The sequence below is a fragment of the Atopobium deltae genome (assembly GCF_001552785.1).
GTDB lineage: Bacteria > Actinomycetota > Coriobacteriia > Coriobacteriales > Atopobiaceae > Atopobium > Atopobium deltae.
The window spans coordinates 1-43161 of sequence record NZ_KQ959485.1 but is presented as its reverse complement, the minus strand read 5'-3'; the positions used below and the strand labels follow the sequence as shown (position 1 = coordinate 43161).

At 53.1% G+C, this 43161-nt stretch carries 39 protein-coding genes and 2 tRNA genes; 25 read left to right on the top strand and 16 right to left on the bottom strand.

Annotated elements, in window-relative coordinates:
• Positions 1-98: 98 nt before the first annotated feature.
• Both HMPREF3192_RS06885 and HMPREF3192_RS06880 read right to left on the bottom strand, forming a co-directional pair.
• Complete coding sequence (locus HMPREF3192_RS06885; protein WP_197414526.1) at positions 99-272, bottom strand: hypothetical protein; 174 nt, start codon at positions 270-272, stop codon at positions 99-101.
• Between the two features lie 151 nt (positions 273-423).
• The gene (locus HMPREF3192_RS06880; RefSeq protein ID WP_066304654.1) at positions 424-603 is read right to left on the bottom strand and encodes a metallophosphoesterase family protein; all 180 of its coding nucleotides are present in this window, start codon (positions 601-603) and stop codon (positions 424-426) included.
• Positions 604-1070: 467 nt separating this feature from the next.
• Here HMPREF3192_RS06880 and dnaK point away from each other — a divergent pair, with 467 nt between their 5' ends.
• From dnaK to HMPREF3192_RS01165, 9 genes are all read left to right on the top strand, one after another.
• The gene (dnaK, locus tag HMPREF3192_RS01205; protein WP_066304653.1) at positions 1071-2966 is read left to right on the top strand and encodes a molecular chaperone DnaK; all 1896 of its coding nucleotides are present in this window, start codon (positions 1071-1073) and stop codon (positions 2964-2966) included.
• 11 nt (positions 2967-2977) lie between these two features.
• Positions 2978-4015, top strand: coding sequence for a nucleotide exchange factor GrpE (gene grpE / locus HMPREF3192_RS01200; protein ID WP_066304651.1), 1038 nt, complete (start codon positions 2978-2980; stop codon positions 4013-4015).
• A 135-nt stretch (positions 4016-4150) separates the two neighbouring features.
• Positions 4151-5101: a DnaJ C-terminal domain-containing protein gene (locus HMPREF3192_RS01195; protein ID WP_066304649.1), complete on the top strand. Its 951-nt coding sequence runs from the start codon at positions 4151-4153 to the stop codon at positions 5099-5101.
• A gap of 1 nt (position 5102) precedes the next feature.
• Positions 5103-5528, top strand: a complete 426-nt coding sequence (locus tag HMPREF3192_RS01190; RefSeq protein ID WP_066304647.1) for a heat shock protein transcriptional repressor HspR — start codon at positions 5103-5105, stop codon at positions 5526-5528.
• 261 nt (positions 5529-5789) lie between these two features.
• Positions 5790-6806 (top strand): SPFH domain-containing protein, encoded by a 1017-nt coding sequence (locus HMPREF3192_RS01185; protein ID WP_066304646.1) that lies wholly within the window; start codon positions 5790-5792, stop codon positions 6804-6806.
• A gap of 29 nt (positions 6807-6835) precedes the next feature.
• Complete coding sequence (locus HMPREF3192_RS01180) at positions 6836-7021, top strand: type II toxin-antitoxin system antitoxin (protein ID WP_066304645.1); 186 nt, start codon at positions 6836-6838, stop codon at positions 7019-7021.
• A gap of 105 nt (positions 7022-7126) precedes the next feature.
• Positions 7127-9715 carry an ATP-dependent chaperone ClpB gene (gene clpB, locus HMPREF3192_RS01175; RefSeq protein WP_066304644.1) on the top strand — a complete coding sequence of 863 codons (2589 nt, stop codon included), beginning with the start codon at positions 7127-7129 and terminating at the stop codon, positions 9713-9715.
• A 187-nt stretch (positions 9716-9902) separates the two neighbouring features.
• Entirely contained in the window at positions 9903-11054 is a 1152-nt protein-coding gene (locus tag HMPREF3192_RS01170) for a PASTA domain-containing protein (protein WP_066304643.1), read from the top strand.
• Between the two features lie 11 nt (positions 11055-11065).
• Positions 11066-11311 carry a hypothetical protein gene (locus HMPREF3192_RS01165; RefSeq protein ID WP_156422813.1) on the top strand — a complete coding sequence of 82 codons (246 nt, stop codon included), beginning with the start codon at positions 11066-11068 and terminating at the stop codon, positions 11309-11311.
• 73 nt (positions 11312-11384) lie between these two features.
• Here HMPREF3192_RS01165 and mscL read toward each other — a convergent pair whose 3' ends face one another.
• The gene (gene mscL / locus HMPREF3192_RS01160; RefSeq protein WP_066304638.1) at positions 11385-11861 is read right to left on the bottom strand and encodes a large conductance mechanosensitive channel protein MscL; all 477 of its coding nucleotides are present in this window, start codon (positions 11859-11861) and stop codon (positions 11385-11387) included.
• Between the two features lie 191 nt (positions 11862-12052).
• On the bottom strand, positions 12053-12430 hold the full coding sequence (locus HMPREF3192_RS01155) for a hypothetical protein (RefSeq protein WP_066304637.1): 378 nt from the start codon (positions 12428-12430) through the stop codon (positions 12053-12055).
• 267 nt (positions 12431-12697) lie between these two features.
• On the opposite strand from HMPREF3192_RS01155, the gene tilS reads away from it, so the two are divergent.
• From tilS to HMPREF3192_RS01135, 4 genes are read left to right on the top strand one after another with little or no spacing between them, the layout of a single operon-like run.
• The gene (gene tilS / locus HMPREF3192_RS01150) at positions 12698-14260 is read left to right on the top strand and encodes a tRNA lysidine(34) synthetase TilS (protein ID WP_197414525.1); all 1563 of its coding nucleotides are present in this window, start codon (positions 12698-12700) and stop codon (positions 14258-14260) included.
• 15 nt (positions 14261-14275) lie between these two features.
• Positions 14276-14833 (top strand): hypoxanthine phosphoribosyltransferase, encoded by a 558-nt coding sequence (hpt, locus tag HMPREF3192_RS01145; protein WP_066304636.1) that lies wholly within the window; start codon positions 14276-14278, stop codon positions 14831-14833.
• Positions 14834-14879: 46 nt separating this feature from the next.
• Positions 14880-16922, top strand: coding sequence for an ATP-dependent zinc metalloprotease FtsH (gene ftsH, locus HMPREF3192_RS01140; protein ID WP_082715527.1), 2043 nt, complete (start codon positions 14880-14882; stop codon positions 16920-16922).
• Between the two features lie 33 nt (positions 16923-16955).
• Positions 16956-18149 carry a pyridoxal phosphate-dependent aminotransferase gene (locus HMPREF3192_RS01135; protein WP_066304634.1) on the top strand — a complete coding sequence of 398 codons (1194 nt, stop codon included), beginning with the start codon at positions 16956-16958 and terminating at the stop codon, positions 18147-18149.
• Between the two features lie 61 nt (positions 18150-18210).
• Here the strand turns inward: HMPREF3192_RS01135 and HMPREF3192_RS01130 are convergent, their stop codons facing one another.
• Positions 18211-19032 carry an exodeoxyribonuclease III gene (locus HMPREF3192_RS01130; protein WP_082715533.1) on the bottom strand — a complete coding sequence of 274 codons (822 nt, stop codon included), beginning with the start codon at positions 19030-19032 and terminating at the stop codon, positions 18211-18213.
• Positions 19033-19175: 143 nt separating this feature from the next.
• Here HMPREF3192_RS01130 and folP point away from each other — a divergent pair, with 143 nt between their 5' ends.
• Together folP and HMPREF3192_RS01120 are read left to right on the top strand one after the other, a co-directional pair.
• Positions 19176-20852: a dihydropteroate synthase gene (folP, locus tag HMPREF3192_RS01125; RefSeq protein WP_066304632.1), complete on the top strand. Its 1677-nt coding sequence runs from the start codon at positions 19176-19178 to the stop codon at positions 20850-20852.
• Positions 20843-21730, top strand: coding sequence for a biotin--[acetyl-CoA-carboxylase] ligase (locus HMPREF3192_RS01120; protein ID WP_066304631.1), 888 nt, complete (start codon positions 20843-20845; stop codon positions 21728-21730). The genes folP and HMPREF3192_RS01120 overlap by 10 nt, the downstream gene beginning before the upstream one ends.
• 57 nt (positions 21731-21787) lie before the next feature.
• Here the strand turns inward: HMPREF3192_RS01120 and HMPREF3192_RS01115 are convergent, their stop codons facing one another.
• The gene (locus tag HMPREF3192_RS01115) at positions 21788-22576 is read right to left on the bottom strand and encodes a type III pantothenate kinase (protein ID WP_066304628.1); all 789 of its coding nucleotides are present in this window, start codon (positions 22574-22576) and stop codon (positions 21788-21790) included.
• Between the two features lie 338 nt (positions 22577-22914).
• Here HMPREF3192_RS01115 and rpmE point away from each other — a divergent pair, with 338 nt between their 5' ends.
• Positions 22915-23349: a 50S ribosomal protein L31 gene (rpmE, locus tag HMPREF3192_RS01110; RefSeq protein WP_066304626.1), complete on the top strand. Its 435-nt coding sequence runs from the start codon at positions 22915-22917 to the stop codon at positions 23347-23349.
• 200 nt (positions 23350-23549) lie between these two features.
• Here rpmE and HMPREF3192_RS01105 read toward each other — a convergent pair whose 3' ends face one another.
• Positions 23550-25100, bottom strand: a complete 1551-nt coding sequence (locus tag HMPREF3192_RS01105) for a Mur ligase family protein (RefSeq protein ID WP_231723324.1) — start codon at positions 25098-25100, stop codon at positions 23550-23552.
• 245 nt (positions 25101-25345) lie between these two features.
• Between HMPREF3192_RS01105 and HMPREF3192_RS01100 the strand changes: the two genes are divergently transcribed.
• From HMPREF3192_RS01100 to nagB, 5 genes are all read left to right on the top strand, one after another.
• Positions 25346-25421: transfer RNA gene (locus HMPREF3192_RS01100), tRNA-Val, on the top strand.
• Between the two features lie 47 nt (positions 25422-25468).
• Positions 25469-26458: a glutamate racemase gene (murI, locus tag HMPREF3192_RS01095; protein WP_066304681.1), complete on the top strand. Its 990-nt coding sequence runs from the start codon at positions 25469-25471 to the stop codon at positions 26456-26458.
• 94 nt (positions 26459-26552) lie between these two features.
• Entirely contained in the window at positions 26553-27353 is an 801-nt protein-coding gene (rph, locus tag HMPREF3192_RS01090; protein ID WP_082715526.1) for a ribonuclease PH, read from the top strand.
• Positions 27354-27369: 16 nt separating this feature from the next.
• Positions 27370-28047: an RdgB/HAM1 family non-canonical purine NTP pyrophosphatase gene (gene rdgB, locus HMPREF3192_RS01085; protein ID WP_082715525.1), complete on the top strand. Its 678-nt coding sequence runs from the start codon at positions 27370-27372 to the stop codon at positions 28045-28047.
• 259 nt (positions 28048-28306) lie between these two features.
• The gene (gene nagB / locus HMPREF3192_RS01075; protein WP_066304621.1) at positions 28307-29038 is read left to right on the top strand and encodes a glucosamine-6-phosphate deaminase; all 732 of its coding nucleotides are present in this window, start codon (positions 28307-28309) and stop codon (positions 29036-29038) included.
• 4 nt (positions 29039-29042) lie between these two features.
• Here the strand turns inward: nagB and HMPREF3192_RS01070 are convergent, their stop codons facing one another.
• The 8 genes from HMPREF3192_RS01070 to HMPREF3192_RS01035 form a co-directional block, all read right to left on the bottom strand.
• The gene (locus tag HMPREF3192_RS01070) at positions 29043-30134 is read right to left on the bottom strand and encodes a M24 family metallopeptidase (protein WP_066304678.1); all 1092 of its coding nucleotides are present in this window, start codon (positions 30132-30134) and stop codon (positions 29043-29045) included.
• Positions 30135-30409: 275 nt separating this feature from the next.
• Positions 30410-31294 (bottom strand): phosphate ABC transporter ATP-binding protein PstB, encoded by an 885-nt coding sequence (gene pstB / locus HMPREF3192_RS01065; protein ID WP_197414530.1) that lies wholly within the window; start codon positions 31292-31294, stop codon positions 30410-30412.
• Between the two features lie 176 nt (positions 31295-31470).
• On the bottom strand, positions 31471-32322 hold the full coding sequence (gene pstA, locus HMPREF3192_RS01060) for a phosphate ABC transporter permease PstA (RefSeq protein WP_066304619.1): 852 nt from the start codon (positions 32320-32322) through the stop codon (positions 31471-31473).
• A gap of 5 nt (positions 32323-32327) precedes the next feature.
• Positions 32328-33209: a phosphate ABC transporter permease subunit PstC gene (gene pstC / locus HMPREF3192_RS01055; protein ID WP_066304618.1), complete on the bottom strand. Its 882-nt coding sequence runs from the start codon at positions 33207-33209 to the stop codon at positions 32328-32330.
• Between the two features lie 206 nt (positions 33210-33415).
• Positions 33416-34285 carry a phosphate ABC transporter substrate-binding protein gene (locus tag HMPREF3192_RS01050; protein WP_066304617.1) on the bottom strand — a complete coding sequence of 290 codons (870 nt, stop codon included), beginning with the start codon at positions 34283-34285 and terminating at the stop codon, positions 33416-33418.
• A 285-nt stretch (positions 34286-34570) separates the two neighbouring features.
• Entirely contained in the window at positions 34571-35998 is a 1428-nt protein-coding gene (locus HMPREF3192_RS01045) for a sensor histidine kinase (RefSeq protein ID WP_066304613.1), read from the bottom strand.
• 25 nt (positions 35999-36023) lie between these two features.
• Positions 36024-36710, bottom strand: a complete 687-nt coding sequence (locus tag HMPREF3192_RS01040; RefSeq protein ID WP_231723323.1) for a winged helix-turn-helix domain-containing protein — start codon at positions 36708-36710, stop codon at positions 36024-36026.
• A 360-nt stretch (positions 36711-37070) separates the two neighbouring features.
• Positions 37071-37733 (bottom strand): LPXTG cell wall anchor domain-containing protein, encoded by a 663-nt coding sequence (locus HMPREF3192_RS01035; RefSeq protein ID WP_197414524.1) that lies wholly within the window; start codon positions 37731-37733, stop codon positions 37071-37073.
• Between the two features lie 503 nt (positions 37734-38236).
• Between HMPREF3192_RS01035 and HMPREF3192_RS01030 the strand changes: the two genes are divergently transcribed.
• The 3 genes from HMPREF3192_RS01030 to HMPREF3192_RS01020 all read left to right on the top strand — a co-directional run bounded on the left by HMPREF3192_RS01030 (position 38237) and on the right by HMPREF3192_RS01020 (position 39669).
• Positions 38237-38527, top strand: coding sequence for a Veg family protein (locus HMPREF3192_RS01030; RefSeq protein ID WP_066304610.1), 291 nt, complete (start codon positions 38237-38239; stop codon positions 38525-38527).
• A gap of 105 nt (positions 38528-38632) precedes the next feature.
• Positions 38633-39583 carry a 4-(cytidine 5'-diphospho)-2-C-methyl-D-erythritol kinase gene (locus HMPREF3192_RS01025; RefSeq protein ID WP_082715524.1) on the top strand — a complete coding sequence of 317 codons (951 nt, stop codon included), beginning with the start codon at positions 38633-38635 and terminating at the stop codon, positions 39581-39583.
• A gap of 9 nt (positions 39584-39592) precedes the next feature.
• A tRNA-Pro gene (locus HMPREF3192_RS01020) sits at positions 39593-39669 on the top strand.
• A 449-nt stretch (positions 39670-40118) separates the two neighbouring features.
• On the opposite strand, the gene HMPREF3192_RS06710 is transcribed toward HMPREF3192_RS01020, so the two are convergent.
• Entirely contained in the window at positions 40119-40361 is a 243-nt protein-coding gene (locus HMPREF3192_RS06710) for a hypothetical protein (RefSeq protein WP_156422811.1), read from the bottom strand.
• 270 nt (positions 40362-40631) lie between these two features.
• Between HMPREF3192_RS06710 and HMPREF3192_RS01015 the strand changes: the two genes are divergently transcribed.
• A partial coding sequence (locus HMPREF3192_RS01015) for an SHIRT domain-containing protein (RefSeq protein WP_231723322.1) occupies positions 40632-43161 on the top strand: 2530 nt, incomplete at its 3' end.

Sequence of the window (43161 nt, the reverse complement as noted above, 5' to 3'; positions counted from 1 at the left end):
ATCAAGGAAAGTAAACTCAGCCTTTCCATCGTGACGCACGGTTAGATAGTCAACCATGCTCAGTCAGACGTTTTCATCGAACGCTGTTAACTACAGTATTAAACCTGTTCACGAGACTCGTATATTTTTTTCTCATACTCATCCTGGTCCTGCAATTTTCGTGTGTTTTCATTGATGCAGTTGTTGACCTTGTCAGCTACGATGTTGAGTTCTTCTTCGAGTTTCAGTTGTTCATTTTCAAGACTTGAAGTATCAAAAACAGTTTTTACCATCTCTTTATGCGTTGCGATGATTTCTCGTTTATCTGAAAATACATTTTTTAGCCAATTAACCTCAAGGTTTCATCGTATTAGATAAATCAATGACTTCTCGCAGAACCTGGATTAAACACCGTAATGCAAGGATGCTCGGGAAGTATTTGGTTCACTTTTTATGCGTGTGACCGTATAAAAAAACATCGCCAGGGTTTAGTGGCGCCCAGCGATCAACACTATTATGCAGGCCTGGCCCCCACAGATGACCATGCGTCATGAATAGCGTTTTGTTGAACTCGGGATCAATGAGCGTGGCTGTCTCGGCCACGCACGAAAAGTCCAGCACCATTTGATCAACCTCAGCATCGCAGTTTCCGCGGCACGCCCACTCATCGCGCTTACTATGACTGAATGAGACATGATTCCTCCCTTATATTTTCGCTCTACACACCCTCTCCTGATGTGCTATAAGCGACTCCTCACTTCTAAAGGAAGCATCCAAGAGGCTAAAACAAGCAAAAATGAAGACTTTTTGGTGATACGGAAAAAATATTTTTAGAAGTTTCCGCAGGTAGGTTTAGTATTTTGCGCAGCTCATAAAAAGTAAGGCGTGAACAATCAAAAAATATACTATTAAGTCACTTAGATTTTGTATAGTGATACATAGTATGGGTATGAATAGATTGTAAAGCTTTTGCTAGGATGGTTTTGCAGTGCTTGCGACGCTGCGCGCATCGTCGCACAAATCGCGCATAGGCGCTGTACGACTCGGCGCAAGCCGCAAGACATAACCTGGCATGTGGGAGGGATATATCTATGGGTAATAAAATTCTTGGAATTGACCTTGGTACTACAAATTCGGCCATGGCAGTGTTGGAGGGCGGCGAGCCTACTATTATTGTGAACGCAGAGGGCGACCGCACCACTCCATCGGTGGTAAGTTTTCGTTCGGATGACCGCGTAGTTGGTAAGGCAGCAAAGAACAGTGCTGTTGCAAACCCCAGGAACACGGTCTTCTCGATAAAGCGTTTTATGGGTCGTCGTTTTGATGAGGTTTCCTCTGAGCTCAAGACGGTGCCCTATTCCGTTAAGTCTGGCCAGGGCAGTCGTTCGGTTGTCGAGATTAACGGTGAGGACTTTACGCCCGAGCAGATCTCGGCCATGATTCTATCCAAGATGAAGGCCGATGCCGAGAAGTACCTTGGCGAGAAGGTCACCGATGCTGTTATTACCGTGCCAGCATACTTCAATGACGCTCAGCGTCAGGCAACCAAAGACGCAGGTAAAATTGCTGGTCTTAACGTGCAGCGTATCGTCAACGAGCCGACGGCAGCTGCGTTGGCCTATGGCCTCGACAAAAAAGAAAAAGAACAAAAGGTTCTAGTATTCGACCTTGGTGGTGGTACCTTTGACGTCTCGCTGCTCGATTTGGCAGACGGCGTTGTGGAAGTTTTGGCAACCAATGGTGACAACCACCTGGGTGGCGATGACTGGGATCAACGCATAATCGACTGGATGGCCGATAAGTTCAAGAGCGAGCACAACATCGATCTTCGTAACGATCCTATGACGCTGCAGCGACTCAAGGAAGCAGCAGAAAACGCAAAGAAGGAGCTTTCGGCTTCGTCTCAAACGACCATTAACCTGCCCTTCATCGCTATGGACGCCAACGGTCCTAAAAACCTGATGTACGACCTGTCTCGTGCGGAATTTGAGCGCATTACCCGCGATCTTCTCGACCGTTGCAAGGAGCCTGTCACAAAGGCCCTACATGATGCAAATATTTCGCTTTCGGACGTTGACGAGGTCATTCTTGTTGGTGGTTCGAGCCGCATGCCTGCTGTTCAGACACTCGTGAAGCAAATGACGGGCAAGCAGCCCAACATGTCGGTGAACCCCGACGAGGTTGTTGCCGACGGCGCTGCTGTTCAGGGTGGTGTTTTAACGGGCGATGTCGAGGGCATTTTGCTTCTGGACGTCACGCCTTTGTCGCTTGGTGTCGAAACCCTCGGCGGCATGATGACCACCATGATTGACCGTAACACCACGATTCCTACCTCCAAGACGGAAGTTTATTCGACCGCTACCGACAACCAAACGTCGGTCGAGATTAACGTGTTGCAGGGCGAGCGTCAGATGGCACGCGACAACAAGAGCTTGGGCCGCTTCCAGCTTACGGGCATTCCTGCCGCTCGTCGTGGTCAGCCTCAGATTGAGGTCACCTTTGACATCGACGCAAACGGCATTGTGAAGGTTACCGCAAAGGATAAGGCAACGGGCAAATCGCAGCAGATCACGATTTCGGGCTCTACGGCGCTTTCGGATGAAGAGGTCGACCGCATGGTGAAGGACGCTGAGTCCCACGCTGAGGAAGACAAGCGTCAGAAGGAAGAGATCGAGGTTCGCAACCTGACGGACTCGCTCGCGTACAGCACCGAGCAAACGCTCAATGAGCTGGGCGATAAGGTCAACGAAGACTTGAAGACCGAGGTACAGGCTGCTGTTGACGAGGCGAAGAAGGCGCTTGAAGGCACCGACATTGATGCTATTAAGGCTGCCTCTGACAAACTGCAGGGTGTTGCCCACAAACTGGCAGAAGTTGTGTACTCTAACGCAAACGAGCAAAGTTCTGCCGACGCTTCTCAAAAACCTGCCGATGACGTTGTTGACGCAGATTACGAAGTTGTTGATGACGACAAGAAGAAGGAGTAAGGAGCTTACCTATGTCAAAAGACAAAAAGAAGCCCCTTGGCAACTCGGCAGGTAATGTGGCTCGCGGATCGGTGCATGGCGTGCCTGGTGCGCCTGGCACACCTGGCCCCACAAAAGCTGGCGCTGCAGCAGCTGGCGCAACACACGGCTTTGAGCCGAGTGCTGTGTCGGACGAGTTTTTTAATAGCATGATCGACAACCTTGATGACATAATCAATACGTCTGATGCAAAGGGTGCGTCAAGCAGACCTGATGGAGCACAAAAGGTAGCCACGAGTCAAAAGGCGAATGCAAGCCAAAAGGTAGCCACGAGTCAAAAGGCGACCACCACGCCCGATGCTTCGCCTGAGATGGATGAACAGGCAATGGTCGATGAGGCCATCAGACGGGGCGAACAGGCCGCAGAACAAGACATGAAAAAGCACGCCGATGAGCTGCAAGCCGCCTACGATGAGCTTGCCGCAAAGCTCGAAACGCTCACAAACGAGCGCAACGATGCGCAGCAGCGTGTCGCACGTCTGCAGGCGGATTGGGACAATTATCGTAAGAGAATTGCGGGCGAGCGCCTTGCAGAGCGTGTTCTTGCGACCGAGAAGCTCGTGTGTAATCTGCTTCCCGTCATCGATGATTTGGAGCGCGCTTTGGCGCACGCGCAAACGCATGCACAGGGCAACGAAGACTTGCAGCAGTTCGCCGACGGAGTCTCGGCTGTACGCACCAAGTTTTTAGACGTGCTCTCCAAAGAAGATGTCGAGCTTATCGATCCTGCGGGCGAGGAGTTTGACCCCTTAAGCCACCAGGCGGTTGGTCGCGTGGATGATGTAAGCGTATACGCCGACACGGTTCGCGACGTGTACCAGCTGGGTTATCGCATGGGAACAAAGGTCATCAGGCCTGCCATGGTTACCGTGACCTACAATGGACCTTCTCGTCCAGCCACCCCAAAAGATGGTACTGCCGAGAAACCCGACGAGTCAGACGCAGACGCGCAAAAGACGGCGTCCAATGAGTGTGACGCCACGTCAGACGGCACGAAATCCGCTGAGTAAACAAAAAGTAAGGCGCCCGGGCACTGCTCGGGCGCAGCTATAAGCACGCAATGGACGCTATAGGCGAGCATATAGATAGACGACAAGATAGACAAAAATTAGAAGCACACAACGAGGGGAGGCGCTGCTTTTCACATGACAAGTAATACAAGCTACTATGACGTGCTTGGCGTGAAGAAAGACGCCACCCAGGACGATATTAAAAAGGCGTTTCGCAAGCTTGCACGTACCTATCACCCAGATGCAGGCGGCGACGAAAAAAAGTTTAAAGAGATTAGTGAGGCGTACGAGGTCTTATCGGATCCCAAAAAACGCAAAGAGTATGACCAATTCTTGCTGTTGGGCTCCATGGGTGGCAATGCTTCTCGCTATGGCGACTATACGTCGGGTGGTTTTAACTGGGCTGATGTCATCAATCAGGCTGGCGGCTTTGGCAACATGGGTAACATGGGCAATGTCGGAGGCATGGGCGATTTTGGCAACGTCGATTTTGCGAGCTTCATGAATGGGGTTTCTCATAAGCGTCCACAAAAGGGAAGCGACCTGACGCTTTCGTTAGTGATTAGTTTTGATGAAGCCTTTACGGGAACCTCTCGACAAGTCAGCTTTAGAATTCCTTCTACCTCCGAAAAACAGAGCCTTAAAGTGGATGTTCCTGCGGGCGCTGTCGACGGAGGCAAGCTCAGGTACCGTGGAAGAGGCGAGTACGGTCTGCGCGGAGGCACTCGAGGCGACCTCATTATTACCACGAAGGTTAAGCCCGACCCCGTGTTTTCTCGCGACGGCGCTGACGTGCTCATGGAGCTTCCCATTAGCATCTACGATGCGGCGCTTGGTTGCGTGGTGGATGTGCCCACACCCGAGCATAAGACTGTTTCGATTAAGATTCCCGCCGGTACGCAGGATGGCAAGAAGTTCCGCCTTAAAAATCTGGGTGCGCCAAACGTGAAGCGTAAGGGTTCTCGCGGGGCGCTGTATGTGACGGTTTGTGTTAAGATCCCCACTCGCTTGCGCGATGATGAGCGTAAGGCGTTGGAGACATTGCGAACGCAAGACACTCGTAACTATCGGAAGGACGTGAAGTAAGATGGCTTTGGGCGATGAAGGTTTCGCGGCTGGAGAAGATAGACCGCTCTACATGATTAGTGTTGCGGCCCAGCTTACGGGCATGCATCCTCAAACCTTGCGTATTTACGAGCAAAAAGGGCTAGTCAATCCAGGACGCTCCCGCGGCAACACAAGGCTGTATTCGGCGCGCGATATCGAGCGCCTCAACCTTATTAATAAGTTGACCGATGAGGGCATTAACCTCGCGGGTGTCATTCGTATTCTGGACATGAAAGAGCGCTTCCAAAAACAAGAGGAAGAGAATGACGACCTGCGCGGGCGCGTGCGCGAGCTCGAAGAAGAGGTGCACGAATTCCGTATGCGTGAGCGTATTACCTCGCTTGCACACTATGAGGGCACCAATCCCGAGACGGTCATGCGCCGCTTGTTGGGCGACGGGCAATAAGCGCTTGCCGTTTGGTTGGGATCGCGCTGGGATCACGCCATGCGCAAGCATGCAGCTCGCCAAGCATAACAAGAATTTTTTAAAAATCGCTCGACAAAAGAAACCAATGTGATATCATTTCGATATAAGTAATACGGGCAGGTGAGAAGTGCGCTCGTCAGACGTGCGCACGCTGTGGATATATACCGCAAGCTACGCAAGCCGTGAGCACATCAGACGCGCCCACCACCGTACGCCCAGGTTCGAGAGAAAGAGAACATCATGTCTGAGCAAAAAACCGCCACGACCGAAAAAGCACTACATGCCAAAAGCGGGTGGCTTATGCTGGGCATTGACCTTGTCATGTTTGCTGCCGCTGCCGCATTGATCGTCTCGATCATCCTCAAAGCCATTGATTCCGAGAATGGCGGTATAAGCTACGCTGGACCCTCGTTTTTTGAAGTCGGCGCCATTGTGGTGCTCGTCGCAGTCGCTGCCATTATCGCCAATGGCTTCTTTAGTTTGCAGCCAGGCCAGGCGCGCGTCTGCGTTTTGTTTGGTAGCTATATGGGAACCGTGCGCGACACGGGCTTCCGCTGGGCCAATCCGTTTTATGCAAAATCACTCGGCGAGGTAGAGCTCTCCGAGAGCATCTCGCTGGAAGACATTGCCGAGAAGGTCAAGTCGAAGAGCCACAGCTCCATCATTTCAACCCGTGCCCGCACCCTCAACGGGGATCGCATCAAGGTTAACGACCGTATGGGTAACCCCATCGAGATTGCAACCGTCGTGGTATGGCATGTTGCCGACACCGCAAAAGCGCTCTTTGATGTCGACAACTACGAGTCCTACGTCAGCATGCAGACCGAAACCGCCCTGCGTCACGTGGCTAGCGTCTATGCGTATGACCACATGGAGGACGATGACACCACCGCAACCTCCATCACCCTGCGCACAAACATTGAGGAAGTATCCGAGACTCTGCAACAGGAGCTCGAGAAGCGCCTCGCACCAGCTGGTGTTTCGGTCAGTGACGCGCGCTTGACACACCTTGCCTATGCTTCCGAAATTGCGCAAGCAATGCTTCGTCGTCAGCAAGCCGAAGCCGTTATCGCCGCGCGTAAAAAGATCGTCGAAGGTGCGGTCTCGATGGTCGACATGGCCCTTAAGCAGCTGTCTCGCGATGGTATTGTCGAGATGGACGAGGAGCGCAAGGCTGTTATGGCGTCCAATTTGATGGTCGTATTGTGTGGCGAATCGGAAGCGCAACCAGTCGTTAATACGGGCTCGCTGTACTAATCGCGGTACACACGCAGTAAACTACGATTATGGCTACCCGTAAACAATATCCTTTGCGTATAGATCCCGAGATTTGGGAGGTTGTGCAGCGCTGGGCAGACGACGAGATGCGCAGCTCAAATGGGCAAGTGGAATGGATTTTACGCGACGCGCTCAAGCGCTATGGACGCCTTCCAAAACACGAATCGTCAAAATCATCAAAGGAAGAGACATAGATAATCTAATGTGTAGGCGCTTAGATTTTGTATAAAGACTCCTCTCAACGGGAATACTAAGTAGTGAACAAACTTGTGTTTTCGTGCATCAGAGAGGAGTTTTTTATGAGATTAGACAAGTGGGCTGTCACGGCGCAAGAAGCGCTGCAGTCTGCCATCGCCATTGCAAGCGATGCGTCTGCGGCCTCTGTTGAGCCCATTCATTTGCTCAAGGCGCTCATAAGCTCGGATGAACATAACCTCAAAGCTATTATCGAACGCATTGGTGCAAATCCACAGGCACTTGCCACGCAGGTCGACCAAAAAATTGCAAGCATGCCAAAGGTTACCTCGGGCAACGCGCAAATGGGGCTCTCAAATGACTTTGGCCGCGTCGCACAAAAGGCCGAGAGCTTTGCTGGTGCGGTGGATGATTCCTACGTCACCTCCGAGCATTTGCTTGGCGCTCTGTGCGCTGTAACCAGCGATGCTTCGCGGATCTTATCGGCAGCTGGCGTGACCGAAAAGCGTGTCAAAGAAGCCTACACGCAACTTCGTGGTGACGAGAAGGTCACCTCGCCCGAGGGCAAGCAGGAGTTTGACGCGTTGGAGCGCTACGGGCGCAATGTGACTAGCCTAGCGCGCCAGGGCAAGCTCGATCCCGTCATCGGGCGTATTGAGGAAATCCGCCACACTATTCAGGTACTCAGTCGCCGTACCAAAAACAATCCTGTCCTTATCGGCCAGCCTGGCGTGGGTAAAACGGCCATCGTTGAGGGTCTCGCGCAGCGCATCGTGCAGGGTGACGTCCCTTCGACCCTGAAGGATCATGACCTGATCGAGCTCGATATGAGTGCGCTGGTTGCGGGCGCAAAGTACCGCGGTGAGTTTGAGGACCGCCTGAAGAGTGTGCTCAAAGAGGTCAAGCAGGCCGCGGGTCGCGTGGTGCTGTTCATCGACGAGCTGCACACTATTGTGGGCGCGGGCGCAACCGAAGGCACGATGGATGCGGGCAACATTTTGAAGCCCGCCCTCGCGCGCGGCGAGTTGCACGCCATTGGCGCCACAACGCTTGACGAATACCGTAAATATATCGAGAAGGACGCCGCCTTGGCACGTCGTTTTCAGACGGTTTTGGTCAGTGAGCCTAGCGTGGAAGACACGATCTCGATTTTGCGTGGCCTGAAGGAGAAGTACGAGCTCCATCATGGTGTTCGCATTACGGATGCCGCGCTTGTTTCGGCGGCCGATCTATCAAACCGCTATATTGCCGACCGCTTTTTGCCCGACAAGGCCATCGATCTTATCGACGAAGCGGCGAGCCGCCTGCGTATGGAGCTGGACTCTATGCCTGCCGAGATTGACGCCGTGAGCCGTCAGCTGACGCAGATGCAAATCGAAGAGCAGGCCCTGCTTAAAGAGGAGGACGAGGCAAGTAAGGAGCGTTTGGAAACGCTTCGCTCCGAGATGGCCGGCGTGCGCGAGAAGCTCGACAGCATGAAGGCCGATTGGCAAAACGAGAAGAGCGCTATTGACCACGTGCAGCAACTCAAACAGCAGCTGGACGATTCGCGCAGCCAGGAACAAAAGGCGACGCGCGAAGGCGATTTGGCGCGTGCGTCCGAGCTACGTTACTCGATCATTCCGAGCTTGCAAAAGCAGTATGACGCCGCCGAGAAGATCTTGCTTCAAAAGCAAGAAGATGGCGCCCTGCTCAAGGAAGAAGTTACCAACGAAGAGATCGCTGCGGTAGTGTCGTCATGGACGGGCGTGCCCGTTGCTAAGATGATGCAAGGCGAGATCGACAAGCTCAAAAATCTTGAGGACGAGCTGCACAAACGTGTGGTTGGTCAAGATAAGGCCGTCGATGCCGTGGCTGCGGCAGTGCGTCGTAGCCGTGCGGGGCTTTCGGACCCGAATCGTCCCATTGGCAGCTTCTTCTTCCTGGGACCCACGGGCGTGGGCAAGACCGAGCTCGCCAAAGCGCTTGCTGAATGCTTGTTTGACGACGAGCGTGCGCTCATTCGTATTGATATGTCCGAGTACATGGAGAAGTTCTCGGTCCAGCGCCTGATTGGCGCACCCCCAGGGTATGTGGGCTATGACGAAGCGGGCCAGCTCACCGAGGCTGTGCGCCGTCGCCCCTACGCAGTCATTTTGCTGGACGAGATGGAAAAAGCGCATCCCGATGTCTTTAACATCCTGTTGCAAGTGCTCGATGATGGTCGCCTCACCGATGGCCAGGGCCGAGTGGTGAACTTCAAGAACACCATCATTATTATGACGAGTAACATTGGCTCGCAGATCATTGCGCAGGCAAGCCCCGATGACGATCAAAAGGACCTGTCCAAGAAGATTGACCAGGCAATGCGCGCGGCTTTCCGTCCCGAGTTCTTGAACCGTATTGACGACATCGTGAGCTTCTCGCCCTTGGGGCTTGAGGATATCGAGAAGATCGTCGACATTCAACTCGCTGGCGTACGCACACTTCTTGCGAAGAAGCGCATTTCGCTGGAGCTTTCTCCCAGCGCGGTACAGTCGCTCGCGCTTGATGGTCTTGATTCCGTCTACGGCGCGCGTCCTTTGAAGCGTCTGATTCAGCGCCAGGTTGTTGACGAGATTGCCAACCTCATTATTGAGGGCAAGCTCGGCGAGGGAGATCGCGCCTACATCGACACCAACGAGCAAGGCAAGCTTGTTGCAAGCCGTGCTTAGTGAGCGCATGCCCGCAAGTGTCCAGCTTGAATATCCCATAGCGTAGGCATAGATTGCGTCGCGTTTCGTATTTCAAGAAATGCGACGCAATTTTTTTGCAAGGGGGCCGCAGCTGCAGCATTTTGCCTTTTTTCGACTTTTGAAGTAAGGTAATACAGCATTAAGACTTCATACTAAGGGAGGTGCTATGATTTGTCCTTGTTGTAATGCGCAGGTTCCAAAAGGTGTTGTTTTTTGTCCTGTGTGCGGCGAGAAGGTCATTAAGCATCTCTCGAGTGAAGCTGCTGCACTGGCTTCCTTAGAAGTGGTTTCGCCTGAACCAGTAGCATCGCCACCTGAGCAGGCGGCACCATCTACGGCTGTCCTGACCGAGCAACAAGAAGCTTTTGCATCTAAGCAATCAGTGCCGCCAGATCCCAACATGGCTGCGTCCGCCACCACCTCAAATGTAGCTGCTGCTCCAAATGGTACTGCCGATCCAAATGTAACCGCCATTTCAAATACCACTGCGGATCCAACTGCAGTTGCTACTCCAAATATCACTGCAGATCCAACCGTCACCGCGACTTCAGACATCACCACTGCGGCACCTGTGACCAGCGAAACTTCTACAGCCGCGCCTTCCGCAACCTCGCCTTCCGCAACCTCGCCTGCCGCAAACGTGTCCGTACCCCGCCCAAAATCCCGAAAAGAGAAAAAAGCACTTCGCGCACGTCTTCGCACCATTGGCATTGCGTACAAGCAGGGAACGCTTCAACGCCTCAATCCTCGTCTGCACGTGCACGATAATAATGAATCTGCAAAAGCAGCTCCCGTGCAGTCTGTCACCGATCTTCTCGACCGCTATATGCTTCGCCAGCAAGTGATACGGGGAGCGCTCACGGCTTTGGTTGTGCTGTGCCTTGCGGGAATCATTTTTTTGCTGCTACCTCGCGGGTTTTTCGGCGGCGTGCCCGTGCCCGATGTGCGTGGTAGTAGCGCTGCGGATGCAACGGCCATTTTGCGCAATAAGGGCTTCGAAGTGGCTGTTCAGAATGCCTTCGTGGATGACTCAGCGGGACTTGTTATGGCTACGGATCCCAATCCAGACAAGCTCCAGGGCTTGGGGAAGACGGTCACACTGACGGTGGGTGAGCTGCGCTATATTCCACCCATTCAGGGTGCGAACTACAGCCAGGCGCTCAAAAAGCTGCGCGAATTTGGGTATCAAAATGTGCATGTCACGGGGGTGGACTCGCCTTCCGAAAATGACGTGGTCGTGGGAATCGAGCCTGCCGCAAACAGCACCGTTCCAAAAAATCAGCCTGTGACGCTCACATTAAAACACATGGCATCTTAGGGATGTTGATTATGACAGCGGATGTAAAACAAAATTCTGACGAGAAGATCAACGATAGCACACGGTCACAAAACGCCTCGCTCAGCAAAAATAAAACGAAAAGCCGCCACACATCTCACAAAGAATTAAAACGCGACACCGCAAAAGAAGATAGTACTTTTGCGCGCGCTCTTCGTGAAGATGATGACGGCTATGATCCGTGGTCAGATAGGCCTTCTCGTCCAGAAGTGCTTTTTCAAGCAGATCCGTGGCAATAGCTGAGACTAGGGGTAGCCTCGAACAATGATCGCACGTGACAACCACGGTTGAGGAAGCCTGGCGTTCTTCGGCTTATGCCGATGCTTGACCGTTCATATCGGCAACATTCTGCTTCGAAGCATTGGGCAACACCGAGGTGCAGTGCGGGCAGCGAAGGGCATCATCGGCAACTTCAGACTTGCAATAATTGCAGGTGCGGGGTGCTTTTTCTTCGGTCTTCTCGGCTTTTTTAAGCGCAGCAGCGGCGGTCTGAGCCGATTTTACAAGGCGCAAAATAATGAAGACGACTAAGGCGGTCAACAAGAAGTTAATGAGCGCGCCGATAAAAGCACCGAAGTCGATGGCTTGGTCGCTGCCAGGAATAGCAATCGAAAGGCCAGAGTAATTGCCAGTGCCGCCTGTTGCAGCAGTAATCAGAGGGTTAATAATGTAGGTGATCAGCGCGGTAACCAATGCGGTAAAGCCGCCACCAATAATGACACCGACTGCCATATCGACGATGTTTCCACGATTGATGAATTCACCAAATTCTTTGAAAAATTTTTTCATAACACACTCTCATCTTGGACAGGCGAGAAATTCGCGCTTATAACCTGCTACAACGGCGATGCTATCATGATGGTCGCGCAACGATGCAACACAACGATGGCGCGACGACTGCAGCATCCGTCCTGTTGAGATAAGTATAGTGGATATCCGAGAATATCCTAAGTAAGTTGAAAAAATAAGCCGGCACGAGATTACGCGTGCGCGGCGGCCATAAAGTGCCAAAAAATAGCAACGACAATCGCAAGAACTGCAAGAATACCAATGATAAGGGCGGCGCTGCCCAAACGATTGTGACGTTCACGCCTCGTAAAAATAGCCTTGCGCTGATCGGACATAGATAAATACTGACCATAGGGAAGATCATTGTGCAGCTGCGTATCATCGCGACGAAGGTTGCGCCACGAACGCTTTTGCGGCTTGGTTTGATCCTGGCGCTCTGCCTGCGCCTTTTCGTACGCATTGCGCTTTACGGTAGCGTAGGCATCATCGTACGCTAAATCATCAACAGCTTCGACGCTTCGTCGAGAAGGACGAGGACGCACATAGTCAGAATTTTTTGCAGTAGACATTGCATTCCCTGCCTATAGGTATTCACTTAACTTTATAATTGTAACATACCTATTTTTATAATGTATTCCACTGTGGGGTGCCGTCTTTCTCTACGCAGTCAGTATGCGTAACAAAAGCATAAAGCAACGGTAAAGCAATGGGCACACGCGATGGGTACACTAAAATATGATGAAGAGGTGGCAAACAAGCTGCGGCCCAGCGTTCCAACGAGCCAGCGCCCAGCAAGCGATCCACCACTCCAGTCCAGCAAGCCACAAGGGAGAGTTATGACAAGCGTTGCCCGAGTATATGCGCACAAAAAATACACTGATTTGCATAAGCGTTCGTCTGATGATGCAAAGCGCGCGCCCGTGGTGCTTATGGTTTCGGGCGGCGCCGACTCAACTGCGCTTCTCGTGCTGGCAGCGACCTCAAAGCTCGACATCTGCGACGGCGCAGGCCCTTCTCGCATAGCAAAAGAGCGTCTGTACGTGCTCCACATTAACCACGGTCTTCGCGGAGAAGACGCACAGAAAGACGAGGAATTTGTACGAGCGCTTGCCGCCCGCTATGGCCTTTTATGCAAAGTGGTTCATGCGCAGGTTAACGAGCTTGTCAAGCGCTATGGCAACAATGTCGAAAACGCTGGCCGAGAAGTTCGCTATGCCGAGGCGCAAAAGCTGGCAAACGAGTTGTCGGCACAGTTCAAGACGCCACGTAGCGAGGCGCGTATTTTAACGGCGCATACCGCCAACGATCGAGCGGAGACATTTTTTGCGCACGCCATAAGCGGCACAGGTACACAGGGCTTATCGTCAATTCCACGCCGACGCAATCGCATTGTGCGCCCCTTGTTGGATATGACACACGAGGAGCTCTGTCATTTTTTGCAGGCGGCGGGCATTTTGTGGCGTGAAGATAAGACCAACGAAGATACGAGATATCAGCGCTCGTATATTCGGCATGAGATTTTGCCGCTCTTGAAGCAACAAAATCCCAAGGTGATCCAAAGCGTGGGTACGAGCTGCGAAATTTTATCGGATGAGGATCGCTATTTGGCGGGGATCGCGTCTCGAGCACTGCGCTTATTGATTTTGCGCTCGGGCGAGGGTGTATTAGCGTTGCACGCGGCTAAACTGGCAGCGCTTGACGTGGCCATAGCGCGGCGCGTGATCCGTATGGCGGTTAAAGACGTTGCGGGTCATGCCTCTGATCAATGCCGCATAGAAGCCCAGCACATCGCAGGCCTTTTGCGCATCGTGGCGGCGGGTACAGGCTCTGTCAATATTGCTTTGGGGATTGATTGCCGCGTAGAGTATGGCGCGCTCTTTTTAAGAATGCCTACGGATGACAAGCGTTTACAACCTTGCTGGCTGCCAGTTCCAGGCTCGACGACGCTTGCGCCAGCGCTGGGCTCGGCGCCCGAAATGGCCGAGCGTACGGCGAGCGCTGCTCCACGCTCCTGCGTCATTGCCCGCCTACTTGCTGTGAATCCAGACACAGATCCCGTGGCCATAGCAAAGGCGCATGCACAGGAGTGGGGAAGAGCCTCGGTGCTGCTCGATGCTCAAGCAGCAGGTGTTGCTGCAGCTGATGCAAAGCTGTGGGTTGACGCTCCGCAAGCGGGCGATATTATCTGCCCGCTGGGCATGCATGGACAGTCCAAAAAGCTTTCCGACCTTCTCAACGAGGCAAAAATCCCAGCAGCGGAGCGCGCGAGTGTGCCCATTGTACGCACGGGTCCAACTGGAAAGATTGTGTGGGTTGCGCAAGTTCGCGCTGATGAGCGCTTTCGCTGCAGCGCTACAACAAAAGTGCTGCTAGAATTAAGGTTTCAGGCTGTCGAATAAGCGGAAGGTAAGGTCATGGAGCAGGGAACACAGCAACACCCAGACATCGAAAAAGTATTATTAACAGAGCAAGAAATGAGGGGCATTGTCGAGAAACTCGGCGAGCAGATCAGCAAGGATTATGCTGGTAAAAACCCTCTTATCGTCGCAGTGTTGCGCGGTGCGTTTGTCTTTACCGCTGATTTGATGCGCACTATCACCACCGAGTGCGAAGTTGATTTTATGGCCATTTCTAGCTATGGCGATAGCGTCAAAAGCTCGGGTGTCGTCCGCATTATTAAGGACCTCGATACCAAAATCGAAGACCGCGATGTTATTATCGCCGAGGATATTTTGGACACGGGTTTGACCTTATCGTATTTAATCAAGAACCTTGAGGCTCGTCACCCTGCTTCTATTTCGATTGCGGCGTGCCTGGTCAAGGACGTGAAGGGTAAGCATTCGGCCATCAAGCCCAAATATGTGGGCGCCTATGTTCCCGACGCGTTTGTGGTGGGCTATGGCCTTGATTATGCCGAGAAGTACCGCAACCTGTCGTACGTGGGTATCCTGAAGCCCGAAGTCTATAGTTAATAACAAAACGTGCTTTTATCAGCACGTATGATGAGGAGTTGTATCCGTGAGCAACAAAGATAACAAGAAAAGCGGGAAGGGACCGTTGGATCCTCGTGGATCACTTACGTCTCGTGGTTCCCGTGGACCTCGCGACCCTCGCGATCCATTTGTGAGCGAGAAGGAATTCCGCATTCCCCTTGCTGCTCTTATCATTGGTCTGGCGTTTGTCGCCTACCTCACCTTTGGTTTCTTCAACGGCTTCCCGTTTGAGAAGCGCCCCGATAAGCTTGCGACGAGCGATTTTATTGCTGCCGTCAAGGACGATCGTACGAGCGACGTAACATTCCGCCCTGTCGACGGGTTTATCAGCGGAAGATATTGGCCTAAATCTGCCGAGAAGGGCAACAAGCAGCAACTCGTCGAGTTCACGAGCGCCTACGTGGGCCCTGATTCACTTGCGGATCTTATGGCCAAGCACAGCAATGTTCGCTACATGGTCAACACCTCAAACCCCAACCTGTTGGGTGACTTTATTGTCCAAATGATTCCGACCGTTTTGTTAGTTATTGGCGTGTTGTACTTCTTGCGTCAGCTCATGGCGCAAAACAGCCAGGCCATGCGCTTTGGTAAAACGAAGGCGCAGCTTGTAGAAGAGGAGCGCCCCCGGACAAAATTTGCAGACGTTGCTGGTATTGACGAGGCCGTCGAAGAGTTGCAAGAGGTGCGTGACTTTTTGGCTGATCCAAAGCGTTTTCAGTCGATGGGCGCGCATATTCCTCGTGGCGTACTGCTCGTAGGCCCTCCAGGAACGGGCAAGACCCTGCTCGCAAAAGCAGTTGCGGGCGAGGCGGGCGTGCCCTTCTTTTCGATTTCGGGTTCCGACTTCGTCGAGATGTACGTCGGCGTGGGAGCCAGCCGTGTGCGCGATTTGTTTGCGCAGGCAAAGCAGGCTACACCCTCCATTATTTTTATTGACGAAATTGACGCCGTCGGCCGCCAGCGTGGCGCTGGTCTTGGCGGCGGTCACGATGAGCGCGAGCAAACACTCAACCAACTGCTGGTCGAGATGGACGGCTTCGAGGAAAACGAAGCGGTTATCTTGCTTGCGGCAACCAACCGCCCCGATATTCTCGACCCCGCCTTACTGCGCCCTGGCCGTTTTGACCGTCGTGTTACGGTGGACCGTCCTGACGTAGGTGGCCGTGAGCAAATCCTTAAGGTGCACGCTGCGTGTAAACCCCTTGCCGCGGGCATTGATTTTAAGAGCTTGGCAAAACTTACCCCTGGCTTCACGGGCGCTGACCTCGCCAATCTTATGAACGAGTCCGCGCTGCTTTCGGCGCGCAATCACAAAAAAGAGATTGGTCAGCCCGAGATCGAAGAGGCCATGGAGCGCATTATTGCTGGCCCCGAGCGCCGCAGTCGCATCATTACCGAAAAAGAGCGTCGCACCATTGCGTATCACGAGAGTGGTCATGCGCTGACAGGTCATTTGCTTGACAACGCCAATCCCGTACACAAAATTTCGATTATCAGCCGAGGTCAGGCGCTTGGTTACACCTTGCAGCTCCCCGAGGAAGATAAGTTTTTGTCCACGCGTTCCGAGATGCTCGACGAGATCGTGGTTCTTATGGGCGGTCGTGCCGCCGAAGAGCTTTTCTGCGACGACATTACTACGGGCGCAAGTAACGACCTCGAGAAGGCCACCAAGATTGCTCACAATATCGTGACGCGTTACGGCATGAGCGAAGCGCTCGGTGCCCGCGTCTTTGGTGAGCCTCAGCACCAGGTGTTTTTGGGCCGCGACTATGCCGACAAACAAAATTATTCAGCCGAGACTTCCAAGCGCATCGACGATGAGGTCGAGCGCATTTTGCGCAAGGCTCACGAGAAGGCCCGCAACATGCTCGATGCTCGCCGTCGCCAAATGGACACGATGGCGCAGGTACTCCTTGCGCGCGAGACGGTCGAAGGCGACGCGGTACAGGCTCTGCTTGACGACAAGTGGGATGAGTATTGCGCAGGCCAGGCCGCTGCCGAGCAATCTCCCGCTGCTGTTGCAACCACTGCGTCCGCAGACCCATCCCAGCAGGAGCAAGCACAGTAGCACAGTAATTGTAGTATCTAAGGTTCGTTTGTTATGCACATTAATGAGTTGTCGTATGGTTTTGGTGCTGCAAAATCGTCTATTCGCGAGATTGCAGCAGCCGCTGCCGCCCGTGCTGCGCAGCTTGGCCCCGATAAAGTCTTTAACTTCTCGATAGGTAACCCCAGCGTACCCGCACCCGCGGCAGTACGCGCATCTATCGAGAAGAACATCAGCTTGCCACCCACCGAGGTGCATGGCTACACCCCTGCGGCAGGTTTGCCACAGGTTAAGCAAAAACTCGCGCAGTCGCTCTGTCGTCGTTTTGGCGAGAATGCAGCGACGCCCGAAAGTCTGTATTTGACCTGTGGTGCCGCAGCATCGATCTCTATTAGTTTGCATGCACTTATCAACCCAGGCGATGAAGTCATCGTTATTGCACCCTACTTTCCCGAGTACCGAGTGTGGATCCAACATGCGGGCGCTTGCTGCGTAGAAGTCATGTCGCGCGAGAGCGATTTTCAAATTGATGCCGACGCGCTGCGAGCCGCCATTACCAAAAACACGAAGGTCGTCATTGTTAATTCACCCAACAATCCCGTGGGCACCATTTACACGCGCCAGAATCTGGAAGAGGCCGCTGCGGTGTTACGCGAGCGTTCGGCGCACTTTGGGACCGATATTGTGCTTCTCGCCGACGAGCCGTATCGCGAGATCACCTATGGTGAGGAAGTTCCCTGGATTCCTGACGTGTACGAGAAGACCATCGTGTGTTACTCGTATTCAAAGTCGCTGTCGCTGCCAGGCGAGCGCATTGGTTGGGTGCTCGTGCCTCCTATGCACCCCGACTATACACAGCTCATCGCTGCCATTGCAGGTTCGGGTCGCGCTCTTGGTTTTGTTTGTGCGCCGGCGCTGTTTCAGCGCGTATTGGCCGACTGCGTTGATGAGCCTGCCGATGTCGCCACCTATGCACGCAACAGAGCAGCCCTGACTGAAGGCTTGTCTGCGCTGGGTTATACCTTTATTGAACCTGCTGGTGCTTTTTACCTGTGGGTAAAAGCCTTAGAAGATGACGCAGAAGCATTTTGCCAGCGCGCAAACGAGCACGAATTATTCCCCGTGCCCTCCAACAGTTTTGGCTGCACGGGCTGGGTTCGCCTGGGTTACTGCGTTTCGTACAAAACCATTGTGAACTCCATGGACAGCTGGGCTGCAGTTGCGCGGTCTTATCGTCAGGCGCAATAAAGCCGCGACCACCGCGACAACAGCGTTAGGCGTGATCAACCGCCCGCCAGCCACACAAAAACTAAAGTGCTAACTCCAGCTCCACAGGGCAGTGGTCACTGCCGTAGATCTGCGGAAGAATCGCAGCCTTGCGAATGGTAGTCTCAAGCGCATCCGACACCAAAAAATAATCGATACGCCAGCCGACGTTGCGCTCGCGGGCACGCATGCGATAGCTCCACCAGCTGTACGCATCCGTGGCGTCGGGGTAGCAGTGGCGGAAGGTGTCGATAAACCCGGCGTTCAAAAGCTCGCCAAAACTTGCACGCTCCTCATCCGAAAAGCCCGGGTTCTCGTGATTGGTTGCAGGGTTCTTCAGGTCGATCTCCTGGTGGGCAACGTTGTAATCACCGCAGGTCACGACTGGTTTTTTCTGTGCAAGCTCGACAAGAAATTCTCGATAATGTTTGTCCCACGCAAGGCGGGTGTCAAGGCGCTTGAGCTCGTTTTGCGCATTGGGCGTATACACGTTGACGAACCAAAACTTGTCAAACTCGCAGGCGCATACGCGACCTTCGTTGTCGGCTTCGGGCGCGCCAATGGTGCGAATTACCTGCAGAGGAGTCTGTTTCGAGAAGATAGCCGTGCCTGAGTAGCCTTTTCGGTCGGCGTAGTTCCAGATTTGTGTATAGCCCGCAAGGGATAGGTCAATCTGGCCTGCCTGCAATTTTGTCTCTTGGATGGCAAACACGTCGGCATCAAGTTCAGAAAAAATTTGTTCAAACGAGGGATCTTTTTTGACGACCGCGCGTAGGCCGTTCACGTTCCACGAGATAAAACGGTAGTGATTTTTGAGGTCGGTCGCGGCGGTGTCGTTTTTGGGGTTTGTTGCGGCGCTCGCCAGGGTCTTCTCGTCAGTGTGTTGGATGTTCAAGATGACTCCTCGGTATTGTGTGATTTCATACTATGAGGTGTTGTACCCAAAAAACTAAGGCAGGTACAATAAAGTGAACACGGATCGAGCGCTGAAGCTCTAAAGGAGTATACATGTTACGGGATAAAACCATGGTATGGCATTGCGGCATCCACGAACTTTCGCTGAGTCGTCCGCGGATTATGGGCGTGCTTAACGTGACGCCCGACTCTTTTTCGGACGGCGGTTCGTACATAGACACGCAGGCAGCCATTGACCGTGGCCTTCAGATGCTCGACGAGGGCGCCGATATTATCGACGTGGGCGGCGAGTCGACGCGTCCTGGCTTTACGCCCGTTTCCCCCGAGGAGGAGGCCAAGCGCATTGTTCCCGTTGTGCGCGCGCTTGTGGCCGCGGGAGCGATCGTTTCGGTTGACACCCGTCACGCCGAGGTGGCCCGCATGTGCGTTCGCTTGGGCGCGGCCATCATCAACGATGTGACGGGCTTTACCGATCCAGCCATGGTGGCTGCCGCTGCCGAAAGCGCCGCTGGCGTCATCGTGATGCACGCAGGCGAAGTGGGTGCGCCCGCGCCGAGACAAACGGTAGTGCTCGATAGTGTTTTAGCAGCTCAAGAGGCTAATCATGCGGCTGGCGCAGATGCCGCAAGTTCTGGTGCGAGTACCGCTGCGTCTGCCGAGAAGCCCGCTGAGCAAAACGCCGAGCAGGACGCCGAGAAGACCGACGAGCATGCAGACGAGAAACCCGTCGACTCGGGCGCCGCTGCCTCCAGAAGCACCGCAAGCCCAACCACCACCAACGATGCCCGCACCGCAAACACCTCGCTTGACGCAATGATGGCTTCGGCGCCCACGCAAGCGACGACCGCAACTGTAAGACTTGCGGGAACGCGGAGGTTCTCGACACCAGAATCGGCTCCGATCATGCGTAACGTGATGGGCTTTTTGGGGGATCAAGCGCGTACTTTGATGCGTGCGGGCGTCCAACGCAATCGCATTTGCATCGACCCGGGCCCTGGCTTTGGTAAATATGCGGACGAGGACGTCGTTATTCAACGGGCGACTTCCAAGATGGTTTCGATGGAGTATCCCGTATTGTGCGCCGTGTCGCGCAAACGTTTTGTCGGAGCTATTTCTGCTGTTGAAGCAGCTGCCGCGCGCGACGCCGCTACCGCGGGCGTGGCCATCGCAGCAGTCGAAGCAGGCGCGCGCATCGTGCGCGTGCACAATGTTGCACAAACGTATCAGGCGCTTACGAGCTATTGGACCATCGCGCACACAGACGAGCGCCGTGCCTTTGTCGCACTCGGCTCCAACGTGGGCGACCGCGTGGGCTATCTCGCAAAGGCCTGTTCGCTACTCAACGCCTTGCCGCTGACCTGCGTCGTTAATGTGAGCCATGCCTACGAAACCGAGCCTGCATACGGCATTGCCACGCATGTGGTGAATGCCGTTGCCGAAATTAAAACGCAATTAGCGCCACTCGTTCTTCTCGACCAGCTTATGGCTATCGAGAAGACCTTGCATCGGCAGCGCTCTGACGGGGAGCACGGCAATGGTCCGCGTACGATTGACTGCGATCTTGTGTGGATGCAGGATGAAGTTCATGCTGGTAGACGCCTTGTGTTACCGCATCCGGGTTTGGGCGAGCGCGACTACGTACTTGTTCCGCTGCACGATCTTATGCACGACCCTGAGCGCTTTTTGACGCACGATGGAGTGGAGATCAAGTCTGCTTCCGCGCGAGTGGGGCAAATTACTGCTGACTTGGGAGCCATCGAATGGAATTAATTTCGAGCCATGGTACCTTGGCTGGCGATTTGCCGATTGAGTTTTTATCGCAGGTAGATTCGCTTCCTGCCGTGGCAAAAGAGGTGGCACGTCAAAATCCCCAAGCTCAGACAATGTTTGTAAGCAACCTGCAGACGCAGGGTTCGGCTCGCATGGGACGACTGTGGCAGTCGGCATCAGGTTGTTTTCATGTGGTTATGATTGTGCGACCACAGGTTCCGATGCCGTATTTTAATGGACTTTCGATACTTTGTTCACTTGCTGTGTTGGATGTGTTTGAGCAGCTTGGACTAACAGACATCGCACCCAAGTGGCCCAACGATTTTACCCACAATGGCAAAAAGCTGGGAAGTGTGTTTGTCGATGCAGGCTATGCTGATGGCATGTTTGCACTGTGTGGTGTGCATCTGAATTTGACTCGTGATCCCGCTAGCCCCAACGAGCTTGCTAAGCGTATTGCCTCTACGTACGACGGAACGCCTCATCCGTTTGAGCCAGCATTTCTTGGGGATTGCCTAGAAGATTGCCGTGTGGCGCGCGATGATGCTCACAGCACCAGCGCAGACATCAACGCCACTCTCGACATTCGCCGCCTTGCCGAACTTCTCTACCAGGCGCTCGCAGCGCGAGTGAGTGCGTGGGAAGATGCCATCCAGCAAAAGAAATCCCTGGCGGGACCCATTGCGCTTTTTCTGCATGAGTATTACGACAGGATGGATCTTCTGGGCGCCAAGGTGCAAGCGCTGGCACCTGACGGGCGCGTGCAGCAAACGGGAATTCTTGCGGGACTGGATGTGTGGGGACGAATCACCCTTCTTGACGAGAAGGGCGCCGAGCACGAATTTGCGCCCGAGCAAACATCAATTCGAGCGCTATAGCAAAGTGCGTTGTGAGTGAAGTACACGCCGGGCGAGGCGTGCGACTAGCCAAGAGTCTTACGCCTGAAGCGCGCGCCAAATGCAATAAATTCCATGTAAGGTCAGGTCGCTGTCGACTGCATCAAACAGCGTCGTACTTTCTGCAATGGTTTGTGCACAGCCACCCGTAGCGATAACGGGGGCGTTGGCTGCCTCGCTGGTCTTCTCGGCAAGTTCAGCTTTAATGCGCGTGACCAAGCCTTCTACCATAGCGGCTGTTCCAATAATAAGGCCAGACTGCACGGCGGTTTCAGTGGAATTTCCCAAGGCGTGGGGCGGGGCAATCAGGCTCACGCTCGAAAGCTTTGCGGCACGCGTAAAAAGCGCTTGAGCAGAAAGCATAAGTCCTGGCATAATGGCGCCGCCCGCAAAACGACCCTGCGCATCGACGACATCGATGTTGGTGGCGGTGCCAAAATCAACCACAATAACGGGGGAGCCGTAGCGATCTTTGGCGCCCATGGCATTGGCAAGGCGATCGGCACCGAGTTCGGCGGGGTTTTGGAGCGCGATGGGAGGCGTACAGGGGAGGCTACTGTTTATCATAAGTGGTTCTTCGCCGAGCAAGTCCCGCATCAAATCGTGCCATTCAATCGACAGCAGGGGAACGACGCTCGAAATAGCGGCAGCCGTGATTTGGTGTAAATCAAGGTCAAGCATCGAAAAATACGTGTGGAGACGCGCGTGCAAAGCATCGCGGGTATCGCTGGTATCGGTCGCCATACGCCATTGGCGCACGACGGAGCCATCGGTGTTGATAAGCCCCACGGTCGTTTGAGTGTTTCCACAATCAACAGCTAAAAGCATGGTCATCTCCATCGGGTTGGTGCAAAGCGTGGTGTGCAGCGCAAACGTCAAAACGTGTGCAAACGTATTTTATGATAGCGCTTCTCGTTATATGGAGCCGCCACAAAAAGCTGTCAGCTTCAGCGCTCGATAACGCTCCAGCGTCGCGACACCGCTACGCCCGATAACGCGCCGACGCTACGATGCCGATATTGTAGTTTCGGTTAAGCATGCAGAGAAAACCTGCGCAACCTTGGTGTTGGCCAGCGCATGTGGTATTATCTTTTGGCTTATGTTCCGCAACACGTGGAATACATCCGTTCTGGTCGGAAACCAGAGCCTTGAAGAAGGAGTCCTGTATGAAAACTGGAATTCATCCAGAGTACGTGGAGTGTACCGTTCGCTGCACGTGCGGAAACACGTGGAAGACCCGCTCGGTGAAGCGCGAGTTGACCATCGATCTGTGTGATAAGTGCCACCCATTCTACACGGGTCAGCAGAAGCTCGTCGACACTGGTGGTCGCGTCCAGCGCTTTGCTAACAAGTTTGGTGGCGCTGCTGCAGAGCAGCTCAAGAAAGCAGAATCCGCCAAGGCCGAGAAAGCCGCTAAGGCTGCCGAGCTTGCTGCTGCAAAGAAGGCCGCTGCTGAGGCTAAGGCTGCCGAGAAGGCCAAGCGTGCTGCAGAGTTCGAGAAGAAGGCTGCCGAGAAGGCCGCTGCTGAGACTAAGGCTGCAGAAGAAGCTGCACCTGAGGCTGCTGCCGAGCAAGCACAAACTGAGGCTAGCGCCGAGTAAGGTTTAATCTTGTAAAACATGCAGTTCAGCATAGGCGTGCTGGCTGTAGCACAAAGAGCGAGGTCAAAATTCGATCCCGCTCTTTTATTTTGGGCCTGGTTATTTTGAGCGTTCGTGTGCTCGCTGATGCTTTTGTGCTCGTATGTTTCGTCTTATTGATCTCGCGCTATCATGCTGATTGCTTATACGTTACCAGTGCTTTATGCTTGCGCGTCAGCGCGCTGCGCATATGTGCCCATGGCCTGTGCAAAAACATCGCCGTCGGGCTGCATGGGGACAAAAGCATCCCCCTCGTGACTCTCAACTTCATCACCCTTGGCAAGCATGCAAATAATGCTATCGCTGCCTTCGTGGTGCCAAGTCTGCGCCATCTCAACTGCACGATAAATAGCCTTGGTCCTATCAACAATAACCTCGTAGTGAGCGCCTGCAGGAGTAGCGGCTATCATGTCTTGACAGATCTTCTCGGCAGACTCATACCAGGGATCTTCAGAGGTGTAAATCAGCATATCAGCCCAGCGCGAGGCTTCTTGTGGAAGCTCCTGGCGGCGCTCGTAAGCCTTGTTTCCAGGAGCACCAAAAACAGCAATAATTTTGTGCTGCGGGAAGCTTTGCTTTACGGACGAGAAAAACTTTTGGAACGAAAGCTGGTTGTGCGCATAATCTACCAGGCCAATAATGTGGGGCGTCGAGGCACTCGAGAGCTCCATGCGCCCGGGTACATGGCAGCGCGCCAGGCCAGCGCAAATTTCCTTCTGGCTGTAGCCGAGCTGCTGCGCCATACCAATTGCACACAGGGCATTCTCGACATTAAAAACGCCTGGCATGCTCAGCAAAATCGTGTCGGTCCACTGAGGGGTGTGGCAGCAAAAACGAACGGTGTCGTACTCCACGCGGATATTCTCGGCCCAAATATCGGCGGGCGGGTTGGAGACATCCGTGTTCGTGCTTGCGTTCGACGCTGCACTCCCGCGTGCCGAGAGGGTCACGAGCTTGTGTATGTGCTGCTTGTGTGCGGCGTCAAGCACCCGATCGAGGTGATCGGTGTCCAGATTGACAACAGCAGTATCCGAAAGCTCAAAAATCTTGAGCTTGCTCGTGAAGTAATCCTCGAAGTCTTTGTGCTCCTGCGGGGAAATGTGGTCGCGGCCAATGTTGAGCCAGCCCACGACGTCGACGTGCAACCCCAACGTGCGCTCGTATTTGAGTGCTTGGCTGGAAATTTCCATGATCATAGGGTCGTGACCAGTGGCTTTTGCCTGCGCAAGGTGGCGCCACAGGTCGGGCGCCTCGGGCGTCGTGTTGTGGCTCTCTTCGCGTTCGATGCCGTCATAGGTTTCGATCGAACCCATAATGGAAGCGTGTGCGTAGGGCTCGCCCTTATCGGCAATACTGCGAAGCATGTATGCAACAGTCGATTTACCTTTGGTTCCCGTCATACCCGCAATGCGCAGATCCGTATCGGGATGCCCCCAGGCTGCTGCCGAGACGATCGCCATGGCTTTGCGAATATCGTTGACCACGAGGCGCGCCGTGGTGGGCGCGATGCGCAAAAGTTCGTCCGCTTGCACCTGATCGCACAGGTAGCAGCTGGCTCCTGCCTCGAGCGCACGTGTCAAAAAGGCTGGCTTAAAGGCAGCGCCCTTGCAGATAAAAACATTGCCTGGGGCAACGACGCGCGAATCGCATGCCGCGCCAGAAATTGCAAGCGTTGCGGCGGCTTGTGGTGTTGCGCCCACTTGTTGTGGCATCGCGGCGACTTGTGATGTTGGCTGTGAGCCGCTGGCTATTGATGGTTGTGATATTAGTTGTGGTGTGGCTTCGCAAAGTATATTTTCTCGAGAAAGAAGCTCTGCGAGCGCTGTAAAACTTGTCGTATCCATGGCACTTAGTATACTATGAGAGTCGCTACAGGTGGATATGAGAAGCGCTCGGGTGGAATTTTTGCGTCCTTTTGCGCTCAGCCATTTTTTATGGTACGATTTCCTCCGCATTCGGGCGATTGGCGCAGCGGCTAGCGCAGGTGCCTTACACGCACAAGGTCGGGGGTTCAAATCCCTCATCGCCCACCAAAAGAAGTATCAAGCCCAGTAGCCCCAGGCTAGTGGGCTTTTTGTTTATGAGAAACACGAGAGGTGATGTGACGGTGCGTCCTTGCGAACCTATTGGCGTGTTTGACTCAGGACTTGGTGGCCTTACAGTTGCACGTGCCTTATTAGAGGGTCTGCCCCAAGAATCAATTTTGTATGTCGGTGATACGAAGCGTTGCCCGTATGGACCGCGTGACCAGGCCGAAGTTCGTGATTTTGCGCGCGAGATTGCGGCTTGGCTTGTCGAGCGCAAGGTTAAAATGATTGTCATCGCCTGCAATACCGCTACGGCCGCGAGCCTTGAGGTTTTGCAGCATGAGCTCAACATTCCTGTGATTGGCGTGATTGAGCCGGGCGCTCGCGCTGCTGTGAATGCTACTCGCACGGGTAATATTGGCGTGCTTGCAACCCAAGGGACGGTGCAGTCGATGAGCTATGTGAGAGCGCTGAAAAAACTTGACCCTGATGCTCGTATTACCCAATGTGCTGCCCCACGCTTTGTGGAGCTTGTTGAGGACACTCTGGCGCATGCACGCAAAAATATAGGTGTGTTTACCAGCGAACTTTTTGATACTGAGCACGCAAAAGACATTGTGCGAGAAATGCTTGAGCCGCTGCAAGGCCAGGGTATCGATACGGTCGTGTTAGGCTGCACGCATTTTCCGATGCTGAGCAAGCAAATACAAGAGGCACTGGGGTCCGATGTTGTGCTGGTCAATCCTGCCGAGGAAACCACTCGCAGCATCCAACACGCCTTGTCGAAACTCGGTGAATTGGCGGAGCAGGATGAGGCTGGCTATGTGCAGGGCACTGGCGAAAAGACCAACGATGCTGTACAGACCACGTATGCACAAGCCACAAACTCGCATCACCACTCGCATCACCACCCGCAGCACCACTTTGCGACAACATCCGACGAAGTGGATGAATTTGCTCATGCTGGATCATTGATTTTTGGCGAGTCTCTGGGCACGGTGAAACACATCACGCTCTCGGAGCTCGATCACCTGCTTTCGTAACTCGGCCGCCTACCGCAAGTCACACGACGCAGCTACTGCAAACCACATGGCGCAGTCGCCGCAAACACCAACACTGCAAACCACGGGAGGACCTATGCAACGTTCTTATCAACGCACCAACGACCAAACGCGCCCCGTCACTCTTACTCGAGACGTGATAAAACACGCACTCGGTTCGTGCATGGCGCAGTTTGGTGACACGCATGTGTTGTGCACCGCAACGGTTACGCCCGTGCTTCCCAAATGGCGCATGTACTCTCATGAGGGCTGGATAACCGCAGAGTACGCCATGCTTCCCGCCTCGACTGCGAAGCGCTCCCCCCGCGAATACAAGGGCCGAAAAGGTCGCTCCATGGAAATCGAGCGCCTCATTGGCCGCAGCCTGCGCACCGTCGTTGACCTTAAGGCGCTGGGGGAGCGCGCCATTACACTCGATTGCGATGTCATTCAGGCTGATGGCGGCACGCGTACGGCGGCTATCACGGGCGCGTGGGTGGCGCTGCACGATGCGCTTATGGCGCTTGTCGAGAAGGGTGACCTGCCGCGACTTCCTCTTACCAATCAAGTGGCTGCAATTTCGGTCGGCCGCGTCGCGGGCGAGTTGCTTGTTGATCTCGATTACAAGGAGGACTCGCACGCCGATGTCGACATGAATATTGTTGGTGTGCCTGGACGCGCCCTTATTGAGATCCAAGGCACTGGCGAAAAAACGCCGTTTGACCGTGCGCAGCTCGACGATCTTCTCGACAGGGGACAGGACGCCATTAACCAGCTGCTGGATTTACAAAATCAGGTAACGGGTTTTCGCGAGACGCCTGCCAGCGCTGATGATTCCGACGCAGCCTCGAGCACTGGTAATATCACAGATGCTGCCGAGAAGCACGTCGACGAATAATTTTTGGAGCATCGATATGAGTTCTTCTGAACAGCAGAAAAGTTCTTCTAGCCAGCAGCACACTTTTTCGGATCAGCAACAAGCCTCTTCTGAGCAGCAAACCATTGTGGTGGCCACGGGCAACGCACACAAGGTGGTCGAAATCGAGGCAATTCTTACAAAGGTGCTCCCAGGCGCGCGATTTGTGGCCCTGCATGAGTTGGGGGATTTTGAGGATCCCATCGAGGATGGCCAAACCTTTACCGAAAACGCCCTGATTAAAGCCCGCGCGGCATTGGAGTACACGGGTTATCCGTCCATAGCCGACGACTCGGGATTGGTGGTGGACGCACTCGACGGCGCGCCGGGTATTTACAGCGCGCGGTATGCGGGCGAGCACGGCAACGACGAAGCAAACAACAACAAGCTGTTCAGTGAGTTGGCGCTTACTGCTGACGACGAGCGACGTGCGCATTTTCATTCGAGTGTGGTACTGGTATATCCCGACGGTCGCACGCTGACGGGTAATGGAGACTGCACTGGTCGTATTGGCTTTGCGCCTCGCGGCAGCAATGGTTTTGGCTACGACCCACTCTTCGTGCCCGATGCTATGGGTGGCCGCACCATGGCCGAGTTAACCCCTGACGAGAAGAACAGCATCTCGCATCGTTTTTATGCACTGCAAGATCTGGCTACGCAAATTGCTGCGCTATAGTGCGCTCAAAGCAAAGAGCGGTGCTTGCTGAGTCGCGATCCTCGAGTAAATTGCTGCGCTGTAAGCAATTGTCGCGAGCTTGTGCTGTATTCTTGGCAGTTTATGCCTATAATAGGGATGCATTATGAGCAGGTCATCTAAGCGCGAGCGGTCGTAGACGTGCTCGCGTGCGCGAGCAAAGCTGGTGTGCGAGCGCGAGCCTACGGGAAGCATCCGCTGACGCGCACCAACGCTTGAGTACCATTTTGAGGAGTAGGTCATGAAAATTATTCCGGCTAAAGACTATCAGGATATGAGTCGTAAAGCGGCCAATATTATTTCTGCACAGGTGATACTCAAGCCCGATTCAGTGCTCGGTCTTGCTACTGGGACCACGCCCCTTGGTGCTTACAAGCAGCTTATCGAGTGGTACAAAAAGAGCGATATCGACTTTTCGCAGGTACGCAGCTATAACCTTGACGAGTACCGCGGCTTAGAGCATGACGATCCGCATAGTTACCACTACTTCATGGATACAACGTTTTTCAATCACATCAACATTAGCCAGAACAACGTGCATGTGCCCGATGGCGCGAATCCTAACAGTGAAGAGGCCTGCGCTACCTATGACGACATGATCGAGGAAGCAGGTTTTTGTGACTTGCAGTTGTTGGGCATTGGCAACAACGGCCACATTGGTTTTAATGAGCCGGATGATGCGTTTTCGAAAACGACGCATTGCGTTAATCTGACGCAGTCAACTATCGCGGCAAATTCTCGTCTGTTTAAGAACATCGACGACGTGCCTCGCCAGGCCTACACCATGGGTGTGCAAACCATTATGATGGCACGTTCGATTTTGGTCATTGCATCGGGGACGGCAAAAGCCGAGGCGGTGTATAAGATGTGCTTCGGTCCCGTAACACCACAGGTCCCCGCCTCAATTTTGCAGCTTCATACCAATTGCGTGATTGTGGCTGACGAAGACGCGCTGTCGCTGTGTGCGCAGTAGTTCGTTAACGTACGACCGTAAGCTCCTTAGGATAGGAATTAATAACTTCACAACCATCAGGCGTGACGATGACGAGGTCTTCGATGCGTACACCAACTTTGCCGGGAATATAAATGCCTGGCTCAATCGAGAATACCTGTCCGACCTGAACGCCTTCGTGATGCGAGCCCGAAACATCGCCTGGCTCGTGGCATTCGAGGCCGATTTGGTGGCCCAGACGGTGGGTGAAGTACTCACCGTAGCCCTTCTCGGTGATAATATCACGCGCGCACGCGTCAATTTCGGAGAACAAAACACCAGGTTTTACCAGCGCTTCTGCAGCTTGCTGTGCGCGGCGTACTGTCTCGTATACCTCGCGGGTAAGCTCGTCGGGCTCGATGGTCTTCTCGCCAGCAAACCAGAAGCTGCGGGTCATGTCCGAGCAATAGTCATCCACGACGCAGCCAATATCAAACAGGACGACCTGGCCCTCCTCGAGCACGGTGTTGTCGGTTTCGTGGTGAGGATCGGCGGCGTTGGCGCCAAAGGCGACAATAGGATCAAAGGAGTAGCCGTCAGCTCCCAGTTCTCGATATTTGGCCAGCAGGCGCTCGGCGATACTCATCTCGGTCACGCCTGGCTGAATCTGGGTTTTGAGCCAGTCCATGGCAAGGTCATTGATCTGCGAACTTTTGCGTAGGGCGGCAAGCTCTGTCTCGTCTTTGATGGAGCGCGCCTGGTCAACGACATCGGAAGCAAGGACATAATCGCTCGCAGCGTTGCTGTTCATGAGCGGCAACAACCAGCGCGCCTCGAGCTTGCGATCGATGCCGAGCGTGCGATCGTGCTGGCAGTGTTGGGCCACGAGCTCGACGGGGTTATCGGTATCGTCAAACCACACGACGTTGTCGCAGGCAGCACCAGGATCGGGGAAGAGGCGGTTGCAAAACATGACAGGTTCGTTTTCGCTGGTGAGTAGCAGGCCCAAAAAGCGCTCGAGCGGCAGGGTGTAGTAGCCGCTGAGCCATTTGATGGCCAAAGGATCGCACACGAAGAGCTGCGAGAGCCCCTTTTGTGCAAGATTGTGCATAACCTTATGTACGCGAATCTGATTCATGAGGTCCTCCGTGCGTTTGATACATAGTGTTGTATGTGCTTGGCGTGTGCTGCTGGGTATGCTGGTGCATGCGGGGCGCTGGCACGTGCTACATACAAAAAGCTTCAAGCCTGACGTCGTGCGTGCTAGCCAGAGCTTGAAGCTATTGTAGCGGTTTTTGAGAAGGGCGGCGTGCTTAACGAGTGCTGCGTTACGTGCGCTTAACCAGCGCTGAGCCGCGAGCCATACGCCACGCGAGCGCTTAACGCGTGGCGAGCCATACGCCACGCGAGCACTTAGCCGAAGCGCCCCGTAATGTAATCGAAGGTGCGCGAGTCACTTGGATCCGAGAAGAGTTTCTCGGTATTGTTGCATTCGATGAGTTTTCCAAGCAGGAAAAACGCCGTCGCATCCGAAATACGCTTCGCCTGTTGCATGTTGTGCGTCACGATCACGATGGAATAGTGCTCTTTGAGTTCGAGCGCGAGCTCCTCGATCTTGGCGGTCGAGATGGGGTCAAGGGCGCTTGTGGGCTCATCCATCAGCAAGATCTCGGGCTTCACAGCAAGGGCGCGCGCAATGCACAGACGCTGCTGCTGACCTCCCGAAAGTCCCAGCGCGGACTTCTTGAGGTCGTCCTTTACCTCGTCCCAAATAGCGGCCTGACGCAGGGCGGTTTCGACAATTTCGTCGAGTTCGCTGCGCTTTTTGGTGCCATGTAGGCGCGGCCCATACGCAATGTTGTCGTACACACTCATGGGGAAGGGATTTGGCTTCTGAAACACCATGCCCACGCGCGTGCGCAGCTCGGTTACATCGATATTGTCGGCATAAATGTTGTGCCCGCCAATCAGGACCGACCCCGCGATTTTGCAACCAAGCACAAGGTCGTTCATGCGGTTAAGCGTCTTTAAGTAGGTGGACTTACCACAACCCGACGGGCCGATAAGGGCGGTGATTTCGTGCTCTTTTATCTGCATGTTAACGTCGTAGAGCGCTTGAAAATCGTTGTACCATAGCGACAAGTTCTTGGTCTCGACGATGGTTTGCGCCGTCGACGCGGTGGTTTGTGTTGCGCTGTTCGCGATAGTCTGCGTTGCGGTCTCGCTGGTCTTCTCGCCAGCTTTTTGTAGGGTGTTAACCACCGTTTGCAATGTAGATTGGGTAAGCGTTTGGGTCATGGTTTGTAATCCTCGTGAGGTCAGGGTTTGCGTATCGAGGGCGATGTTGCGTGAGGGTGCTGGTGCTGGTGCGATGTTGCGCGCGGGTGCGGGCGCGGGCGCAACGAGCGCAGGCGCGGGTGTGGGCGCGGGCGCAACTGGCGCAACTGGCGCCGGGGCGGTTTGTAAGGCGCTTGTCATGATGAGCTCTTTTCTTTAAGGCGGTTGGTAAAGACGGACGCGATTACGTTGAGCGTCAGGGTGATGAGCAACAAAACGGCAGCAATGCCAAAAGCAACTTCAAATTTCCCCTGCTCATTGGCGTAAATGTATAACGCCACGGTCAGCGTTGCCGCCGAAGATTGCAGCGCTTCACCAAACGAAAGCAGTTTGAGGCCAAAGCCCGCGGTAAACAGCAGCGCGGCCGATTCGCCTACAATGCGGCCCGTTCCCAAAATACAACCTGTCAAAATACCGTTGAGCGCCTGCGGCAAGATGATCGTACGGATCATGTGCCACTTACCGCTGCCCAGCGCCAGCGCACCGTGACGATATGCATCGGGCACGGTGAGCAGCGCTTCACGGGTGTTGGTAATAATGGTCGGCAGCACCAAAATGACAAGCGTAAGACCACCGGCAAGAAGGCCCTGACGGAGCCCCAAAATCTGGGTAAAGAACAGCATGCCAACAAGACCAAAGATAATAGAGGGGATGCCCGTCAAGGTCTCGACCGAGAAGGTAATGAGGCTGACCAAACGCGGACGATTCGCGTATTCGGTAAGGTAGATTGCGGCTCCCACACCAATGGGTGTTGCGATGAGCATGGTAAGAAACACGATGTAAAACGTGTACAAAATGTTGGGCATAATGCCGATCGTATCGGCTATATAGCTCGTCTGGGAGGTCAAAAACTCAAGGGTAATTGCCCCAAAGCCTTTGTAAAAAATAATACCCAACAGTGTCAATAACAAAAGGCAGGTAAGTGCCGACGACCCGTAAATACCAAGTTTTAACAGCGATTCTTTAAAACGCCGTGTACCAGCTCTCATGCCACCTACCTCCGCTCATTCGAAAGGCGCAAAGCCCCATTTAGCAAAAGAACAAATAAGAACAGCACCAGTCCTATCGAGAAGAGCGCCTGATGTTGCAACGAACCATACGAGGCGTATGACATCTCGGATACGATGGCCGTGGTTAAAAATCGTACTGACGAGAAGAGCTGTGGCATTTGCACCACGTTTCCCGCGACCATGACAATGGCCATAGCTTCGCCAATGGCTCGGCCAATGGCTTGAATAATGGCAGCTACCACACCACTGCGCGCGGTGACGAGGCTTATCTTGAACCAGGTTTCGACTTTGGTTGCTCCCAGTGCCAGCGATGCTTCCTCATACTCGGGTGGCACGGCGCGCAGTGCGGTTTCGGCCACACTGACGATGTAGGGCAAAATCATAACGGCGAGGACAATGATGGCCGCAAACAGGCAGGCCCCGCTCGAAAGCTTAAACATTCGTTGCGTTGCAGGAACAATGATTGTCATGCCAATAAGACCGTAGACAACCGACGGAATGCCCGCCAGCAGTTGGACGCAGTAGCGAATACCACCAGCAAGCCATGCGGGAGCTGCCTTCGCTAAAAAGACGGCGGTAAATAGTCCCAGCGGCAGCGCAATAAGCAGCGCACCGGAGGTACCGTAGATACTTGTCAAAATAAAGGGAAGGATGCCAAATTGATTTTGCGAGGCATCCCAGGTGGTGCCAAACAAAAACGTTGGCAGACCGAGTTGTGTGATGGCGGGCGTGCCAGCAATAAACAAATAAATGCTTATGCAAATAACGCACCCTACCGAACAAACGCCTAACAGAAAAAAGAAGACATGAAAGGCCTGTTCAACAGGGTTATGTGATGTTTTAGATAGTGATTTTGATACTGTCATAATGGCTGCTGTTCTCTATGAGGGTCTATCACGTGCTACTACGTGCGCTTTTTTACAGGTTGGCTTCTGCACTATGCGTTCGTACTAAAAGGGTGCGACGTTGCATGTAGCGCGGGTTTGGGATGCAACGTCGCACGTGTGATGAAGGTCGCGTTTCGCGCGTTTCGCGTTTTTGCGTTTTACGCACGCGCTTGCGCGTTTAGTGTTTAGTGTTTAGTAGGCACGGCACCTGCCTTGCGGATAAGATCGTCAGCCTTGGCAGAGGTTGCGTAGTCGAAGAATGCCTGTGCCTGCGGGCTGAGCTTCTCGCCCTCGCGAGTGATCAGCATGAAGGGACGCTGAATCTTGTAGGACTGATCGAGGACGGTCTTCTCGCTGCACTCAACACCATCAACGGTAAGGACGGCGATGCCTTCTTGCTTCTCGACAGCCGAAAGGGAAGCGTAGCCAATAGCGTGCTTGTTGCTACCAACAGCCGAGATAACTGCACCAGTCGAGGTGAGTTCCTGCTCCAAGACGCACTTCTTCTTAGTCTTGGTGACGTCTTCGAAGCCATCGCGGGTACCAGAACCAGCTTCGCGGCCAATGCAGGAAATTGCCAGGTCAGGGCCACCGACTTCCTTCCAGTTCTTGATTTTGCCCGTGAAGATGTCGGCGATTTTCTCGACAGAAAGATCTTTTACGCCCAGATCCTTGTGGACGATAATGGCAATGCCGTCGAGAGCGACCGTCGTTTGTGTCAGACCAGTCTCGTTGTCCTTAAGGGCGCGAGAAGCCAGACCGATGTCGCAAGTCTTGTTCTTGACGGTCTCGATGCCCGTGCCCGAACCCGTGGGATCGTAGGTGATTTTTACCTTGGGGTTATCGGCCATGAACTGTTCGGACAAAACGCCGATGACCTTTTCCATCGAGGTCGAACCATTGGTGGCGACAGCACCCGAGAGCTCCTTGGGGGCATCTTCTTTGGGTGCGGGGGCCTCGGCGGGCTTTCCACAGCCAACAAGCAACAGGGCGCAGGTAACAGCGATACCTGCAATAAGGGCACTTGTTGTTCTAATAAGGCGGCATGCTTTCATACAAAAACACTCCTTTACCGTAGGTTTATAGCGTGCTTTTTTTGGCGATGGTCACGTTGCGCTCGCGTGGTTTTCGCGTACGTTGTGTGCCACGTCTACTTACTGTTAGGCTATCGAGCCTATGTAAGAAGCAGTACCGTGCTTTTGTAAAATACAGGTAAAGTTATGGAGTGTTGTTAAGGCGCGGGTGCGGAGCGTTGGCGCACGCCGCCACATCGCGCCGCTAGCGCGTGCTGCCATCGCGCGCTGCCACCGCGCGCTGCTAGCGCGTGACGCTGTCGCGTGCTACTGCGCGGGGAATGTGACCGTAAAGGTGGTACCTTCGGCTTGACCACTACCTGCGCCAACGCCGTTGTAGCTCTGCACGTGGATGTTGCCATTATGCAGCTGCACCGCGTGCTTGACGATTGAAAGGCCCAGACCCGTGCCACCCGCTTGTTTACTGCGGCTCTTATCGACACGATAAAAGCGTTCAAAAATGCGATCGATATCTTGTGGAGGAATACCGATGCCCGTGTCGTGTACGCGTAGGGTAGTGAGCGCGCCCGATTTGGTAGCGTTCACGGTGCCCTGAGCGGACGCAGTGGCGCCCACGGCGTCTTGAGCATCCTGCTCAAGATACAGATGCACCGAACCGCCTGGGTGGTTGTACTTAATGGCGTTGTCGCACAAGTTGTACACGATGCTATGCAAAAGTGCGGGCGAACCATCCACAAAGGCATGGTCGCCATGTACATAGAGGCTAACCTGCGCTTTTGTGGCAGTTGGCTCAAGACTGTCGCGCACGTTTTTGCATATTTGATACAGATCGCAGCGCTCGTGCGACAGCTCGGCACCTCCCGAATCGAGCTTACTTAGATTAATAATGTCTTCAGCGAGCTTGGACATGCGGGTTGCCTCGGTGCAGATTTTATCGGCAAACTCTGTGATATTCTCGTCAGGCACCATCCTGTTTTTGAGCAGTTCCGCATACCCCGAAATGACGTGCAGGGGCGTTTTGAGTTCGTGGGAAGCGTTCGCGGTAAATTCCTGGCGGATAAGGGCAGTCTTTTCGATCTGCTCTTGATTGGCTTTGAGCTGGCGCTGCTGCTGCGCCATATGCATGAGTAACGGTTCAATTTCCTGGTAGTCGGCTTTGCCGAAGTAACGCTCGGGGCGCGAAAAATCGAGTTCGTTGAGGGGCTGCATAATTTTTTTGGACAGCTGTCGTGCGAGCACAAAGCTTACGCCCACGCCGATAAGAACGACGATCAAAATAGGCTGTATCCAACGCAAAAGCAGGGTTAAAAACGAAAGCTGAGTGGCTGACATGCGAATGATGCTTTTATCGGTAAGGCGCAGTGCTACATAGGACTGCTGGTCATCGAGGGTAAACGAGTGGCGCGTGGCTTGGCCGAAGCCCGACGTCTGCGCCTGCTGAACCTCGGGGCGCTCTCGGTGATTTTGCATTTTGCTTGCATTGGCGTCGTCGTCAAACAAAACCTCGCCGTCCTGTGAAATCCAGGTGATGCGATAATCTTTGGTGTCGAGGTTGGTGAAGTAATCTTTGCCGAGGCGCTCGACACCTTGGGCGGCAAGACGGGCTTCAATGCGCAGCTGCTTGAGCTGTTCGGAGGACAGGTAGCTGTAGGACACCGTCATAATAAAGGCGAGCGATGCCAAAAATACTGACAGCGCTACCAGCCAAATCGTTCTAAAAATCTTTTTGTTCATGGGTGCCCGTCACTCGTCCGTGCGCTTACTCGTCCGCCGCGCGCATTTTGTATCCCACGCCGCGCACCGTTTTGATGAGGCTTCCCGCCTGTAAAAGCTTGGTGCGCAAGGTGCCAATATGCACGTCTACGGTGCGCGTTTCGCCAGCAAAATCCATGCCCCACACGCGCGAAAGCAGCGTTTCGCGGGTAAAAACGCGGCCTGGATGCGTCAGCAAAATGTGCAGTAACTGATACTCCTTGAGTGTGAGCAGCACCTGCTTGCCTTCGACGCAAACGATATGTTTATCTTCATCGATGCTAATGATTCCATTGGTAATGAGCTCGGGTTTGTTCGAGGGCGCGCGCCGCAACACCGCCTTCACGCGCGATATCATTTCCATCATGCCAAAGGGCTTGGACAGATAATCGTCGGCGCCCAAGTCAAGGCCAATGACGGTGTCGTACTCGCTGTCTTTGGCGGTGGCCATGATGACGGGGATCTCGGAGGTGGACGATGAGGCGCGAAGATGCTTCAAAATGCTTAGGCCGTCCTCGCCGGGAAGCATCACGTCCAGAATAATAAGGTCGGGCTTTGAGGCCTTGAGCGCGGGCCAAAACGTGTCAGCACTCGAGAAGCCCTGCGTTTTGTACCCCGAAAGGTTTAAGGTGTAGACCATGAGGTCACGAACGGAAGGGTCGTCTTCCACGCAATAAATCGTAATCGAAATCACCTATCCTCGCGTGAGCACGTACGCGATCGTCGTGTGTCACGTCTCGAGTGTTTGTTGGTGTTTGCGCGCTACAGCTTCATTATAAGGCTGTCTCGAGGATCTGTCTCGAATGCTTAATTTTTCCTTATAGCTTTTCGGTGACAGGCTGAATTGTGTAGCTGTTACGTTGTGTTGGGGCGGTGGCGGCTTCGGCGGCGTGCTGAGGCGTTGGCGTAGTGGCGCGGAGATCTCATCTGCCGAGAAGATCGGTGTTCTTGATACATGCAAAGACAGCCCCCGAGAGACGAGGGCTGTCTTACACATGCTAGATTTTTTTGGTGGTAGCTCTAATTGTCTGCGCTAACTACTGCGGCCTTGCGCCTAGTTCTTCTTGAAAGCGCGCGCTGCTACAGCGCTGGCCAGACCAGTAAAAGCGGTGCCTGCGATAGCAACGAAGCTCGAAGCATCACCCGTTTTAGGAAGACCAGTCTTTTTGGCGACGGTCTTCGTAACGTTCTTTGTTGTCTGTACGTCAGCTGCAGGGGTGGGAGCGGGCTTCTCGTCAGCGGGAGCAACAGCAGAATCTGCCTTACGAGCCTCGGTTATTTCGCGGGCTAAAGTCTCCTGCTTTTTAGCGACGGCCTCAAAGGTTTTTTGTGCTGCCTTGGCATCACGCTTGGCATCTGCTAACACGGCCTTATCGGCATTGTCACCTTTATTAAGCTCTGCAATGTATTTCTTGTTTGCCTCGAAAGCCTTTTTGAATGCGCTTTCTTTTCCAACTTCGTTATGCTTTTGAAGCTTCGTGGCAATCGCCTTGAGCTGCTTCAGCTTTTCGGGATCAGCCTGATCGCCCTTATTGAGCTCGTCGATATAGGTTTTATTTGCCTTAACGCGCTCGCTAATAGAGCTGTCAACCTTGGGTGCTGGCGCTGCGGGTGCAGCTGCGCCTGTGCCTGCGGCATGCGCGAAAGCTGGCGCGGCCATCGAGGCGCTCAAAATGACGGCAAAGCTTCCTGCTAACAGAACGGACGACTTTTTCATGTCCTCATCCTTCCTTACATGGCCTGATGCCATGGTTAGTTTGCCGCAGCTTTGCAATATGCATGATGTGCCGCGCTGCTCAGTAACGAGAAGTTCAGCAAAGATGCGCAGGTCAAAGCCACAGCAAAAAAATAATAAGGAGAAAAAAATAACAAAAACAAAACGCGGGCGGAAGGATTTTTGCTTCAGGAGATCACCGACTCCAGAACCCGGCAAAATGCTGAATCGCTGCTGCAATATTATTGTAATGGGACTGTACCAGCCTCGCGATCTTCTCGACAGAACTCAGTGGTGCTTTTACGATGTGGAATCCGTAATCGTGTTGAGCTTTTGCGTAAAGCTGGGTAGTATGTACTCTCGGCTTATTGTAAAGCTGCGCACAACACGAGCGCCGAGGGTGCTGCAATGAAAGTGTCGCGCAAGCACAACGTGAGCACCGCGGACGCCGCAAGCAATGCGAGCGCCGCACACAAGCGTACGTCGTGCTGGTATAGGAGGTACTGATGGACAACGAAATGCCGCCTGCAAACAGAATTGAGCACATTCGAAAAAAACTCGAAGAGCTCGAGGGCCAGCGCTTACGCGTACGCGCAAATATGGGACGCAGTCGTATTGTCGAGCGCGCAGGCGTACTGGTCGGAGTTCATCCGTTGCTGTTTATCGTCGAGGTCGAGGAGCGCCGCGGTCGTTTGGCGCGTCAGTCGTATCAGTACGTCGATATTTTGACGGGTACCGTCGAGTTGTTTGATAGCGACACGGGCGAGAAGATCTTCGACTTTGTGATAGAAGAGTAGCACTGTGGGAATTTTTGCTGGCGTCGCGATTGTAGTCGCTGCGACCGCCGCGCCCGTCACCAAAACCACCACAATTGCCACATCGATCACTGCGTAACTACCATTATGGCCAATCCATCTTATTCAACAGCAATTCATTACAAGGCTCCCGCAAAAGTTAACTTGTATCTGGGCGTCCATCGGGGCCGAGACGAGCGGGGCTATCATCCAGTCGACTCTATCATGGCAGCCATCGATTACTGCGATATCGTTTCGGTTGCGCCTGCCCCAAAGCTCACGCTGGCATGCGAGCCGAGCGTTGGCTGCATCGATGTGTCAAACACCTGCTGGCGTGCGGCAATCGCACTTGCGAAGCTCTTCGACTTTGCGCCAAATTATGCCATTACCGTGCAAAAACACATCCCGTTTCAGGCGGGGCTGGGCGGCTCGTCTTCGGACGCAGCGGCAACCATTTTAGCGCTCTGCGATTTTGAGCATATCGATAAGACCGACCCGCGCGTCATGCAAGCCGCGCGCAGCGTGGGCGCTGACGTGCCTTTCTTTTTGCATGGTGAGCCCTCGTATTGGGATGGTGCGGGTAACCGCTTCAGCGAGAGCTTTGCGCAGACGCTCGCTAGCCTGGAACATGCGCCCATCGTGCTGATAAAACCTGCGTGTGTGGGAGTGTCTACTCCTGCGGCTTATGCGGCGTTTGACGAGAAGCCCACCGCGGCAGCCGCGTTTGCCGAGGCACTGGAGGCATTTCGCTCGGGTGACCTGCGCCGAGCGGTCAAGCAGTTCTCAAATAATTTGGGTGAAGTGGCATGTCGTTTGTCGCCAGAAATACAGCAAAGCCTGAGCTGGTTGCGTGGGCAACAAGGCGTGCTTGCGAGCTTGGTAACGGGGTCGGGGAGCAGCTCATTTGCGTTGTGCGATTCGCACGAAGCTGCCCGAGATATTGCTTTGCGCGCGCATGAGTGCAGTCTGCATTCGCGTGCAACAAAATTTATTATGCATGGACCGCAAAGAATATCTCAAACAAAGGCTCACACGAAGGGGCATTATCTGGTAGGATAACTTGTGCGTCGGGACGTGGCGCAGTTTGGTAGCGCGCACGGTTCGGGACCGTGAGGTCGCTGGTTCGAATCCAGTCGTCCCGACCAATTTTTTGCTACATTAGGCTAATTCGTTTTTATCATGAGAGCAATTTTAACGTCAGATTATTTATCCGAGTAATGACCTTTACATGCGTAGATTGTAATTGTGCTATCCGTAAACGAATAAACAATGCGGTCTTTATCATTAATCTCACTGCTTATTTATGTGGGGACTTTCATGCTGTATCTAAAAGCAACGACGCACACGTCGTAAGTTTGAGGTAACACCATGCTTAAGCGCGATTTTTATTTGAATCGTCTGATTCATCACATGTGGAATGGCGAAGTCAAGGTCATCACTGGATTCACCGTTGCGGCAAATCGGCCTTGTTGTTTTATTTGTTTTACAACTATCTTCTCGCCCGAGGCGTTTCTGAGGATCACATCATAAAAATTGAGCTTGACCAGCGGCGTTACTACAAGTTTAGAAATACAATCCCGCTGGCTATCTTGCTCTAAGCCCAGGCAACGCGACCATCTTCCCTCACGGAACAAAAGGCAAGAATGCGCGTCTCGTATTCGGTAAGAGTCCTTGGGCCGTAGTCGGAGCGCTTCACCGTCCTGTTCTTGACGGAGCACGCACAGCCGTAGCTCACCTGGAGGCCGTCGTGGACAGTTTCGATACCAAACTTCGGTTTAAAGGCAATGTTGGATGCTCCAGAAGAACCACCGCAGCCCCAAATGTCAATAAGAGCCAAAATGGCAAAGAATCAAGTGCACTATTGTGGTAAAAAATAAAGTTGAGGCCACAATTGAGATGTGGTGAGTATATAATATAATTATGAATTGCAAGAGCTGGATGACTTATTCACCCGTAATGAAAGATGTAAACAATTCAAATTGATAGGGGACGTCAAGGAAAGGAAAATCTAACGCCATAGCGTAGATGGGTAAAAATTATGATAATAAAAAAGCAGATAAAACATAAAAATATTATTAGGTTTTTCTCGCTCGCGTTGGCGTCCTCGATGATTTTATCTATGTCAGGGGCACCAATTACGTATGCCAAAAACTTGCAAGACGGACCTCAATCTGAAACGCAAGTTGTCCCTTCTGCAAAGGAAGAACCATCAAGCATCAAATCCAACGAGGAACAGGGTGATGGTCTAGAGATCGGGCCAGAGATTGTTGGTCAACCCGTGGGTGCTGCTATACCGGCACCGACCATTAACAAAGTCTTTTGCGATGCCACAACCATTTCCGGCGGTAAGGTGCACAAAGCTAAGGTTAATAAAAAGACTGTAATAGCAACAGTCCATGTAACATTAAAGGCTAAAGACGGCACTGTTAAAGCCACTCTTTCCGATACCCCTAAAAGAGGAAAGACCTGGAAAGTAGATTTACCTGCTGGAACAAAAGTTGAAGAAGGAGATACAGTTACTGTCTATCAACAATTAGGTGAAGACAAATCACCAGAAGTAACTGCAAATGCTGAGCCATCAATAGCAGGTCAGACAACGCTCACAATGCCCTCCGGCGAAATCTGGATTGAACACACGAACTCCAACCAAGTAAATGAGGATGAGAAAGCAGAAGCTACTGAACTGTTGAAGAACGCCAATCCGAAAATTGCGAATAAAATTAAGAGTGTTACATTTTCTATCAATGGCACGGATCATGCCTACTATGAAGTGACCTATACCGATGGATCAACCTCCGGAAAAATTGAAGCTCCGGACCTAAAAATCAAAACGGTAACGGAAACATCTGCTGCTCCGACAATACAAAAAGTCCAGGTAACAGATGGACAGATTATCGTTACATTTGCTGAAGAGGTTTCCGCAGGTACGAAATTTTATTTTGTCAACAATTTCACGGATAACGAGGACAATAGTTTCTGTGAAGGTGGAAAATGCATAGTGGACAAATCGACATGGCGAGAGATGTCTCAAGCAGTACACGTTGACGGCAAAACAGTTACTTTCCCAATCAATGATGATGATTTAAAACTCGGAAAAAAGTTCGGTATCATTGTCAAAGAGCCACATAAATTCCGTTCTTGCGCGAAGTCTGAGCCGGTAATAACAACTCCCAAAAAAGTCGCCGTGAGAGATCCCAAAAAACTAACTGATGACGATAAAAAAGCCATCGATAAAGCTATTCGAGATGCCAATACGGTACATGGCGTATCTAAACTCCCCGATGGAACTGGATTTATAGACGATCCTGCGTTTATCGAGTTTGATAAAGACGGAAACGTTACAATAATCAGTCCCAATGATGTGGAAGTTGATTGGGATGGCGGCAATCCGGTATATCAAAAAAATGCCGATGGAACCTATAAACTAAACGATGGGGCCAAAGTCACTAAATTCCCTGCGAAAGATCTGGTGAAAAATATCGCACCTAAATCTCCGGCGATTGCAGTAGACACGGATAAGGGTGAAGTAACTATTGCCCCACCGGCTTATAAAGATCCCGGTGATGATACCGACTTGGCGTCCTACACGATTACGTATAAGGACGAATCGGGCGCGGAGAAAACCGTCACCGCAACGCGAACCGTAGACGCTACCACAGGTAAGACCACGTGGACATCGGATGGTGCGACCGTTGATGCAAATACCGGGGTTTTAACCCTGCAGATTAAAGATTTAGCAGTTGGAGCCACCATCACGGCAAAAGCAAAAGACAATGGCGGTCTTGAGGGAGACAGCGATCCTCTCACATCCGATCCAGCAAGTAAGAAACTGGAAACGGCTAAGGTAACCTATGATGCTAATGGCGGTACCGGAGTCACGGACGGCAAGGAACTGAACAAGGGAATGAAGTATAAGCTTTCCGCAAATGCTTTCACCGCTCCGGAAAATCAGGAATTTGACACCTGGGAAGTGAATGGCAAAAAACTAGCGCCGGGCACTGAGATTACGGTTGACAAAGATACGCAAGTCAAAGCAATTTGGAAGAAGAGCCGGGTCAAGCTAAAAATCACTACATCCGTAACGAACGGAACCATTGATCCGAGCTGCGATGTTTATAAGGGCGACAACAAGACCATAAACTATGCACCAAACGATGGTTATAAGCTGAGGAGCGTAACCGTTGATGGCGCGGAAGTGGATATATCTCAGTATCCAAGTAGCTATACCTTTACGAATCTCGATAAAAACCATGAAATAGCCGTTGTGTATGAACTCCCTACGTACACAGTGACCTATAACTGGGATGGAGAAGTACCGGAGGGAAAGGCTGTTCCAAAAGATACAGGCAGCTACCACAAGGGTGATCACTACACCGTAGATACCACCTACAAGAAGAACGACACGGTAAAAGGTGAGAAGGACGGCAAGAAGGGTACGTGGACCTTCAGCGGTTGGACCGATCCGAATAACGGCACCATGGGTGACAAGAACGCAAGCATTACAGGTTCTTGGACATTTACAGAAGCTGCCAAGTACCAGGTTGTCTACAACTGGGGTAAGGACGCACCGGCAGGAAAAGAGCTCCCGAAGAATAGTGATAGTTACTATGCTGGTGATCACTACACCGTAGATACCA

Bases quoted from the DNA above. Each gene is read 5' to 3' on its own strand.
- HMPREF3192_RS06885 (WP_197414526.1), bottom strand. From the start codon at position 272: ATGGTAAAAACTGTTTTTGATACTTCAAGTCTTGAAAATGAACAACTG.
- HMPREF3192_RS06880 (WP_066304654.1), bottom strand. From the start codon at position 603: ATGGTGCTGGACTTTTCGTGCGTGGCCGAGACAGCCACGCTCATTGAT.
- dnaK (WP_066304653.1), top strand. From the start codon at position 1,071: ATGGGTAATAAAATTCTTGGAATTGACCTTGGTACTACAAATTCGGCC.
- grpE (WP_066304651.1), top strand. From the start codon at position 2,978: ATGTCAAAAGACAAAAAGAAGCCCCTTGGCAACTCGGCAGGTAATGTG.
- HMPREF3192_RS01195 (WP_066304649.1), top strand. From the start codon at position 4,151: ATGACAAGTAATACAAGCTACTATGACGTGCTTGGCGTGAAGAAAGAC.
- HMPREF3192_RS01190 (WP_066304647.1), top strand. From the start codon at position 5,103: ATGGCTTTGGGCGATGAAGGTTTCGCGGCTGGAGAAGATAGACCGCTC.
- HMPREF3192_RS01185 (WP_066304646.1), top strand. From the start codon at position 5,790: ATGTCTGAGCAAAAAACCGCCACGACCGAAAAAGCACTACATGCCAAA.
- HMPREF3192_RS01180 (WP_066304645.1), top strand. From the start codon at position 6,836: ATGGCTACCCGTAAACAATATCCTTTGCGTATAGATCCCGAGATTTGG.
- clpB (WP_066304644.1), top strand. From the start codon at position 7,127: ATGAGATTAGACAAGTGGGCTGTCACGGCGCAAGAAGCGCTGCAGTCT.
- HMPREF3192_RS01170 (WP_066304643.1), top strand. From the start codon at position 9,903: ATGATTTGTCCTTGTTGTAATGCGCAGGTTCCAAAAGGTGTTGTTTTT.
- HMPREF3192_RS01165 (WP_156422813.1), top strand. From the start codon at position 11,066: ATGACAGCGGATGTAAAACAAAATTCTGACGAGAAGATCAACGATAGC.
- mscL (WP_066304638.1), bottom strand. From the start codon at position 11,861: ATGAAAAAATTTTTCAAAGAATTTGGTGAATTCATCAATCGTGGAAAC.
- HMPREF3192_RS01155 (WP_066304637.1), bottom strand. From the start codon at position 12,430: ATGTCTACTGCAAAAAATTCTGACTATGTGCGTCCTCGTCCTTCTCGA.
- tilS (WP_197414525.1), top strand. From the start codon at position 12,698: ATGACAAGCGTTGCCCGAGTATATGCGCACAAAAAATACACTGATTTG.
- hpt (WP_066304636.1), top strand. From the start codon at position 14,276: ATGGAGCAGGGAACACAGCAACACCCAGACATCGAAAAAGTATTATTA.
- HMPREF3192_RS01135 (WP_066304634.1), top strand. From the start codon at position 16,956: ATGCACATTAATGAGTTGTCGTATGGTTTTGGTGCTGCAAAATCGTCT.
- folP (WP_066304632.1), top strand. From the start codon at position 19,176: ATGTTACGGGATAAAACCATGGTATGGCATTGCGGCATCCACGAACTT.
- HMPREF3192_RS01120 (WP_066304631.1), top strand. From the start codon at position 20,843: ATGGAATTAATTTCGAGCCATGGTACCTTGGCTGGCGATTTGCCGATT.
- HMPREF3192_RS01115 (WP_066304628.1), bottom strand. From the start codon at position 22,576: ATGCTTTTAGCTGTTGATTGTGGAAACACTCAAACGACCGTGGGGCTT.
- rpmE (WP_066304626.1), top strand. From the start codon at position 22,915: ATGAAAACTGGAATTCATCCAGAGTACGTGGAGTGTACCGTTCGCTGC.
- HMPREF3192_RS01105 (WP_231723324.1), bottom strand. From the start codon at position 25,100: ATGCCACAACAAGTGGGCGCAACACCACAAGCCGCCGCAACGCTTGCA.
- murI (WP_066304681.1), top strand. From the start codon at position 25,469: ATGAGAAACACGAGAGGTGATGTGACGGTGCGTCCTTGCGAACCTATT.
- rph (WP_082715526.1), top strand. From the start codon at position 26,553: ATGCAACGTTCTTATCAACGCACCAACGACCAAACGCGCCCCGTCACT.
- rdgB (WP_082715525.1), top strand. From the start codon at position 27,370: ATGAGTTCTTCTGAACAGCAGAAAAGTTCTTCTAGCCAGCAGCACACT.
- nagB (WP_066304621.1), top strand. From the start codon at position 28,307: ATGAAAATTATTCCGGCTAAAGACTATCAGGATATGAGTCGTAAAGCG.
- HMPREF3192_RS01070 (WP_066304678.1), bottom strand. From the start codon at position 30,134: ATGAATCAGATTCGCGTACATAAGGTTATGCACAATCTTGCACAAAAG.
- pstB (WP_197414530.1), bottom strand. From the start codon at position 31,294: ATGACCCAAACGCTTACCCAATCTACATTGCAAACGGTGGTTAACACC.
- pstA (WP_066304619.1), bottom strand. From the start codon at position 32,322: ATGAGAGCTGGTACACGGCGTTTTAAAGAATCGCTGTTAAAACTTGGT.
- pstC (WP_066304618.1), bottom strand. From the start codon at position 33,209: ATGACAGTATCAAAATCACTATCTAAAACATCACATAACCCTGTTGAA.
- HMPREF3192_RS01050 (WP_066304617.1), bottom strand. From the start codon at position 34,285: ATGAAAGCATGCCGCCTTATTAGAACAACAAGTGCCCTTATTGCAGGT.
- HMPREF3192_RS01045 (WP_066304613.1), bottom strand. From the start codon at position 35,998: ATGAACAAAAAGATTTTTAGAACGATTTGGCTGGTAGCGCTGTCAGTA.
- HMPREF3192_RS01035 (WP_197414524.1), bottom strand. From the start codon at position 37,733: ATGAAAAAGTCGTCCGTTCTGTTAGCAGGAAGCTTTGCCGTCATTTTG.
- HMPREF3192_RS01030 (WP_066304610.1), top strand. From the start codon at position 38,237: ATGGACAACGAAATGCCGCCTGCAAACAGAATTGAGCACATTCGAAAA.
- HMPREF3192_RS01025 (WP_082715524.1), top strand. From the start codon at position 38,633: ATGGCCAATCCATCTTATTCAACAGCAATTCATTACAAGGCTCCCGCA.